The organism is Vibrio sp. D420a, assembly GCF_030248625.1.
Lineage (GTDB): Bacteria > Pseudomonadota > Gammaproteobacteria > Enterobacterales > Vibrionaceae > Vibrio > Vibrio fortis_A.
In genome coordinates this window covers 1-57,671 of record NZ_JAHGAN010000007.1, presented here as the reverse complement: position 1 = coordinate 57,671, position 57,671 = coordinate 1, and the positions used below count along the sequence as shown (strand labels likewise).

Here is a 57,671-nt window from a genome sequence, read left to right as displayed (position 1 = left end):
CGGGTATAACCAGCCACCAAAACACGCACCAGCAATTGGAGCAAGAATTGGAACAATAAAGTAAGGGATGTCGCGAGCACCGCTCAGCGCGTAGTCCCAACCTGCAAAGTAAGCGAATAGCTTAGGACCGAAGTCACGCGCTGGGTTCATCGCGAAACCTGTTAGTGGACCTAAAGAGCCACCAATTACAGCAATTAGAATACCGATAAGCAGTGGGTTCATTGCACCGCGAGACGCACCGTTGTTTTCATCGCCAAGCGCAAGAATGGCAAACATTAGAACAGCTGTAATCACAAATTCCACAGCAAAAGCGCCAAAGAAAGAGAGGGAAGCGTGTGGGTAAGTCGAGAAAATACCAGCTGTTGCAAGAGCGTCTTGGCTGCTACGTACGAAGTTATTCGCGATTTCATAGTCAGTAAACAAGTTGCTGTAAAGAGTGTATACCAGCGCTGCTGAGCAGAATGCGCCAAGCATTTGAGAGATGATGTAAGGCACAACCTTCGCCTTATCAAATCCGTGGAACATAGCCAGTGCGATAGTCACTGCAGGGTTAATGTGTGCACCAGATACGCCAGCAGTACAGTAAATTGCGATGGTCACGCCGAAGCCCCATACAATACTGATCTCCCATTGGCCAAATGCTGCGCCAGTTAGTACGAGTGCAGCTACACAGCCTACACCGAAGAAAATAAGTAGTCCTGTCCCTATAAATTCTGCTAAGCATTCGCCGAATAAAGAGGGGTGTTTTTTTATTGTCATTGTTCGAGTCCTTGTTAGTTTGCTTGTCTAGCACGTGTATTGTGCATATATTTGCGAACCCGAAAACAAACGAACATTAAAAATGAGCGTTTGAGCATGAATTTGTTAATGAAACGCGGTTTTATTGTTAATTAGCGCAACTTTGATCACAAATGAAACTCATATGAAAGAGGAGTGGGTATTTCGATGGTTGTTTTGATGACAGTTGCGAACATTCACTTCGAGCTAAAACTACTCGTATGCGCTGCAATGCACAACTGGTACGACAAGCCGAGAGTTTGATTTTGTGACGTTACTGGCTTGATGACCGAAATGTAATCAAACGGTTGTTTAAATTGCGCGCAAGAGTCTCTGGTACTGAAACTGGACTTTCTAAATGTGATGTGGTCGTGCGGCTTGTTTTATTGTTGTTACTTTTTTGATTTTCGAAGTTCGTAGTCAAGAATCGAATTGCAGTAACGATGTATCGTTTGAGGAAAGCAGTCGTACTTATCTCCTTTTTACGACCGCTTTTGTTTCACCTAACTCCTTTCCCTTATCCTTATGCCAATGCTTTTACTTTGCCTTTACTGACCAGAAGATCACGGGCTGAATCGTAAGCCCAGTTAAAGCCAATCGCATACACCACGAAGAAAACAACTAAGCCAATATCCATGATAAGCACGGTTAGAAAGTCGAGTTTAAGTACCCACATCAACACTGGTAGTGTCACGGTCATTAACCCAAGCTCAAAGCCAAGCCCGTGTAATACGCGCGTTTTCTTGGTTCGTTTTGTTCTATCTGCTCCGAAGATCTTGTCGTAGCCGTAGTTGTAGACATAGTTCCAAGCCATGGCAATTATCGACATCGCAAGCGCTAACCCCGCCATTTCCCCAGCGCCGTTACCAGTAATATAAGTGGCAAGCCCTGCCATTAAAACTAATGCAACTAGCTCAAATAGCACCATGTGTAAGATTCGTTCTTTATGTGACATTTTGTTCTCTCTTTTCTGTTCAGTTGGGCATTTGTCCCCTTCAATGGTGGCAATAATATCGATTATGTTGATAATAAAAAGATGGTAACTATCACTAATGGTGATAATAGGCAGGTGGTATGTACAATATAGAACAACTCAAAATGTTCGCTTATGCGGTAGAACTGGGTTCATTTTCAGCAAGTGCGCGAAGGCTAGGGAAAGTCCAATCTGCCGTAAGCCAAGGTATTAGTAATCTGGAGATCGATTTCAATACCACGCTGTTTGATCGTTCAACTCGGAAGCCGACACTCACTCGTGAAGGTGAGCAGATTTACAAGCAAGTGAAAGCGATCATTATGCAGGTCGAAGATTTGAACGTGATGGTCAATGCCATTAATGATCAACAAGAGGGGCTAATTAGATTGGCGCTCGACGATTCACTGCTAGTCCCGAACCTGTCACCGATACTGAAAGAGTTCAGTGCGCATTTCCCTGCCACAGAGGTTGAGTTGATCGCTTGCACCACCACAGAAGTGAACCCGTTTGTACAACAAGAGAAAGCGGATATCGGCTTAATGTTCACTGACTTGGCGTTTGATGTAGGCTCCGAGCCCTGTTTTATTGGTCACCTGCCGTTTGTGGCGGTCTGTCATCCCAATCATCCCCTTGCTTGTGTTCCTAAAGCGAAGTTGCCTGACTTGCTTCCCCATCGACAGCTAATGTTGAGGGGAGATAAGGGTAAGCTGATGGACCAGTTTCCTTTGATTGCAGGGAAAGTGTGGTGGTCGAATAGTTTTATCGTGATTAAAGAGATGTTGTTGGGTAGTGATATTGGCTGGGCATACCTACCAGAGCACCTAGTTAGAGACGAAGTCGATAAGAAGCAGCTGGTGGAAATTAACATCGCCTTTGATCATAAAACTTGGTCGCCTCCAGTGGATCTGATTTTGTCGAAGACCAAAAACAAAGGGCCTGCGCTTAAATGGTTGGAGCATGGTTTAAAGAGTTTGCTCGATTAAATGTCTGTGCAGCTGTTCAACGATGTTTAAAAATCAAAAAGGCTCATACCTTTCGGAATGAGCCTTTGGTTTCGGTATCAACAGTGGTTGTATACGCTCACACTAGTTAAGCGTTTTTACTGTTTGACCTGAGTAATATTTGTCTTTCATTTTCAGAGCGACGTTTACTAGGTAAATCAGGACTGGTACTTCGATTAGTGGGCCAATAACGCCTGCGAATGCTTGGTCAGAGTTAATGCCGAACACCGCGATAGATACCGCAATGGCCAATTCAAAGTTGTTACCCGTTGCTGTGAAAGCGATCGATGCGTTCTTGTCGTAATTGATGCCCATCTTTTTACCGATAAAGAAGCTGATAAAGAACATCACTGTGAAGTAAATTGTCAGCGGAATCGCGATTAACAGTACATCCATTGGCAGTTCAACAATCATCTCACCTTTTAGGCTGAACATCAGAACAATGGTTGCTAGTAGTGCAATCAAAGTCATTGGAGAAATGCGTGGGATGAACACCTCTGTGTACCACTGTTCACCTTTCATCGAAACCAAGACCTTACGGCTTAGGAAACCTGCCAAGAACGGGATACCCAAGTAGATCAGTACACTATGGGCGATATCAATCATTGAGATATCAACCATCATGCCTTCGTAACCAAACACAGGCGGCAATACGCTGATGAACAGCCAAGCCATAAAGCTGTAGCTCACAACTTGGAAAGCGCTGTTGAGAGCAACCAAAGCCGCACCATACTCTTTGTTACCGCCACCGATGTCGTTCCAAACCAATACCATTGCTACACAGCGAGCAAGGCCGATTAGGATAACGCCAACCATGTAACCTGGGTGGTCACCCAAGAATGTAATCGCCAGAACAAACATCAAGATTGGACCAACGATCCAGTTCATGATGAGTGACAGTTTGATCGCTTGTTTATCTTTAACCACGGTGCCCAATAGGCTGTAGTTTACCTTAGCCAGTGGCGGATACATCATTAGGATCAGACCAATGGCCAATGGAATATTGGTGCTGCCTACTGACATTGATTCGTTCCACTGCTCAATTTGTGGAAACATAATACCCAGAAGGACACCCAGTCCCATGGCGATGAAGATCCAGAGTGTTAAGTAGCGATCTAGAAAACTCAACTTCGGTTTCATACTATTCTCTCTATTGTTATCGCTAATCGTCGAAAGGCGATTGATTAAGGCAAAAAAACACACTAATGGGAACAGACCATTTTCGGTCGGTCACTTAGTGTGATCGTTGTTTTCTAGCCAATAAATGGCTGTTACTTCAATATGTTATTAAAGATAGATTCAAAGCGCTGAATATTGTCGCGGTCAATGCGGTAACACATCTTAGGTGGGATGGATTCCGCTGTAATAAAACCGCTGGCTTTCAGAATTCTTAGGTGCTCAGAAACCGTCGATTGAGCAAGACCCAATTCGCTAACCAAGTCACTATTCAAACAACCACCGGCCTTCTCTAAAGCAGAGAGAATACTCAAAATACGTATTCTTGCAGGATGAGCAAGTGCTTTGGCTAGGGCTGCCATCTCTTGTTCCGCTTCACTGTTGCCAGGTGGCAGCGTGCCGCAGTTACCCTTCGCTTCGCATTGTGCTGTCATGGTGATGTTTCGCTTACTACTAATCGTTAAAAGACGATTAATAGTAAGCCGATTTACTGAGTCGGTCAAATTTATCTTTTCTAACTCGCACATTAACCGTTATCTGATTATTATTTTTCTATATCTATCATGTATTTATTGGATTTTCTCTCCAAGCCAATAGAGTGGCCATACTTGGTTTTTATTGCTGTTGTTTAACAGAGTACCAATAAAAACAAGAGCCAAACTGCCACTTAATACCGGCGTGATCAGAAATGTCCAATCAATATTGGCGGTGCCAGCGAACGCTATAACAATAGGGTTAGCTCCCGCTGGTGGATGAACCGTTCGGAAGTGTTGCATCAACATGATGGCAGTTCCGACTGCGATCGCCATGACGATGTATGAATCACCAAATGCAAATAGAGCAGATAATCCTACGGCGGCCGAAATGAAGTGGCCGAGTACGATGTTTCTCGGTTGCGCTAGCGGCGAAGTGGGCACGGCAAATAGCAATACACACGTGGCCCCAAATGGCGCCATTAACCAAGGTATTCCTGAATAATCCGCAAGCAGAGACAACACTAAAATTCCTGCAGTTCCACCGACAAATCCTTTTAACTTTTGCATTGCGTCAGCTTTAGGTGGTAGCGCGCCTCCACCTGATAATCGACTTCTCATACTCATCTCCTCGACTAGGATAGTTTGATACTTTGATGTGTACAGATCTGTACTGTTTGATTTGAATGATACAGATCTGTACACTTCTTGCAACGACAGATTTCAAACTGTGTTTTTGAATGCATCTAACGAGTTGAAAGTAATGAGTAAAAAAGATCTAATTCTAGACGTGGCAGAGTCTCTATTTAATCGGCTTGGTTACACCGCGGTGGGTGTCGATATGATTCGTGACGAAGCGGGTGTTTCAAAGACTTCGATGTATCGTCATTTTGGTTCTAAAACCAAGCTCATTGAATCGGTTTTGGCAAGGCGCCATCAGAGATTTGAAGAGAGTTTAGAGGCCTGCGTAGCCGAAGCTCATAGTTCGCGAGAAAAACTATCTGTACTGTTAGACTGGCATTTCAACTGGTTTGCACAAAACGATTTTAAGGGCTGTATGTTCATGCACGCTCTGGCTGAGTTTAAGGAGTCTGAAAGCGAGATTGCACACTTATCTCAAAAGCACAAAACTTGGATAAAAAGCCTTCTTGAGCAGGTGATCAGTGCATCATCAAACGACGAGGTTCGCTCAGAAATGATGATGGTGTTCTTAGAAGGTCTGATTGTTAGAAGCGAGTTTGAAAGATTGGAAGCAGACAAAGATCATTATCATAAAACTTGGTTGATGCTGGCTGAGTACTGATCCTGGTATGGAAAGAAAGGCGTGTTTAGGACAAGAAATAGCGCTCCTTGTTGAGATATACTCTCGCTCTTGGCTCGCCATGGCGAGTAGATGACAATAATTTTAAGGTAAGTTTTGAAGATGCCACACCACAACATTAAATTTATCGCTGCTGATATGGACGGCACTCTACTCAATGAGCACGGTAAGCTCGATCCTGCATTTTTTGACCTGTATGAGAAGCTAGAAGCGCAAGATATTATGTTTGCCGCGGCTTCTGGTCGCCAGTACTACAGCCTGATGGAGACCTTTGCGCCGATTAAAGATCGCATGATGTTTGTTGCTGAAAACGGCACACTGGTGATGCATAAAGGCGAAGAGCTTTATAGCTGCACGATCGATAAAGCATCGATTCAAGCGATCATCAAAGAGGCTCGCAAGATTGAAGGCGCTCATTTGGTTCTTTGCGGTAAGAAATCTGCTTATATTGAAACGCAAGACGAGCAAGCGACAACTGAATTCGCAAAATACTATCACCGTTGCGAGCTGGTGGATGATCTGCTGACGGTTGACGATGAATTCATCAAAGTTGCGATTTGTCATTTCGGTGGCTCGCAAGAGTTTGTGAATCCTTCTATCAACGACAAGTTTGGTGAAGATTTTCAAGTCGTCGTCAGTGCTAAAATTTGGTTGGATGTAATGAATGCGGAAGCCTCAAAAGGTGCGGCGATCAAACATCTTCAAAATACCTTGGGCTTCACATACGAACAGACGATGAGCTTTGGTGATTACCTCAACGATTACGAGATGCTAAAAGAGAGCTACCACTCGTATGCGATGGACAACGCGCATCCACAATTGAAAGAGATTGCGCGTTTCAGTGCGCCAAGCAATAAAGAAGCAGGTGTTTTCCAAGTGATTGAAAAGCTTCTCAACTAAATCATTCAACGCCTTACTTATGCATCTAAAACCAGCCCCGTAACGGAGCTGGTTTTTTATTGAGCGTTTCTTACGAATAGAAGCTAAACACATTGATTCGACAGGGTGCACTCTGGGCTAATCTGCTTAACAAGCTGTGTCATCCAAAGTGCTGCGGCTAGTACAATAATTCCCACAATCACAAACCCGTACACAATCGCATCAGTTGAGGCTAAGAAGGCGATGAGCACGTAACTTAAGCTTTGCGTCATAGTGGCGAATAAGGTTAGGCCACCATCAACGCGTCCTCGATGAGCCATGTCTACGGAATGGTGCATCCAGTTAGTCCTTGCGATTCGATTGAGAGCATTGAACGCCCCTAGTGCTAAGGTTAGCGCGATGATGTAAACCGGATCGCTGAGCTGGCCAATGGCGACTAAAGTTAAGCCTATGATCAGCATCGACAGTTGCATGATGGTTTGATGAGAAGCCATTTTTAGGATTTTAGGTATCAACAAACCAATCACCAAAGCTCCCACTCCTAAAGCTATGTTGTAAAGGGCCAACCAATCACCAGTGATGTTGATTTCAGAGAACCAGATTGGAACCAGACGACTTAGAAAAGTAAGTACCGGATAAGAGAGACACGACGCCATTAAAAAAGCAAAGAAAGAGGGCGATTGAATAACGAGTGTCCTTATCTCAATCAGTTGTTGTTTGAATGGTGTACGAACTGATGATTTTATACGACGTTGGTAAGGGGTTAGCAGGTAACTAAAGGTAGCTAACAAAGAGGCGACGCCTGCAAATAACCCAAACTCAATAATGCTCCACTGTTCCAGCAGAATCACTCCCAGAGCGCCAGCGCCTAGCGTCGTCGATTGCATCACAACCTCTTGATAACTTGAGATCTTCGCATACTCCGTTTGGTCGTAGTTTTCTTGAGTAAACGCATTATTGGTGTGCCAAGCTAAGTTACTCGATACCCAAAAGACCAGTTGTGCTGCTCCTAAAACCCATAAGCTTCCCCAATCGATAGCGTAGATGAAAGCGACCAAAAATGCGGTCATAAACTGTATGACCTGCATCCAAACCAAAATGTTTTTGCGTGAATGTCTGTCGATCAAGGCTGAGAAATAGGGTGTTGAACAGAAAGTAGTGAGGGTACAAGCCAGTGCCGTGAGTGCGACGAATTCACCTTGACCGGGCTGGCTGAGCATTAACCAAGGTAGTGCCAACATAAAGAGACCAGAACTAATGCCATCAAAGAATCGTCCTGCGAGGTAGGGTGGGGTTTTACTTTTCATACTCTGTCCATGTAATTGTGTTCGTTTTGGGCTACTCTAAATCCTAAAGTTAACTTGAGGTCAACGTCTTTTAGGAGAAAGTTTATGCATATGACAGTAGGGCAGGTGGCTAAGCGAGCTGGTGTAAGTGTGCCAACGCTACATTTCTATGAGCAGAAAGGACTTATCACCAGTACTCGAGATCAAGGGAATCGTCGCCAGTTTGATCGACAAATTCTAAGAAGAATTGCAGTAATCAAAGCAGCGCAAAATATCGGCTTGTCTCTACAAGAGATCATTGATGCACTAGCAACGCTGCCCACTCATCGAGCACCTAAGAAAGAGGAGTGGGAGCAACTTGCTCTGGATTGGAACAAGCAGTTAGAAGCAAAGATTCAGAGCTTAAAAACACTGCAAAGTGAGTTAAGTGGCTGTATCTATTGTGGTTGTTTATCGATGGAGAAATGCAAACTTTACAACCCTGATGACACTAAAGGTGTGCATCAAACTGGGGGGAGTTTGATTCAAGGAAAGCAAGAAAGCCAAGAGTAGTTAAGGTGCTTTCAAGGTAACTCGATGTATATAAGCTAGAACTAATTTATAGTTGAACGACTGTTCATAATTATCTATATTATCTCAACTAGCATAACTGTACGTAGAGTACTAAGTGAAAAACGATGAGTAATAAAATCCAGTTAGATGTAGTTTCCGATGTCATGTGCCCTTGGTGCGTGGTTGGTTACAAGAATTTGGAAAAGGCGATTCAAGAGCTTGGACTAGAACAGAAGGTTGGGCTTACTTGGCAGCCTTTTGAGCTAAACCCAGACATGCCACAAGAGGGTGAAAACCTTCGTGAGCATCTAATGCGTAAATACCAAATCAGTGCGGAGCAGAGTCAGCAAAATCGTCTAAATATCACTGAACGTGGTAAAGAGGTTGGCTTTACATTCGATTTTTACGATGAAATGAGAATGGTAAACTCCCGTCACCTTCACGTATTGCTCGAATATGCTAATGAGCATGGCAAACAAACCGACCTTAAACTGCGTTTCTTCACTGCACACTTTAGCGAACAGAAAGACCTTTCTGACCTCAATGTGGTGAAAGCCGAGTTAGAACAAGTTGGTCTAGACGCAGAAAAAGCGCTTGAGCGTTTGACTCAGGCATCTCACATCGAGCAAGTAGAGGCGCAAGAGTTCCAATGGCAAAGACTAGGTATCTCTTCTGTTCCTACGGTTGTGATCAACCGAACCAGCGCTGTGACTGGTGCACAAACGGTAGAAACGTATAAACAGATCTTACTCGAAGAGCTAGAACAAGAGTCATAACCATCTGCATAGCCTATTGAGACTGTTTGCTGTTTTGTGACTACGTCGTTTTACAGCACACATATGAATCGATAGGCTATTTTTATTCCCTTCGTCACTCTCAGGATCTTTATGGATTCGCTGTCTCTCGCCCAAGCTCGAAAAGTTATTCTGCACTCTCAACTGTTGCCGCCTAAGCAGGTCAAACAGTCCTCTAAAGCAGTCACTTTGTCAGCTCTTGAGCAGCTCGGTTATATTCAAATTGACACTATCTCAGTGATACAGCGTGCTCATCACCATACGCTTTGGAATCGAAATGCTCGCTATCAACCCAAAGATCTTGATGTACTGCTCGAACAAAAGCAGGTCTTTGAGTATTGGTCGCACGCTGCCGCTTATTTACCAATGCGTGATTATCGCTACAGCCTGTATCGTAAAAACGGCTTTAAAACCGGACAGCTGAAACACTGGTATAAGAAAGATCAAAGCTTGATGGACGATGTACTCAAACGAATTGAGCAAGAAGGTCCGTTAATGGCCAAAGACTTTGAGGGTGAACGGACTAACAAAGGTGGATGGGGCGGTAAACCTGCCAAACAAGCGTTGGAAACCTTGTTTATGCAGGGGGATTTGATGGTGCCTAAGCGGGTTAATTTTCACAAGGTGTATGATTTAACCGAGCGCGTCGTTCCTAGCCACATTGATACCAGCGTGCCCAGCGAGTTCGAATATGCTCGTTATCTGATAGTCCAATTTTTGCAGGCGAATGGAGTGGGGCTCGTTTCGGAAATGAGTTACCTACTGAAGAACGTCAAGCCGCTGCTTAACCAAGTCTTACAGCAGATGCTGGAGGAGGGCGAGGTGATAGAGGTTGCCATTGAGCAGAACACTTACTATTTACTTCCACACTCGCTCGATCTGCTCAAGAGACCATTGAGCCGAGGTAAGCTCAAAATATTATCGCCGTTTGATAATCTTCTGATTCAAAGAAAGCGAATGAATGCCCTGTTCAACTTTGATTATCTGATCGAATGTTATGTCCCAGAGGCCAAGCGTCAATATGGCTATTTTAGCCTGCCTTTGCTGTGGCAGGGTGAGTTGGTAGCGCGTATGGATTGTAAAGTTAACCGTAAACAAGGGTGTTTACACATCAACAACCTAGTGCTCGAAAGTAAGGTCAAACAGCTTGAGTCGTTTGTTGAAGCCTTAGTGCTGGAGCTGAAACACTTCATGGCGTTTAATCAATGCTCACATTGCGTTGTTCATCAGTCTACGCCACTGGCGGTTCGTGATGTTTTAACACAGCGCTTAAAGGCTCTATTAGGTTAGGTTTAACTCGCTCAGCAAAAAATCGACAAAAGTTCTATTTTTTAAAGAGAGTTGCTTAGTCTTGTACAGCAGGTGAACCGGTTTCGGTTTGGGCGCGCATCCTGGCAAAATCTCTTTCAATGTTCCTTTTTCTAACTCCTCTTCAACCAAAATTCGAGGTTGAAGTAATACGCCTACCCCTTGCAAAGCTGCATATCGAAGTACGTCACCATTGTTTGAATGCAATCGAACGTGATCAGAGGTTCCAGAGTGAATTGCAGTCTGCTTAGTTTGGCTATCACCGCGGCTAGAGTAACTGAAACCTAAAGATGGGTGGTTAGCTAAGTCTTCGACCGATTCAATCTTAGGATTGCTGTCTAAGTAGCAAGGTGATACGGCATAAATCATCTCATAATCACCCAGATGACGAGCAACCAAACTGGAGTCGGTGAGTTCCCCAATACGCACAATCAAATCGATGTCCGAAGAGTAAGGATCAACGAGGTCATTATTGAGCATCAGTTCAACGTTAATACTTGGATGTTGGCTTAAGAACTTGGCAATGATGGGAGCTAACACCTTATTTCCATAGGTGATAGGGCTGTTAATTTTCACTGTGCCTTGCGGCTTGTTTTCGAGTGTCTGAATCAGATTTTCTGCGTTACTGATATCTTCCAGTATCCGTTTACACTCGCGGTAATAGAGCTGGCCGGAGTCGGTTAAAGACTGTTTGCGCGTGGTTCGGTGCAAGAGTTGAGTATTAAGGCCTGTCTCTAGTGAGTGAACATGCTTGCTGATCATGGTCGCTGAGAGGGCAAAGTGATCGGCCGCTCGTCGAAAACTGCCATGCTCAACCACATAAGCGAATACCTTCATACTGGTGAGTTTATCCATGATAAAGCCTTATTAAACACTATTAGTTTACAAACAATAAACGAAACGTGAGTTTATCAATTATTAAGGGTTAATTATATTAGTGAGGATCTAAAACTGTGGAAAGATGAAAATGACGAATCCTATCTTCGTAACGGCTGAACTAAGAATAAAGCCAAACATTGAGCGTGCTGTAGCCATCGAAGCGATTGAGCAGTTCTGCCTAGACATGCAGAGTGAACCGGGTTGCTTACAAGCGATTGCAACCTATGATGAAAAGCAGAGTGATAGAGTTATCTTGCTTGAGCAGTACGCTGATCGTGAAGCGATCAATCAACACTTTGGTATGCCTCATACGCAGGCCTTTATTCAGACCGATATGACTGAACTGGTACAAGCATTTGAAACTCAGAAGCAGGAGAAGTAAGCGATGAAATGGGGAATCCTAGGTACTAGCTTTATTTCGGGTGTCATGGCAGATGCAATCAAAGGCGATGCTCAAAGTGAGTTGTACGCAGTTGCAGGGCGTACAGAGAAAACACTGAACGATTTTGCTGCGCAATATCAGCCAACCGTCACTTTTAATAGCTATGACGCTCTAATCGAAGATGAGTCAGTTGATATTATCTACATTGCGCTACCAAATCACGTTCACCATGAGTATGTAATTAAAGCTGCTCAAAAAGGCAAAGCGATTCTGTGTGAGAAATCGTTGTCAGTTGATGTGGAGAAAACAGACGCAGCGCTAGCAGCTGTTAAAGAAGCGGGCGTATTCTTTGCTGAAGGCTTGATGTATCTAAACCACCCACTTATCGCTTCGCTTCATAAAGAGCTAGCAAGTGGCGATATTGGTGAAGTACGTTCGATTCAAGCGTCATACATCGCGGCGATTGATCAGTTTGTGAATCCAGAAAGTAAAGGCGCATTGTACAATCTAGGTTGTTACCCGATGTCTCTGATTCACTCTGTCGCACAGCACCAGTTTGGAGAGAGTGTGTTTGAAAACCTACAGATCTCTGCAATCGGTCGACGTGGCCAAGATGGTAATATCTGCGAATCGTCAGCGATGATGCGCTTCAATGATAGCTTTACCGTTCAAATCCACACTGCAGAAGACCATGGGCTAAAGCATGGTTTTACGATTCTAGGTAGCAAAGGCTGTATCACGCTCGATACCAACCCATGGTTACCGACTGAAGAAAACAGATTCACGGTTGAGATCTACGAAACGTCGAAGCGTGAAGTGAAAGTTGAAGCGCAAGGCGATGGCTTCCATTATCAAGTGCGCAATATCCGCCGGGGGGTTGAGCAAGGTAACAAGGAACTTGCTGCGCCAATGGCAACTCACCAAAACTCACGCGTAATCATGAAGTTGCTGACGGATTGGGAACAAGCCGCGAGCGCTTAACCTTCAGACTTGTATGTACGACTCATGCTTGATTACCTTGCTGCATAGCTCAGCTAATCAACGTGGGTCGTTCTTTCTCACATATTCCCCCAAATATTTTCCCTTTTGATTTCCTATAAATACTTTGCAATTCAAGCAGCCGCAGTGTCCAATACGGCTTAATAGATTTGAGTTGTAAAAACCTTATACTTTAAGGTGTTAAATAGGGACGTTGCTTTATGCGCAAATCGGATAAGAAGATAGAAAATCAAATTAGAGACGTACTCACCGAGGTTTGTGAAGATACGTTGAAAGGCTACGATGGTTTTCTGTGGGTGACTCATATAGTCAACTTCTCTTCTTTTCCTCAGAGCCTGAAAATCGTTGGTGTATTCGATACTAATCAAGATAGAACCCATTTCTTAGAGAGTGGAGGCCAACAGGAAGTCGCTTCAGTCATTCAAAATGCGTTCAATCAGGTTGGGATTAAACTCAAGAGTGCGGATAAACACATCAGTTACGACACCCAAGAAAACTGCGACCGTGACCATCAAGGCAAGTGGAACTTGAGACTCTAGTCATCTCGTTTCACGCATTTCCCCACGATAGAGGACATAAAGTGAAAAAAGCTCAATGGTCGTTGAATACGCAAACACTATTAGGAGTGCTTAAACAACTTTCACTGCTGGCATTATTTGTCTCTGTAGGCGGTGTTGCTCTGTTTATTTGGCTTATTTTTGGGGTCACTATTGCCCCCTTTGATGACCCTTATCTCTCAAACGCTGAATATAAGCTTCTCGTTGAGCAGGAAAATCAGCTTATTAACCTGGGCTTATGGGTTGGCAAGATCTATGTTGCTAGCTTAGTGATCTTCTTTGCGGCTCGTATTGTGAAGGTGCTTCGAAGGGGCTAGAAGAGTACTCTAGCCCTTAATCCCAAGGGTTCGATTAGCAAATAACTTCAATACCTCTATTGTTTGGTTTGTCTAGATCGACCCATTAGTACCAATTGCTGTACTTGGCGCGATTATGGTTTGGTTAAAATCTAAAGAGAAGTCACAAGTAAAAGCTGCAGCAGCAAGCTAATACCGCGTCTCTGGTTATACTGCCCCTATCGTTTGATTGGCTTGTCGATCACTCATAGGGGCTTATTGGATCTACGAATTATGAAAATAGTTATCGCACCAGACTCATTCAAAGAGTCATTAGACGCTGCTTCTGTGGCGAAATGTATTGAAAATGGCTTTCGAGAAGTGTTTCCGGATGCAGAGTATGTGGCACTTCCCCTAGCTGATGGCGGAGAAGGCACTGTCGATGTGCTGCTTCAGGGATTGTCGGGTAACAAGTACACCACTGAAGTTATGGGCCCGCTTGGTAATACAGTTGCCGCGCAATGGGCAATGCTAGAGCCTTCACCTAGTAACCCAAAGCGTACTGCCCTTGTTGAGATTGCCAAAGCGTCCGGTTTGGATTTGTTAGCTCCAGATAAGCGTAACCCAATGCTAGCGACGTCGTTTGGTACTGGGCAATTAATGCTTGAAGCGATTGAGCAAGGTGCAGAGGCAATCATACTTGGGCTAGGCGGCAGTGCGACCAATGATGGCGGTGCAGGTATTGTTCAGGCTCTAGGAGGCAAGCTGCTGGATGACCAAGGTAAAGAAATCGCGTTAGGTGGATTTGCTTTGTCTCAGCTAACGACGATCGACCTTTCAGGGGCCGATGAGCGCTTGAGTAATATTGACCTGACAGTCGCCTGTGATGTTGCAAACCCGCTTTGCGGTGAAAATGGTGCGAGTTATATTTTTGGTCCACAGAAAGGGGCATCGCCTGAACAAGTGCAAGCGTTGGATTCGGCTCTTCACCACTTTGCGACCGTTGCCATGCAACAACATCCTAGCGCTGCCAAAGCCGACACCTTAGAAATATCAGGGTATGGGGCTGCGGGTGGCTCGCCAATGGGTTTGAGCTTGCTGTTTGCAATGCAGTTAAAGCCAGGTATTGAGATGGTGCTAGACACGCTAAATGCTGACGAGGTACTTAAAGGTGCTTCACTGGTTATTACTGGAGAAGGGCAGATGGACAACCAAACCCTGCAAGGTAAAACCCCTTTCGGTATTGCGCTGCGAGCACAAAAGCAGGGTATCCCAACGATAGGAATTGCGGGTTCGCTGGGCACTGAAGTTGATGAGCTCTACTCTGCGATGGGAGCGCTTTTTGGCACAGTACGTTCTCCTCAGCCGCTAGAGCAAGTATTGAAAGAGGCAGAAACCAACCTAACTCGAACAGCACGAAACATAGCCGCGACATTAAAACTCGGCTCTGCCATTCTTAACTGATCTTCATAAATCTGACTTATTTAAATCTTTGTAACTGCAGGCGACTTCGTCTGCGGTTTTTTGTCGATAGATTTTGCCTATCGAATCTATAAATTTATCCCATTATCATTTGGAGCTAGCGAGTTTTACTATTCCTTTTATCAGTTTTAGAGCAGTAAATAGAGTAGAAAAATGAGTAAGAAAGCACTGATTGTAGAAGGCGGCGCAATGCGAGGTATTTTCGCAGCGGGTGTATTGGATGCATTCATGGCGGAGGGTTTTAAACCGTATGATTTTGCATTCGGTGTGTCGGCTGGCGTTTCCAACATAATCGGCTATCTGTCTCATGCACCACGTCGTAGTCTAGATGTGATCACCACCATGGCGACAGACAAAGCCTTTTTTAACCCAGCGCGTTTTGCCAAGGGTGGCAATTTGGTAGACGTGAAATGGTTGTGGGAAGAGTCGAACCTACGTTACCCATTAGATTACAGCCGTCTATTTGGGGGCATTCCGTTTTATGCAGTGGTGACCAATGTTGAAACTGGTAATGCGAACTACTACCAAATCAAGCCAGAAAACCTTTCCAATGTCGTAGAGGCGACAACAGCTTTACCTATCGCTTATCGAGAAACGCCATGCTTTTCAGGTGGTTGTTATACCGATGGTGGTGTCGCGGACTCTATTCCCGTTCGAGAAGCTTATCGTCGCGGCGCGCGTGATATTACTGTGATCTTGTCACATCCCTTGAGCTATCAGATGAAGCCACAAAAATATCAATGGGTGATCAAAAAGCTGCTTTCAAAGTATCCCAATATTGCAGAATCGATGGCGGTACGTGCTGAAAACTATAACCAGTCGCTAGAGTTTATTCGTAACCCACCGAAGGATGCCAAGATCAAAGTGATCGCGCCCCCAGAGAATTTTGGAGTAAAAAGGCTGACCATGGACCAGACGCTATTGAGTGAGGGGTACCAAATGGGTATCGATGCGGGTAATGAACATTTGGCGATTCGAAATGGTATTCATGGCTTAGATACGGAAAACTGCCACTTCTGTATTTAGGATCTTTTAATGAACCACGAGCTCCAAGTCAGCTCGTGGTCGTTCGTATCTAGAGCTATCGGTTATAGCTCGATAAGCTCATTGCCACTCTTTTCATTGCTAAAGTAAGCAATAATGCTACCGAGCGTGGTGTTGGCAATGTTTGATAGAGCATCTTTAGTCAGAAATGCTTGGTGGCCAGTGAATAGTACGTTGTGACATGCAGACAAACGACGGAATACATCATCGACAATCACATCGTTAGACTTATCTTGGAAGAACAGCTCTTTCTCGTTGTCGTAAACATCAAGGCCTAGTGCGCCAATCTTGCTCTGTTTTAGAGCTTCAATTGCCGCTGTAGAATCCAGTAGTTCACCACGGCTGGTATTCACGATCATCACGCCATCTTTCATTTTGCTAAATGCTGTCGCATCAAGTAGGTGATAGTTCTCTTTGCTCATAGGGCAGTGCAGAGAAATCACGTCTGAGTGTTGGTATAGCTCATCCAGTTCGACATATCTTGCACCCAGTGCTTCAGCAAGTGGGTTAGGGTATGGGTCGTAACACAGAATGTTCATTCCCAAGCCTTTCAGGATACGCATGGTCGCGAGGCCAATTTTACCTGAACCGATGACACCGACGGTCTTACCGTGAAAATTGAAACCAACCAAGCCCTCAAGAGAGAAGTTCGCGTCACGAGTACGTTGATATGCCTTGTGCAGTTTTCGGTTTAGACACATCATCATGCCAACTGTGTGCTCAGCCACGGATTCTGGTGAATAAGCAGGAACGCGAACAACCTGAAGACCAAGCTCTTTTGCTGCCTCTAGGTCAACTTTGTCGAAGCCTGCACAACGCATTGCAATAAGCTTAGTGCCACCTTGAGCCAATACTTCCAAAACGTCGCGAGATAAATCATCGTTTACAAAGGCACAGACAGCTTCACAATCGTGAGCCATCTTCGCTGTCGTGGTTGTTAAACGAAAGTCGTGAAAATGAAACTCAGCCTTGAGTTCACCTTTCGCCAGTGTAAATGACTTTTCGTCGTATGATTTTGAGCTAAAAAAAGCAATGTTGAGCATGGCTTCCTCTCTTACTTTAAACATCAATAATAAGTATCAAAATGATCAATTCACGCAGTGTGCGCCACTTTAGATGTGTTGTCTATCATGATTAGTCATTGTTTTTATTATGGTTATTGTGTGGTTTTATACGGCTGTTCGTTATTGGAGATCTTAAGAGCACAATGTTATTTACGAGTGTTGAACATCTTCTTGGTCTCTTTTTCAGACCAAAAGTTAATGTTGAATTGCGCGTCGTCACTGAGTTCAACACGGTGCCAGTATTGAGGAGGGCTCGTAGCAAATTGACCAGCTTCAATCACGATGACCTGCTCTGGCTCTATAGCATCAGCATTAGCAAAGCCATAGAAAGTGACAGTCCCTTCCATTACACAGATCTGCCCAAACACACCCTCGGCGGTATTGTGGTGGTTGAGTAGTGCCGCTGGAATATTGTCTTTGGTGAAAAAGGGCGTTGAGCGTTGAATCGTCCAGTGTTTTGGAATACGTAAATGGGCCATAAAGTGATCCTTTTGTCATTGAATTTGAAGAGAATGAATTCGGATTACCAGTAATTTTCGCTACTGAATTGACCGGGTTTACGACGTAGGTGCTTTTCTAATCCGAGCTGATTTAAGGCTGCGCTAGTGTCGCGAACCATTTCTGGATTGCCGCAAAGGTAGAAGAAACTACGCTCTTTATTGATAGTGACAGACGTGGCTTGCTCAAGGTCGCCTCCAAGTAACAGACTTGGGATTCGTCCGCGCAAAGCTCCGGTAACGGATTCTCGTGAAATAATTGGCACATAATGAAGCGTTCCTTGAAAGTGTTGGATGAATGTTTGGATGCGTTCTTGATAAGTGAGATCAGCTTGAGTCCTTACCGCGTGAACAAGGATGAGGTGCTCAAACGGGAGAGGTGTCTCTTGTTGTTGAAGCTGTTCTAAAAGTGATAGAAATGGGCCAATTGCGGTACCTGTTGACAACATCCATAGATCTTTCGCGGTCGAAGGGATCTCTTCGAGCGTCATAAATCCACTAGGATCCCGCCCAACAAACACCTCATCACCTTGTTGGAGCTGGTGGAGTTTGGGAGACAGTTGTCCGTCAGAGTCTTTTACTATCAGAAATTCTAAATGTTGATGGTCCTTAGTGTGTGAAGGAGCATTCACCATTGAGTAGGCGCGTCTGACTAATTCTCCTTGCTCGTTTTCGAGCCCTAGTTTGGTGAATTGCCCAGCAAGATAACTGGAGACAGGCGTTTTCACTTCAATCGAAAAAAGTTGATGGTTCCAATCAGTTCTCCCAATCACTGTGCCTGACACTAAGCCGTGGGGTAGTTCTGTCATAATCTTAACCTCCTATTGAGTGCCTCGATAGCAAGGCTCTAATAAGCATAATCAAAGAGTCTGACATAATATTAGCAGGTTATATGCCAATAATGAGAATCGTTATCAAATGGGGTTTGGGATTGTTTTTAACTGACTTAAGAGTCCATATGACTCACTGTAATTTATTTCTCTATGACTTGGTTGTGTCTAAATGACTTTATTTTTAGATCTTGGAATCCCTAATTGCTTTAGCGAGCTTTTTTGAGCCTTGGGTCGATATCAAGTCATCAAGCCGAATTGAACGGTTAGTGGCCTTGTTGTTGGATGGCTTTGTTTTGGTTGCCACTTTACAGCTAGGACAAGCAGGGTTGGTGAGTATTGAGCGAGGTTGTTTAAAGACTATGTGGTTACAACTTGGGCAAAGCAGAGAAACCTTTGTGGTCTGATTTTGGTAGTGATAGCTATCGGTAAATTGATAACCAAACTCGATAGCAACTTGTTCTATTTCACGCTGAGATTTGGCACTTCTTCTGACTATGGGTTTGATTGAAAGGAGGTATTGTTCAAAGTCAGAGTCCGAAAGTTGGTAAAGAGTTTTCATAAGAATTTTTCGATAGCGATGATGGCGGTTTTGTTATGACGTGAATCATCATAGCAAGGGCATCTGTTATCTGGCGTAACGACATGTAAGCGTGGTAAGGAAAGTTAAGCCATCGAATTATTGTGAAGTGTCTAAACCAGAGCATAACCAATTAATTGAATAGTAATGTGATCTTGTATTCAGTTTCTTGATTTTTCCTGTTGGTAATTATTAGCTTATTTCGAACGGTTTGGGTGGGTTTCGTGCGGGTTGCTTTTAAAAAGCCACCAGATAGAGACTGGTGGCTACCTATTTCTAGGTTTTTTTGAAATATTCAGTTCAAAAAACAAGAGTTCAGTGAACTTTGATGAATACTACATTGTGATTTTATAAAAATAAAGCATAGAAAAGTAAAGAATGTAAATGAGATGAATTATCATTTGCATCGTGTATTATGCACCGCTCTTGTTGTTGTTTATAAAATATAAGTACTATTATGAAACTGAAGTCACTCCCTGCAGCGATTACCGTTGCACTTACTACTTTTGCTGCCCAAGCTGCCGATGAAACCGTCGTTGTTGTCGGTTCCGCCCTAGATCAACACGTTCAAACTGAGATCAACTCTGATACTCTGGAACAGAAACAAGCGTCAGACATTAAAGATGTTCTCAATACCATGCCGAGCGTAACGGTAGATGGTAACGCTCGTTACTCTCGTAAAGTCTTCATCCGTGGTATGGAAGACAAGTTCTCGGTTGTTACCATCGATGGCGCTCGCCAAGAAGGTCAATTGTTCCACCACTCAGGTGACCAGACGTTTGATCCTGCAATGCTGAAATCAGCAGAAATCACTCTAGGTGGTAACTCTGTACTTTCGGGTGCGGGTGCGATTAACGGCTCATTCAGCTACGAAACAAAAGATCCGAGTGACTTATTGCGTGGTGACGAAACAGTTGGTGCACGTGTTAAGACTGGCTACCAAACGGCTTATGAGCGTTTCACTACTAACGTAGCTGTTTACGCGAAGCTAAACGACAAACTGCAATTCATGGGTATCGCTAACTACTCTGAAGATGGTGACCTACATATCCCTGGTGAAGATGACGTTACATCTAAGCAAGGCGAGTTAAAGTCTGGCTTGGCGAAAGTGGTATTTATTCCAAACGACGCCAACGAATTTAAGCTGACATTCAACAAATACGAAGATGGTGGTAAGCGCCAGCTTTCAGGTGAAAAAGCGGGTGCACTGTACGCAGATGATGAGCATAACTACCATGCAATCAGCCGCGATACAGTGACACTAAACCACCATTACGACAATGGCAGCGATCTTGTAAACCTAACAACTGACCTGTACTACAACCGTCAGTACATGGACCGTGATGCACTAACTGAAGACTACGGTAACTGGGATAATTCATCAGGTAGCTGGGTATTCACTAAAGACGGCGAACTGTCTATTCCAGATCGTGAATACAATGTAACAACCATTGGTGGTGATATCCGTAATATCTCATGGGTCGGTGATCATGAGCTGACTTATGGTGTTGAAGGCTACAAAGCGAAACAGTGGATTGACTCTGGTTTAGGTACTTACACTTCAGGTACTAAAGCAGGCGAGACTAAGAACTACGACATGGATGGTGGTACCGTTACTGCTTACGGTATCTACGCTCAAGACGCCTTTGAAATCAGTGACTTCCGTTTTGTGACAGGTCTTCGTTATGACGTGCACGAACTAGGTGGCGTGTTCTCTGGTAAGTACGACCAGCTTTCACCTAAGTTCCAAGGTGAGCACCAAACAACAGACAACCTAAGACTACGTGTTGGTTACGGTCGCCTATTCAAGGGTGCTGCACTTCCTGAAACGCTAACCATGAAAGCCGCAAGTGATGTAAATCAAGCGGATACTAAGGCGATGACAGGTAACAACTACGAAGCGGGCTTCGATTACGATCTGTCTGATTCGCTTGCAGCTGATCATGCAATCCTAGGTTTCACGGCTTACCAGTACGACCTTGATAACCAAATGCACCCAACGAAAAACAACACAACACTGGCAAACCAGTACGATGTTGAAGTGTGGGGTGTAGAGACAGTATTTACTTACAGCATCGATGACTTTGCGCTATACGCAAACCACTCGTTCTCTGACGGTGACCAAACTAGTCTAAAAAATGGCAAAACAAGCCACATGAACAAGACTGGCATCCACAACATCAAAGCGGGCTTCAACTACAGTCTATCTAACGAGCTAGTGTTTGGTTGGGATTCACGTTTTGTTCCGGGTAATGACTACACAGATGAAGATGGCGTGAAGATTGAACGTGCTGGCTTCGGTACTCACAACATTTGGGCGGCTTACGTTCCAGATTTTGCTAAGGACCTGTCGGTTAACCTTGCTGTCGATAACCTATTTGATAAGAAGTACGCTGAGCACACAGGCTTCGGTATCTCTTGGGGTTCTGAGAAGTACACCAGCTATGAAGCAGGTCGTAACTTCAAAGCTTCTGTTGCTTACAGCTTCTAAAAAACAGACACTGCCTAGAGCAAGCCCCGCATTACGCGGGGTTTGTTCTTTTAGGAGACAGAAATTTTGATATTTAGAGTAAATATCTCTTATTTAAAACTCTAGTGTTTCACCATCTTCAGGAATCAACACCTTGTCAGCTAATTGATGATGTTCAAGCGTCTGCTTTAATGTTGAACGTTCGATAGGGCAGTGATTCAACGCTTCCATATGATTGGCGATCACTTTACCTGGAGAAAGGCGGATGAACTCCATCACTTCATCGGTTGGCATCAACAGAGGCTGCCCCACATCCATTTGAGCTTGACCAGTTGCGACCACAGTAATATCGGGCTTTAGCTCAGTTAGCGCACGCTTCACGTCGTCAGTCAGTACCGTATCACCACTGATGTAAATTGATGGTTCATTTGGAAGCTCTAAATAGAATCCACAGCCATTTGCCATCACTTTATGGATCCAGCCATGACCATGTTGCGCAGGCACCGCGGTGATTTTCCCCTCTAGATAATCCGTCTCGACCCAGCTGTCTAAACCATGACTCACGGTAATCCCATACTTTTCTAGGTAAGCTTTATCTTTGCTTGGTGTGGCGACTGAAATGCCGTTATTAACTAAGAAAGCTTCACCTGCAGTGTCTAGGTGGTCACCATGTTGTAGGAGTTTGAAACCAAAGGTTTGACTGTGTGTGATTAAAGCGTGAGTCACCGTATCAAGTAATGGCCCTGCATTGGCGGGTAAGTCTACGGTTGGGTTCTTGGCTGCTTTGAAGCGTAATACAGAGAACGGAGGCAGTGAGCCTTTTTCACCTAGCATCGGATCAATCAGAATACGGTATTGGCCTGATTCAATAATAAAAGTGGCACTGCGAAGGTGATGAATTTTCATGATGTTTGCTCCGATGAATTAATGTCCAACAATTATGGTGCAGAGTGAAAACGTGTAATACTGTGTTTAAGGTAATCTATCGCTCAAATTGGGCCATTGTTCTATTGAGGTCATTTTAATGCTTTCGTCTTCTACTGAGCCTGTCAAAGTCGCTGTGATCGCGTTTGAAGGGATCAGCGCATTTCATTTGTCGGTACCCTGTTTGGTTTTTCAAGATGTATTCATTGAGCAGCAACCCAAGTTTTCAGTGAGCTTGTGCAGTCTCTCTGGGGATGATTTTGCCTCGGGATCAGGCTTTGGTATCAGTATAGAAGAGGGGATTGAGCGTGCTCGCGATTGCGACATTATTGTAGTGCCGAGTTGGCCCAACTCTTTACCTCAGGTGCCAAAAGCCCTAATTGATGAACTGATATTGTGTCATTCGCAAGGTAAAACCATTGTCGGGCTCTGCTTAGGTGCTTTTGTGTTGGCGGAAGCGGGGTTACTCAACGGGCAGAAGGCGACGACTCACTGGGCCTTTAGTCAACAGTTCAAAGAGCGCTTTCCTCTTGTTGAATTCGATGAGCAGCCTCTGTTTATCGATAACGAGAGCACGATTACTTCAGCGGGTACCGCAGCTGCGTTGGATTGCTGCTTACATATTGTGAGGAAAGTATGTGGGACTGAGGTCGCGACCCAACTTGCACGTATCATGGTCACTGCCCCGTATCGCTCTGGTGGTCAACAGCAATACATTCCGACGCCGATACAAACTAAGCCAACTCAGGCCATTAGCTTTGAAGGTGTGATTCAGGAGATAGAGCAGAACCTAACTAAGTCATACAACCTAGATGAAGTCGCTTCATTGTGTGCAATGAGTCGACGTACGTTTACCCGTCAATTTAAAGCCGCATATGGATGTTCGTTTGGTGAATGGTTACTGCAACAGCGTTTGAAGCTTAGTCAGCGATTGTTAGAGTCTACCGACTACGCAATTCATCAAGTGGCAGAGCAAGCAGGCTTTGGGTCTGAGAGCGTCTTTCGCAAGCACTTTAAAGCGACTTTTAACTTGGCTCCCACCCAATGGCGTGACAAATTCACTAAAGTCTAACTGCTATGACCACTCGGTAAATGTGTCATAAATATTTCAATCGGTAGATAGAGAGGCTGTGAAAAAGGTATAATATGCGCTCCTGTTTTATACCGAATTTCGTTAAGTTACTGTTTACCAATATGTTAGATAACCTCCGTTTAGTCATCAGTGTTACCTTGGTGACTATCAACACTGCCGTGATAACGGTGCTGATCTCTTTGCTTGCCTTGATTAAACTGCTCATTCCTGTTGCCTCGGTAACTAAATTGTCTAACCGTGCGTCTGATGCTGTGTTTTGGCTTTGGGCGACAGTGAATCTCGGTATTTTGTCTTCGATGAACCGTATCGATTGGCAAATTGAAGGGGGTGAGGAACTATCAAAAGAGCAGTGGTATTTGATGATGTCGAATCATCGCAGCTGGGCGGATATTGTGGTTTTAGCTTCGGTGATGAAAGACAGAATGCCAATGCCTAAGTTCTTCCTTAAGCACGACCTTCTTTATGTACCGTTTGTGGGCTTGGCGTGTTGGGGCTTGGATATGCCATTCATGAGAAGGCACTCGCGCGAGTTTCTGCTTAAAAACCCAGAACGCCGCAACGATGATTTCAATGCGATTCAGAAATCTTGTCAGAAGTTTCAAAACAACCCGACGACTGTAGTGAACTTCGTGGAAGGCACGCGCGTGAATGCTGATAAATTGGCGACAGTGAAAACTCCTTACCAACATCTACTAAAGCCAAAAACGGGTGGTGTGGCGTTTGCTCTTTCTAATATGGGCCACATGCTTAATGGTGTCGTTGATGTGACACTAGCGTATCCAGAGAATCAAGAATCACCATTTGAGGATATGCTTAAGGGCAAGATGACCAAAATTGTGGTGCGAATTAAAGTACACCCAATGGATGAAAACTTAGACGGCAACTACTTTGAAGATAAGGTCTTCAAGCGTCGTTTCCACAGTTGGTTAAACGGAGCTTGGGAAGAGAAAGACCAGTACCTTGATGGCGTGTATAGCAGTAAGCAATAGCCTACGCCATTGATTCCAGATACAACAAAGCCGATTGATTCCAATCGGCTTTTTCTTTGTCTTCGATTTGCAGTTCTAGCGACTTAAACAGCTTGATATTGCTCTATGATATGAGCCACAGAGTTGGGCTTTCCTCGCTTTTCTAAACCAAAAGAGATGCGTTGATAGTGTTGCAAGGTACGCTGTTTGTATTTCTCGATCACGTGTTGTTCTTGTTCACTGTTAGGTAACCAAATCTTGTTGCCGACAGGAGACACTTTATGTTGGTGTAAGTGAGTACCTGCTAACTCGTTGCTAGCTGGCTGATAGGTTACATGCAGTATTTCATAGAAGCGTCGATTCTCTTCCACGAGCTTTTCATCGATCATTGAGAAGTCGCCTTTCCCGAGATACTCACGCAGCTCAAACAGTTGATGCACTGGGCACAGTAGAAAATCAAAGGAGATATTCGGGTTATTTGAAATGACGGCTTCGATTAACATCTGCGTTAGCTCTCCGCCGATACCCGCAATGACAACCAGATGTTTGCCTTTGTGATCGGTAAGTGGCAGTTGGCTCATGTCCATACAGTGCACGTGCCACTGTTGAGTGGTTTCGCTATCTTGGTTGCCCAGATTGTTCGCGACAAAGTGCTGACTAAGAGTTGCTTCAAGCTCGCTCATCAGGCTGGGAACAATATCGACGAAGTGAACATTCGGCGCTTTTTGCTCAATCAATAGCTGCATACCTAAGTGGCCATGATCGCAGCAGCAATCCCAGATATGATCATAGGGTTTAGTAATGAGGTCACTGATAGATTGAAGTCGATGACTGAGCTTTATCATGAGTAGGTTCTTTCTATTGAGCGAATGACAGCGTTGGATTTGACCGGAGAGGCATTGTAGTCGGTTTCAGAAAAAACGAAAGCACCGAAGAGGGAGTTCGGTGCTTTTGTTCGCTTTATCGGTTTTATGCAGCAGCGGTGGAAGCTGCGTCTGCCGGTGACATAGGTTTGAAATAACCTTCGACGCGGTTTCGACCTAGTTGCTGAGCAATCACTTTGGCTTGTTCCGCTAACGCCAGTGCGGGTTCTGACTCCCCTTTGAGCGAAGAAAACCCAATGCTTACGCTGGCTGAAAGATCAATATCAGGCGTCTTAATCGTGCGTGAGGCAATGGATACCCTGCACTGGTCTAGCTGGGTTCTAGCATCGTTCTCGCTGTTGGCTTTAAAAAGAATGGCAAACTCTTTGCCACCCATTCGTGCCAAGCTCAAACTCTTTGGTTTTGGAAAGTGGCAGCGAATGGCTTCGGTTGTGTTCTTAATTAAGCTATCACCGATGGTTTCACCATAAGCGTTATTCAGGTGCTCGAAATGATCAATATCCAGTAGAGCGACAAAGGTATCAGGTTCATTAAGATGAGACGCTAATGCAGTATTGAAGTTGTTCTTGTTATCAAGCTGAGTCATCAGGTCTTTGCAACTTAGTTGATGATGCAATACAAGATTCGCTAATGATGTTTCAGTAGCGCTTCGAACCATACGCAGAATAGAGCGGTTAATAGGGAATGTGCTGTTGATGTAGAGCACGGCGAGGAGCTGCTTGCGTGAATGGAGTGGAATGCAGTAGTGACGCTCGGTAATTTTAAGGCTTCGAGCCAGTGAGTCAGCATAGCCTCCATTGCGGTAGGTTAGGCTATCTGGTAGCAAGCTTTGTGCTAGGGATTGATTGGTATGCACAATGCGCTTGTTTCCATGGTAATCGATCGTGCTAAATGCGTGACTCGTTGAATCATAGAGACAAAATTGAATGCCCTTGTTGTAGCAGAAGTGATTGATTACTGATTTAAGCTGACGTTTAAAGCCCGCTATATCATCCACTTGATTGAGGAGTGATAGCGCTAGGTTGAGCCTGTGAATTAGATAATTGGCGGCAATCCAGAGAAGTAGGAGTGAACTAAGCACAATCGCGGTCAAGGTAAATTGATGGGAGCTCGTCAGTATGTCTTGTCGATCGGTACCGGCAATGAATACCCAGTTTAGGCTGTTATCTGCATCATAAACCGATACTTTAAAGTGATCTTGATAGTAGTACTCGTGTTGCCCAGAGGTTTGCCCCAAGGATAACTGGTGGCTGATTCCCGCATGAAAACTGATCGATTTTGTGCCTACTCGTGTTGGATCTGGGTGGAAGATCAGTCTTTCCGTTGAGCGGTCGACGACAAATATGTAGCCATTGTTCAGTGTTTTGAGATCACGTAAACCTTGGGTGGTGTGAAGAAGATCAAACTCGATCCATATCTCTTTCGGGCGGTCTGAAATGGTGTGCTTAACTGCGAATACCCAGCGTCCATCAGTCTTTTGATAGACTGAAGAGATATAGAAATCTTCTGCGACACTATCGATTCTATGCCATGTTAGGCTGTTCAGTGTCGACGAGGGGAGGGATAAGCCGCGGCTAGAGAGGTATTGCTTTGTATCTAGATGATATAAGACGATATCGGAGAAGTTAGGTGTGCGTTTGAGGATGTTTTCACTCAGTTCGATGAAGGCGCTTTTTGAGGCCGTTTGACCTTGTTCTAAGCTGGTTTCGAGGAGGTAGAGCTTACCAAAAGTGGCTTCAATATTAGATCGAATAATAGAGTTACCAATCCGAATGTTAGAAGCAGACTGCTCCCGCGCTGAGTTCTCCATCCGCTCTAACTGAGCTGCCGCTAAATAGATCATTCCTCCTGTGAGTAAAACAATATAAGGTTTGAAAAGACGAATTAATGTTTTAGGTAAAGCCATGATATCCAAAGACGTTATAGATTCATTTTTATAGTGGCAGCATACTAAACAGTTTTCGTAATCACATCAATGCAAATAATTCCATATAAAAGAAACGGATTTGTGATATTCACCGAATAAAAAAACCAGCTATAAATATAACTGGTTTTTATGTAAATCGTTCTTATATTGAGCGCTTTTCTATGTGTTTGAGCTGTTCTTCTGGCTAGGCGCAGTAAAGTGCAGAATGGCCATCGACGTTGGCGAAAGCAGCATTTCACCTTCTGCAGAGCCTGGTTTTACATTGTGAGAGTTGGTATCACAAATCGTTACCCAGTTTTGCTCTCTGTCATTTGGCAGTTTAAAGCGAGCTGGCGCATTGGTTTGGTTGATCAAGTAGATCATCTCATCGCCATCTTCACCAATTCCCAGATGTAGAGCGACAGAGCTGAGTCGGTTCCAGTCATCGTGCTCCATCAGCGTGCCATCGACACGGCTCCAGAAGATTCGGTTCGAGTTACGCTGTTCACCACTGAACGCCTTAATGAATGGCACCATATACTCTTGGCGAGCTGCAACCATGTCAGAGAGCCACTGCTTAAAGTCAGATTTTCGCTCGCTCGGTTCCCAATTTAGCCAGCTCGTTTCACTGTCTTGACAGTAAGCGTTGTTATTGCCGTTTTGGGTATGAGACAGCACATCCGCCGTCAGAATGTGTGGGATACCAAAGGCAAACAGTAAACTCGCCATGAAGTTACGCTTCTGCTTCTCGCGTGTGGCGATTACTAAGGTATTTTCAGTTTCACCCTCAACGCCATAGTTTTCCGAGCGATTATCACCGTGACCATCGCGGTTGTTCTCACCATTCTCTTCATTGTGCTTATGCTTGTAAGACACAAGATCTTGCATGGTGAAGCCGTCATGGTAAGTGATGTAGTTAACCGTCAGCTTATAAGGCCAGTGCGCGGCACTGTAGATATCGCGTGAGCCCATTAGGCGTGTCGCGAACTCTTTCAGGTAGCCTTGATCGCCACGCCAGAAGCTGCGGGTAATGTCTCGCAGTTTGTCGTTACACTCGTTCCAACCTAGTGGGAAGTTACCCACTTGATAACCGTTCGGACCAATATCCCACGGTTCAGCAATCAGTTTGGTCTCTTTCAACACTGGATCTTGAGCTACTGCTTTGAAAAACGCCGCTTCTGGGCTGTATTGATCGCCTTGGCGGCCCAACGTTGCAGCTAAGTCGAAGCGGAAGCCATCAACTTTAAATTCAGTTACCCAATAGCGCAGCGTATCCATAACCAAGTTGAGTGACGCTTGGTATGTTAGGTCAACCGTGTTACCGCAGCCAGTGAAGTTTGCGTAGTGGCAACCGTGCTTGATGTAATGACGATGATCGAGCGCTTTCAGGTTGAAGGTACAACCGCCTTCGCCACCTTCTGCTGTATGGTTGTAGACAACATCGAGGATAACCTCAATGCCATTGCGGTGAAGTTCACGGATGGCTGTTTTGAGCTCGGTGACGGCGTCTTTTTCTGCATAACGAGGGTCTGGAGCCATGAACAGGTATGGGTTATAGCCCCAGTAGTTTACCTTGCCCATGTCTAAAAGATGCGGTTCATGCATACAAGCAGCAACCGGTAAAAGTTGCAGCGAGTTGATGTTCTGTTCTTTGTAAAAGCTGAGCATTTCAGGGCTGACTAACCCCATATAACGACCTTGGCCGTTTTTCTCTACTTCAGGGTGTAAGTTGGTTAGGCCCTTTACATGCGTTTCGAATAGCACGGTCTCTTCTCGAGAAATTCTAGGTCCTTCGATGCCTTGCCAATCGAAGCTGTCGTCTGTCACTACACACTTTGCCATACCGAAACTCTTTTCCGGCGTATAAGGCGTTTGATAATGAAGTGGCTCACTGAGTGCCTTGCCATAAGGGTCAGAGAGCAGCAGTGACCCTTCTTCTGTCTCAACGATGAAGCCATACTTTTGACCTGCAGAGATACCCTCAACAAAGGTGTACTTTATGCCGGCGTATTCGTTTTCTAATTTATAAGTGACAAATTCATCATTCTCGTCAAAGAGGGCGAGTGAGAGATTAGGGCAGTCAGGGGAATAAATAGAGAAGTTACAGCCAGTGTCATCTAGCGTTGCACCGAGTGGATATGGGCGTCCGAGCGTTCTAGTCATTGTTTTATTTCTTAATCGTTAAACAGCTTTGGTGAACTATTAGTAAAAAGCTTTGTCTCTTTAAGGTCAAGCAACTTCAAGAAGAATTTATTGTTAAAAAAATAATTTACCGATTAAGTTCAAACAATATATTTGAGCTGGATCTCATTTGATATGAATAATTAGATCTGTGTACTGTCTACTCCTCCTAGATTAAGTGATCCAACTCTTCTAAACACCGTTCTGTAAATTTTCTACTCCCTTCTCATCCCCCTTAATTTAGTTAGGGGTGGAGGAAGTCAAACTTGTGCGCCCCCCTTAATATTGACCCCGTTGAAACGAATCAGGGGAAACCCTAAACCTCTCTATCTTACGTCCGCCATTACTGCCTTTGGCTGTCGCAAGAGAGCAAAAATATAAAACCTAAAAATAAATCGTCCTTAATGGAGTTAAGAATGAAAAAAGTAAGTTTGATTGCTGCAGCAGTGACTACCGCGCTAATGGCTGGCTCAGTATACGCAGAAGAAGTAGCTCTTGATGTAACAAGTGGTGATGAGGCAATGGAAGTTGAGGTAGCTAACCCAACTGACGTGATTGCTGATGGTTGGGAAATCCACGGTTACATGTCTTCTAACGTTCGCGTTGTAGATGGCAAAACAGTTGATACTGAATTTGGTAAGCCAGATTACAAAACAGCAGGTACACACGGTAAGAGTACTAACCAAGTTGAATTTGTAGTTAAGAAGCACTCAGAGTACCAAAACGGTGTTTGGGCGGACTACGTTCTACGTACTGAATATGGTAACGGTAACTCTTACGCATACACTTCTTCAGGCAGCCAAAAAGACAACACGACTGCACAGTTTGAAGTAAAAGAAGCGTTTGTTGAGCTAGGTGGCATTCTTGGCGAAGACACGTCTATCTGGGGTGGTCAACGTTTCCTAAACCGTGCTGCAGGTATCCTATCTGGTGAGTTCTGGAAGCAATCTTCTGGTATCGGTGCAGGTATCCAAACTAAGCTAGGTGGCAACACTGCTGGTATCGCTTACATGATGGCAGATACTGATGATTCAATTAACAATGGTGCAGACCGTGCAACTCTGTCTTCTCTAGACCTTTACTACTACGGTGTAGATGCTGGTATCGGTTCTCTAGACTTTGACTTCAAATACGGTCAGCAAGCTCTAGACGGCGAGAATGACGACGGCTTCGGTGCTTCTGTAACATTGAACACTAGCTACTACGGCCTAGACGGTTGGACACAGAACGCGATCGCTTACGGTAAAGGTGTAATGCAAAACCGTGGTGTGAACTTCGGTGGCTGGTCTGGCGGTGACGACAACGCTGAATCACTATTCCTAACTTCTTACGGTGTACTAAACATTTCTGATCGTGTTCAACTAGGTACAGAAGTGACTTACATTACAGCTCTCGACCAACTTTGGGGTGCTGAAGGTCTAACTCGTTACATCGTAGCAGCTCGTCCTTCTTACAAACTGAACGACAATGTTCGTCTAGAAGCAACTGCATCTTACGGTCACGAAGAAGGTGATGAAGGTTACTGGGGTCGTACTGGTGACGCTGTTGAAAGCAACATTATCAACCTAGAAGTTGCAACTGCATTCACAGCTAACTCAGACTACTTCGGTCGCCCACAAGTGAAGCCTTACATCAGCTACATCAAAGCTGACGATGAAGCAAGTGCATCACAAATCGGCATCGAAAACGGTAAAGACCAATTTGTATTCGGTGTTCACACTGAAATCTGGTTCTAAACCATTTATAGTAAAGGGCAGCCGGTTGGCTGCCTTTTTCCGTTTCCCCCTACTAACAACCAATAGTGAGAGAGATTACAATGACAAATAAAAGCTCCATGTTAGCCGTTTTACTAGGTGCCTTGCTAAGCGGTTGTGCTTCAGATGCTCAAGTACAAACACAATTAACGCCCCCAACCAATGCAGAAGTATGTTGTAGCGATTTTTCGCAATTTCCATACGCTCAACTTAACGACAATGAAGATTTAAAATTTGATATCGACTTAGGTTCTCCTGTCGGTACCTTTACAGAAGGCAATAGCCATTTTGCGGCCTTTAGATTCAGTGATCGCTCCGGAGAAATGGTAGTGACGCTGTCTAGCCTGATGATTGATGACTCAGTGTTTGCTCCGGAAGCAATTCTATTGGATGAAAATTTTCAGCCAGTAAAAACACTGAAATTTGAAGATTTCAAAATTCGCGCATCAGATGCTTTTACACGCACTAGCTATATTGAGCGCGTGCGTATCGATGCCAGCGAAACCCCATTTATGGTTGTTTACACACCAGCGGATCAATTAGGTAAAGCGATTCAGGTTGATCACCCAGCCAAGGTGCGTGCCAAAGAGTTTGGTGAAGTGATGCCAATGGTAACTGACCCTGTTTACACAAAACAGTTAGGTGGTCGCTTGGAGCTGGAAGTTCAAACTCTAAAACTTCGCCCTTATCGTGCCCAGCCAGTTGTTGTGCCTGCAGCAGTAGCCGCAGCACCAGTTGTCGCTGAAACGAAGAAGCCGACAACACAAATCCGTGTTCAACAAGAGACTCAAGATTTCTACATCTCTGCCATTCAAAATGCAGTTAAGTCCGGTGATGTTCCAAAAGCACTCAGCTTATTAGACGAAGCCAAAGCACTGAATGTCGAAGGGGCTCAAGAAGCCTTTGTACGAGCAGTCAACGCTAAGTAATTGAACAGTGATAGCGCCTAATATAGGCGCTATTTTTTTATCTAGAGTTAACGGTTTTTTGCAATGACACAAATAGAACAAGATGACCTGCTGTTGATTGAGGCGTTTCCTATGCCTCAATTAAAGCGCACTCGCACCCTACGAATCTACCTCCCTTACGATTACGGGACATCCAACAAGCACTACCCCGTGCTCTACATGCACGATGGCCAAAATGTGTTTGACGAGCTTACTGCGACTTATGGCATGTGCTGGCAAGCAAAGACCACCTTGGATGAGATGCAAAAGCAAGGTGAAACAGATGGCATTATCTTAGTCGCGATCGACAGCAGCGATGAGCTCGATAAAATGGGACGATACAATGAGTATTCGCCTTGGAAAGCGACGAGTCAGATCAGTGAGTTTGGTATTCCAGACGCGCTTTGCGATTTTGGTGGTGAAGGGGATGATTACGTCGACTTTATCGTTGATACGTTAAAGCCATATATTGATCGTAATTACCGAACCCAGCCGCAACGCAATTCCACTTATTTAGCGGGCAGTTCAATGGGTGGATTGATCAGTTTGTATGGCGGTGGCAAGCACCAGCATGCATTCGGTACGCTTGGGGTGTTTTCACCTGCGTTTTGGTTTAACCACAGTGAATATTTCAATTATGCCTCTGGTTTGGAGTTTGAGCTTCCTGTTAAGATCTATATGGACATGGGAACCAATGAAAAACGAGAAGATACCAGCGTAGATTTTGCTCAGGTATATTTAGATGGTTCCCGCTCAATGAATGATATTTTATTAAATAAAGATAATGTCTCTCTTATTTATATGGAAGGAGAAGGGCATGAACATAATGAAATTGCTTGGGCGAAACGCTTTCCCGATTTTATTCGATTTATTATGAACCACTAGAAAAAGCCTGAACAATTTATTTGATATATTTTTGTTCAGGCTTTTTATTTACTATTAGTCTTTCGCTACTGCGAGTTCCTGATTTTCCCTTTTATTACGTAAGTAATCCTGATTAAGAATACTATTGTGGGCGATTGAAATATCAGGCTGCGCAAACTCAAGTCCTTCTAACAGTTCATAATTTGGTTGGTTATGAATGGTTATTGCGGCCTTAGAAGTATTCGTTGTCACGTCTCCGTTCTCTTGGTTGATGATGATCTCTAGATCAATCGCAAGAGGAACACGAACTTCTGCGTAGTGGCTGTTATTAATATCTAGGGTTAAAACCAGCTCGATATCAGACATCGCTTCCGACTCTTCACTCGATGAGAAAGCATATCGAGTGACTTCATTATCTGACGAATAACCTAGGACAATTCGTTTATTGTCGCCATAAGGTAGCGAAGCGTTAAATTGCGTCCACTGTTGAGGCAGCTTAGGCGCAATATTAATACGATTGTCGAGCAATTGAGGGCGGTAGCCTAAGTAATCTTGCTGAGCGTTTCTTGCGTACTCTGATACCGACCAAGCTTGTGCAAAGGTGCCAGATTCAACTAACTTGTTATTGTCGTGTTGGTAGGCATCTAAGTTTTCACTCATGGTGCCACGACATCCTTGATTAAGGATCTGCTTGGCAAGGTTCTTAGACAGTCGGTAGCTAAAGTCTTGTTGCTTGTATCGCGTTAACGCCGTAACGGTAAAGCCGGCATTCCAGCCCCAGATCGTTCCATTGTGATAGGCCGCATCTTTATGATATTGGCTTTGATTGTCGTGGTAAGGGTGGAAGTCGATATGTTGCTGCTGCAGAGAACAGATACCCCAAGGGAACAATAACTTATCGACCGCATTTTTGACGATGTGTTGCTCAATATCAGGCGTAGTCAGCGACTCTTGCTGCGGAATTGATATTGTCATTAGCTGGTTTGGTCTAACGCTATAGTCAGGTTTATCGCCATCGGTTAGGTGATCCGCTAAACAACCTTGCTCTGAGTGCCAAAACTGGCTGATGAAGCTTTGCTTTACTTGAGAAGCGCGTGTTTGCCACTGCTGTTTGCTTTCATCATCACCAACAAGGTCAGCTAAAGCCATCGCACAATGAAGGCTTTCGAACCAGAGTGCCTGAATATCATTCGCTTTTGGTCCTCTTGGTGACCATGGAATCGCGCCGTCAATTTTAGCATCCATCCAAGTATCAGGATGTCGGTGGCTCATTAGGCCATCTTGTGCAAGGTAATGCTTCTCTACGCCTGAGATAAAGCGTTTTAAAGCTGGATAGATGGCTTTAGCAAAGGCCTCATCTCCCGAATAGTTGATGTATTCCAGCGCTTCTCGAATCATCCATGGCGTACCATCTGTGGTGTTATAGATGATGTTAGTTTTACTGGTGACTCGATTTGGAATACGACCAAAGTTAACCGAAGATTCGTCGGTCATCTGCATTGCTGCGAAGTTCTCAATAATGGCCTTCGCTTCTTCAAAGAAACCGTTAACCAGGCTGGTTCCAGATAGCGCGATAAAGGTATCTCGTCCCCAACAGTCTTTAAACCAAGGTAAGCCAGCCCATATCCCAGTACCGAATTCATGGCTCACAAAGGTACGGCTAGCTAAACGTGCCCACATTACTGCTCTATTGTACTCAACGTCGTTGGTCCACAAGTAGTTGTTACATAGGAACTGGTAAATCGCTTGCTGGTGGCGAACTAATGCACCTTTCTCTGCCGCGTCTTCTGCCATGTATTCAGCTTCTTGTCGCTGATGTGCAAAGCTTATGTACAGCACCAGTTCTGTCTGCTCTTCTTTTGTTGAGAACAGAAGATTGATGTTGTTTGAAGAGAGCTGCATAGGCTCAGCGATAGAGCGGACTTGTTCTGAAGAAAGCTCTTCAACTTGTACAGCGTGATTGGCTGTTAGTGAGACAAACTTAGGGCACCCTTCAGGACAAACCTGGTCATCGATCTCTAGGATGATGTGGTTAGGAGACTGATGAACCTGCACGTAATGGCTTGGAATATTGAGTTCAGGCAGTAGGCTTAATGTCTGCTCAGTATCGCTCTTAACGGAAATTGCGACCTGTCTTTTCTCTTGCATCAAGCTCAAGCAGTCTTGGTTCGATGGATAGTTATGCTCAAGCCCATAAGGCATCAAAGACGCTTGTTTTGCTTGGGTTTTGTCATTGATAACGCGATTGATGAAGCTTGCAAACCCACCAAACAACCAACCTTGATGATGGCGATATTTGCCGCTGTTGATGAAGGTGTGCGTGGTACCGTGGTAGTAGCCATCAACGTTGTCGCCGAACACGAAAGTAAACGGCGTTGTTTCGGTGATCGCAAGCTGGGCAAAAAGATCGTTCGCCTCTAAAGCGAAGCTAGGCTTTCTCCACTCTTGTTGCTCGGCCTCGATTGCCTCTAATGTAATATCGACAGGCGGTCTCTGCGTTACAGCTTCTGATTGCTGTTCACCTTGCTCTATGGTCATGGCTGGCGTGTTAGATGCAAGGTCGATGGTCACTGTGTAGTGGCCTGCGGCTTGAGGTGTGAAGAGTAGGTCGTTACCAATGCCTTGAGTGTTAACCAGTGGTAACACGTTTTCTAGAGCACATTCTACGGCTTTGGTTGGGTGGCCTGATAACGTCCATTGCTTGGTGCCATCGAGATCGGAGATCTTAAAGCGGTATTGATCTGTTGAGAGGCATAACGTGGCTTGCAGTGTATGGTCGTTGATTGCTGTGAGTGGGGTATCAAGTCCCCAGCCATTAAACGTACCTTTTAGGTAGAGTGTTGGGATTTGCATAGGATGAAGGTTCCAAAACAAAAAAAGGCACAGCAAACTGCTGTGCCAAAGGACATAGGATATTAATTATGGAATGGTTTACTTAGTAATTTGTTTTGCGGCAGTGTCTAGCGCTTCGCGCACGGTTTGCTTGCCTTGCATTGCGTTATCAATTGCAGCACCCTCAGCGAACCAGTAAGCAGTCATTTGTGGGATGTTTGGCATGATTTCGCCGTTTTCTGCGTTAGTCATTGTTGACTTGATGCGCTCATCACTCTCAAGAATCTTCTGGAATGATTTCAGTGTTACCGCACCAAGAGGCTTATCATCGTTCATGATTTTTAGCGCGTCGTCTTGGAATAGGTAGTTTTCTAAGAACTCAACAGCTAGATCCGTATTTGGGCTCGAAGCGTTGATGCCCGCACTTAGGATACCTACGAATGGGTTACCTTTACCGCCGTTCAATGTTGGCAGTTCAGCAACACCGTAGTTTACGCCTAGCTTATCTAGGTTACCCCAAGACCAAGGACCATTGATGGTCATTGCTACTTCACCTTTAGTGAACTCAGCTTCAGATACAGAGTAATCCATGTTTGGATCAACAACACCTTGGTCAACCATGTCCACTAGGAACTGTAGGCCGCGAACGCCAGCTGCGTTGTTCACACCTGTGCTTTTCGCGTTGTAACCTGTCGCTGTTTTCTCAAATGCGAATGCACCACCCGCTGAGATCATCGGCCATGTGAAGTAAGCGTTTTTCACGTCCCACATGATCGCTTTCTTGTTCTGCTTCGCCATCTCTTTTTGAATGTCAGCTAGCTCTTCCCAAGTTTTTGGTGGCGTAGGCAGTAAGTCTTTGTTGTAGATAAGAGAAGGTGCTTCGATTGCCAGTGGGTAACCAACAACTTTGCCGTTTACTGTTACTGCATCCCAGCTGAAGTCTACAAGTTTTTCTTTAAATTCTTTGCTTGGGTTTAGTTCATGAAGCAGGCCAGCTTCCGCGTATCCGCCAAAACGGTCGTGTGCCCAGAAGATGATGTCAGGGCCGCCGCCTGTTGCAGCATGCTGTTGGAATTTCGCTTCTAGAGAATCTGGGTATTGAACCTTGATTGCAACGCCTGTGTCTTCTTCAAACTGCTTACCGATTTCAGCAAGGCCAGCGTAGCTCTTATCGCCATTGATCCAGATAGTGATTTCGCCTTCTTCCATCGCAATAGCAGGAGCATTGCATAGAGCAGCAAGGGTACAAATTGAAAGTGTTTTTAATAGAGGTTTCATAGTCTTGTTCCATATTAAGAAGGTTATCCGTAACGGGAAACGCTTCTACCAGTTCTTATTATCTGCTGAAAATAATATCGACTAATTTGGCCTTTGAGAAATAGGTAAACGCACCTTTGATATAGTAAAAAACTATAGCAATGCCGATATAGTGCTGTTTTACAGGCTATCGCCATAGTTTTGTGAAGTGGCGCGTATAGAGAAATGTGAAGGCGGGCTCAAACTATTTTGGGGTGTTGAAAACCATCCCAAACTAAGCGCTAGGTTGCTTAGGCTAAGATGTGAAATGTTGGATAGAATCGATGGCTTTGGGCAATAAAAAAGGCAAGGAGAACCTTGCCTTTGGTGTGTTGAATTTAACGTATGATTACAGTTTTACAGCAAATGATTCATACGGTGCCAGTTCAAGCTTAGCTGACAGCTCAGTGATCGTTTGATAGTTATTGATGAGACAATCAAGCGTCTGAGTTTGGTATTGTTCAGGCATATCCAGTGTCAGGTTGTCGTTTGAGAAGTTACAAACCACAAACAGTTTTTCGCCATCCAGTTCTCTCACGTACGCAAACACTTGGTCATGCTCTTCAAAGACCGGAGTGAATGAACCATAAACGATTGCAGGGTGTGCTTTGCGCAGCTCAATCAGTTTTTGATAGTGGAAGAATATTGAGTTTGGATCGCTCAGTGCACTCTCTACGTTAATCTCTGGGAAATTCGGGTTGAGTTCGATCCAAGGCGTACCTTCTGTAAATCCACCATTAGGTTTGTTGTCCCAATGCATAGGCGTTCTAGCGTTGTCACGGCTGTTCTCGTGAATCGCGCCCATCATGTGTTCATGGGTTACGCCCGCTTCTGTTTTTACTTTGTAGAAGTTGTGAGTTTCGATGTCTTTGTATTGTTCTAACGTATCGAAAGCAACGTTGGTCATGCCGATCTCTTCACCTTGGTAGATGTAAGGTGTCCCTTTTAGGAAGTGCAGACACGTCGCGAGCATTTTCGCTGACTCAATGCGATACTTTTTGTCGTCACCATACTTAGAGACTAAGCGCGGCAAGTCGTGGTTGTTCCAAAATAGCGAGTTCCAGCCATCGTCAGCCAGTTCTACCTGCCACTTGGTGAGTACGTTCTTGAATTCACGCAGATCTAGCGGGATTGGGTTCCACTTATCGCCATTTTCCCAGGTCAGGGTAATGTGCTCGAATTGGAATACCATCGAAAGCTCATCACGATCTTGGGCGCTGTATAGCTTAGCGATTTCAGGCGTTGCGCCCCAAGTTTCACCAACCGTTAGCAGATCTTTATTACCAAAGGTCGCTTGGTTCATCTGTTTTAGTAATGAGTGCAAACGTGGGCCATTACCTGTAATGCCTTTATCTATCTCTTTGCCGATAAGGTCAATCACATCAAGACGGAAACCACCAATACCTAAATCAATCCACCAATTCATCATCTGGTGAACTTCTTCTTGTACTTTCGGGTTTTCCCAGTTTAGGTCAGGCTGACGTTTTGAGAATAGGTGGAAGTAGTACTGCTCTGTTTGCTCGTCCCATTGCCATGCGCTGCCACCAAAAATAGATTGCTGATCATCCGGTGCGCTGCCATCTGGCTTTGCGTCACGCCAGATGTAGTAATCTCGGTATGGGTTGTCTTTTGAAGAACGAGCCTGTTCGAACCAACGGTGTTCATCTGATGTGTGGTTGACCACAAGATCCATAACGATCTTGATGTCGCGCTTTTTGGCTTCATCCATCAAACGTTTCATGTCTTCCATGCTACCGAACTCTTCGGCTATCGCTTGGTAGTCTGAAATGTCATAGCCGTTATCATCCATTGGAGATTGATAAACTGGCGACAACCAGATGACATTGATGCCCAGTAGTTTTAGATAGTCGAGTTTGCTAATGATGCCGTTTAGGTCACCGATACCGTCATTGTTAGAGTCTAGAAAGCTGCGAGGGTAGATTTGGTAGACTACCGCGTCATGCCACCATTTTTGTTCCATTGTACGATCTCACTTATTCATTTCACTTTCGTCACTATAGAGATTTCACCTCTCTCTGGGAAATAGCGAGAATGGTGCTCTCTATAGAAAAATCCTATATCATTGTGGCTTGAGGCGTGATCCAGTCTTACTTGTCTAAAACTGTTGAAATTCTAACCTTACATTTTGTGATCCGATGCAAACTAAGAGAATACGATGAATAAGCTCTACCGATATTTTTTGATGGTTGCGCATACAGGCAGTATTAAAGGTGCTGCTGAAAAGCTCAATATCAGTCAGCCATCATTGACCGCTGCGATTAAGAAACTTGAGAACGATATTGGCGTGCCGATTTTTGTTCGTAAGTCGAAAGGTGTAGAGCTCACTGAGTATGGCTTACTCTTTCGCGAACATGCTCAAGAGCAGCAAGAGAAGCATCTCTCTTTAATGCACCGTTTTACTGATATGCAGCAGCGTCAACTGGGTAAGTTGAAGTTGGGTACGGGCGAAGCTTGGTGGGAACAGTTTGTTCGCGATGCGGTAGCAACCTACAAAGAGCAAGAGCCTTCGGGTTCACTCCACTTGGAGTTTGGTAATAACCTCTCTTTGATGCATCACTTGGTACAAGGCGATATCGATCTGTTTGTTGGCCACGAAATCTACGGCTTGCATGAGCGATGTAAAGTGACCTTCTATCCGCTGTTTAGAGATAAAGAAGCGATGTTTGTGAGGGCTGAACACCCTTTATTGACACGGAAAAAGTTATTGACTGAAGTGTTGATGACTGAGGCCGAGGCTTATCCGATCTTGCGGGTTACGCCAGATCACTCGCGTCACAACTCGGTATTGAGTGATCATGTAAACTCTCAAATCATGACCAAAGAGAGCGAACACCTGGGCCGAGATATCTACGATGTGGACTCTCTATCTGCCAGCATCGATCTGTTGAAAATGACCGATGCGGTTATGCCATATAGTCACACCATGTGCCAGTGGATGGAAGAGCAGGGGGTTGAGACACTTTTGGTGAACAGTGAACGTTTGGGGAATGTTGGGCTTTACGCAAAGCAGGGCGTGAAGGATAAAAAGATCGAGGCCTTTATCGAGATTCTTCAGCAACACTCTTATTAGTGTGCCCTAATTTCTGCGAGCTTGAATTTTCTGCGAACTTTCGTTTTTAACGAGTTGAAAAAAGAAAACGCTGACCTGAGTCAGCGTTTTTTGTAGGCGTTGAACAAGCGGTTACTTAGTCGCTGCAATGTTCACCTGTTTAGAGATGATATTAAATGTCACTGTGTAGGTGCCTTCACTTGCAGGCGTAAAGGCTAGGTTGCCACCATTGTCAGTAACGGCAAGTGAACCCTCAGCAACCACGACATCACTATAGCCATGCTCACACTGTCCCCAATCTCCACAAGTAAACTTGAATTGGAACTCTTGGTTCGCAGCCAGCTCTGCAGTGGTGAAGCTCGCCATAGTTGCGTCTTGTGCATTTGTGGTCATCTTCTGTGCATCGTCGTGACCCCAGTTACCTGAGATTGTGCCTGGGATGTACCAAGTTTTGTCTTTGTAGCTTTCCGCTAGCTTAGCTTCGACAATTACTGGGTTTTCCACATCAGAAGCGTCCAATGAGAACTCATACATACCCATTTCAGTGAAGTTTGAAGGACAGTTCTCACCTCCGCAGCTAATTTGAGAGTCCCAATCACCATGCGTGAACTTGTAACCAGTGTCAGAAGCCAAGCCTAACTCGATAGTGTACAAACCGCTGTTGGTGTAAGGCACTTCAATCGCTGCTGGATCCCAGCTAGCTTGCTCGAAGCCGCCTGCAATGTAGACCTTAGTTTTACCAAACGGTGGTAAGTCTGCTTTCTTCTCTGCAACTGGTAGACCTAGGCCACGCTCAGAGCCTCTTGGTTGAACGAATACCGCGGTAGACCAAGCCGGTACTGAGAACTTGCCTTCAGTGAATGATGCATTTCCAGCAATACCGTTGTCTTCGTGTGCAGCACTCAATTCAAAGCCAGACAGAACAATTGGCTTGCTCTCGTGGTCAACGAAATCACCGACTGTTTGCGTCTCTGGCGTCGCATTGATGATAACGACAATGGCATCAACTGAGCTGTCGATATCCGCGGTTTGGGTACTGCCGTTATCGATGGTCATTGCGATCACACCGGTTGTTTGGCCTTTACCCGTATTTCGGAAGTCGACACGGTTCATGATCTCTTGAGCACTTGGTAGCGTCATCAGATCCGAGGCTGAGCGAAGCATCAACAACTCTTTGTAGTTATTGTACATGCGCTCCATGTGTTCAGCTTGAGGCTGAGAGTTTAGATCAGCCGTCGCACGAGCGATTTGGTCGTAGTTATCCGCATCCTTATCTTTCGCTGGCAGGCCTTTGTTCCAGTTACTGTCGGTAAGAGTGAAGTCAACGAGGTTGTACCAATCGCCGTAGTCGTACGAGTCACGTTGCATCGATTTCGAACGCAGTAGTTCGCCACCCATGTGATTGAACGGCATCGCTTGACCTAGTAGAACAGTAGACATACCAATAGTCTGCATCTGAACACGCACATCTACGCTAGCATCCTCTGATACCTTGTACATGTTGATATCCCAGAATGTTTGGTTATCGTGTTTTGATACGTAGTTTTGTACTTCCCATGGTTGCTCTGCGTAGCCCGCTTCTTGGCCGTTGTAGTCAACTGATGAACCGACTTGCGTGTTGCCTTCGAAGTCGACCATCTTGAAGTCTTTCAAGTTACCCGCCATGCCCAAGCGAGTCAGGTCGATTTGGTGTAGCGCGCGCTCTAGCTCGACGTCAGAAACATTGCCTTCATCATCGGCCATTAGCTCATTTGGCAGTGTTGCTGCGCCCGTTGCGAAGCCTTGAGTCTTACGAATCGCTTCACCACCATCGAATGGGCTACCCCCTCGAACAGCATCTCTGAGTCGGTCTGAGAAAGAACCGATGCCTGTGCCACCTAGGTTAGGTTGTGTTGCTTGTATAAAGCGACGGTTGTTTTCAACTTCACCAAAGTTCCAACCTTCACCGTAGAAGTAAACCTCTGGATTAACTTCACGAGCTGCAGCGAGCGTTTGTTGCATTTGAGATAGTGGGTGGTGGCCCATCAAGTCCCAACGGAATGCATCAATCTTGTACGCTTCTACCCAAGTTTGAATGGAATCGTCGATCAGCTTCGCGAACATTGCATGCTCTGGCGCCGTGTTTTCACAACAGGTTGATGTTTCTACGAGACCAGAATCTGGAACCAGACGTTGGTAATATAGCGGTACGACTTTATCGAGTACCGATTTGTCATTCATGCCCGAAGCGTTAGTGTGGTTGTACACTACGTCTACTACTACGTTCATGCCAACATCTTGCTTGACCGATTTAACCATTTCACGGAATTCAAGAATACGTGCGGTACCTTCTGCATCTGTTGCGTAAGAACCTTCTGGTACAGTGTAGTGGAATGGGTCATAGCCCCAGTTGTAAGAGTCGACAGAGCGGACGTACTCGTTAAGGCCTTCTACCACTGCGTTGTCTTTGGTATCAGTCGCTTTAAGCTCTTCAAAGGCTTCGGCGATTGTGCCATCGCTAGTGCAGTAGTCGCTGTAACGGCTGTCGTTCTTAATCGATTCATTCAAAGAGCAAAGCTTGCTGAATGGTTCGTCGATATCTGCCACTTGGCTTGGATCTTCGTTGATGGTTGCGATATCGAATACAGGCATTAAGTGCAGGTGTGTCATGCCCGCGTCACTAAGCTCTTTAAGATGATTCACTGGTACTGAGTTTTGCTCAGTAAACGCTAGGTATTTACCCTTGTTGTCAGTGCTCTTGTCACGAGCTGAGAAGTCACGAACGTGAGATTCGTAGATCACCATATTCGCTAGATCGCCATTGTCTGGGTTTTGTGAATGTGGGGCATCTAACCCATCCCAACCAGCTGGCTTCAGTTCGTCAGAATCTAGATCCACAGCTTGGCTGTAGAAAGAGTTCATAGATAGGCTGACAGAGTATGGGTCTGTCACTTCGTAGCTGTAACCCTTCTGTTCTCTTGGTTGGAAGACCTTCATCGCATAGCGGTAGAACTTGCTGTCGACTGAATCAGTTTCGACTTCAACGCTCCAACTACCCGTTGCGCTATCCTCTTGCATTGTGTGGCGAGAAGCTTCTGATTTGTCACTGTTGTAAACAACCAGTTCAACCTCAGAGGCGGTTGGTGCCCATAAGCGGAAGGTCACACCGTCATCACCATAGATAGGACCGTATTCAAGGTCAGTTGCTGCCTCGGCAAAGATCGCATCCAGTGCACCTGCGTATTGAACCGCTGTTGAAGAGCGCAGTGCTGCTGGCTCGCCTTCAGCACCATCAGAAGAAGCCAGTGCAATTAAGCTGCCCTTCATTAATGAGCTAAGTGATAGCTCTTCTGGTAAGTTAGGAAGTTCGAACGCTGGGTAATCCGCTAAGTGTGGGAATTTGGATTTTTGAGCGTCTGTGAGTGTTGCACTTGAAAGAACGATAGATGCACCGCTAACGACACCATCTTCTGATACTTGGTACTCACCATTGGAACTGAACATAATCTGAACTTGGTCAGCTCCGTTACCTGCACTCCAAACCAGTGTTTGGTCGTCAATCAGGATCGCGCCAACACTGTCGATAGTGAATTCAGAAGATGGACCTGCAACCTCAAAGGCTTCACTGCGAGTCGCATAAGACGTTGAGCTACCAGCCATGTAAGTGACAGCTGGATTTTTAGCTTGCCCAGAAATATCGATAACAAGGTCAGCACCAATCAGCTTATCTTTATTGGCATTACGGAAGATGAGGTTGAAACATTGGCTTGCATCATCGGTGACCGGAACATACCAAACTGGGCCGAACTCGTCTGAGTCGTCTGGTGTGACACTGGTGTCTTCCCAGTCATCGTTGAAATAGCTTGGATCGCCAGCTGCACACTTTGCATCGTTCCAGATGTGTAGGTTAAGGTTGCCGTAACCGTCTTTGTCTGCGCCTTCTTCTTTCTTATCGCCTAGAGGATCATAAAGGTGAACGGCGAAATGATTAGCTGGTGGAGCAGGCAACTCACCTGGAGGCTGTGCTTCAGGAAGTTTTACATCGGTTCCTTCTTGGTCAAGCCCGTATCCCTTAAGCATGGTGTCCTGACGTGAACCTGAAACCTTTTCACCCGCATGGGTTACACCAACAGTGCTACCCGCATCAGAAGCATCAAGGTTAACCGATGCTTGCTCTGTGGTGCCATCGGTGATCTTACAGCTTCCGGTTGCCTCGCTGGCCGCGACTAGCCAAGTTGGACCAAATTGATCCGAAGATGTCGCAGTAAAGGATTTGTCGCCACATACCAGAGTCCATTTGCTGAAATCTGTCGTGGTATTGGACATGCGCGCCACGTTTGAAGTGGTATCAGCGATGTAGCTTAGTGAAACTTCATTGGCACTTGGAGTTGCAGCTGCGGCTGGCAGATCAACGTTAGGTGCAAGTTCCACTTCGCCCGGTACCGATGTACCTGGTGTTGGTGCGGTGTAGCTGCTGTCGTCATCTCCACATGCACTTAGTGCGCTTGCAGCAAGGATTGGCAGCATTGCTTTTGCAAGGGTAGAGAGTTTAAAGTTTTTTGTATTCACGTGTTATATCCATATTAGTTTTATTCTCGATGAATATCGTAATGTTGAATACGGTGATCTATTTGTGAGCCTTATAAACAAAGTTATTTAAAATTAGGAAATTAAAAGTAATTAGTGTCGGAATCACATTTTGTATTAGGCCAAACGATAATTAATTGGATCGATAACACACAAAACGGGTGATTATTTTAAAAAGGCGTAGAAGGGAGGATGAGTAAATAGGATGAGAACTCAGCCTAATTTTTGTGAGATTACTAGCGCTTTATTTATCACTTAATAATCATCAAAAAAAAAGAGCCGTTTGGCTCTTTTATAATTAGTGATAAATATAGAATTAATTGAGTTTCAACACCCAAGCTAATGCGGCTAATGGCTTCAATTCACAACTGAAATACCCGATGCCGTTATCTACCGTGAGTGATTGTGTTTCTAGACCTTCAATTTTCTCTTCCAAAGAGTAAGTTCCGTCAGCGAGGTTCATAGCGGAGATATGCTCTTCAGGGATAGTCACTTTAATCGACTCATTACCTTGCGTTGCAAAGCGACTGGTCGCGATAACTAGCTCTTTGGCGTCATATCGTAGAAAGGCGTGGCTAGTGTCAGAAAGCTCGCCTTTGGCGAAGAGATCGACGTATTCACCTGTCATTGAAGAGTGCTCTAATGTGAAGTTCATGATGCGTTTATAGAAATGACGCAGTGCGATTTCACTTTCGTTTAGGAGACCACCATCAAACTTGCCGTGGTTCATCCATTTCTGGTGTTGTGGCACACCAACGTAATCAAAGATTGAGGTGCGTGACGGCTGGCCAAACCCTGCGTTTTCAGCGCCGGCTTCACCGACTTCTTGACCGAAATAGAGCATGGTTGGAGAGCTACTGATTAAAGCACTCACTAACATTGCAGGCCTTGCCATTTCTGGGTTACCAGCAAACTCCGGCGACGCGACACGCTGCTCATCGTGATTGTCTAAGAAGTGCAGCATGTGATGCTCAATGTCTTGCATCTTGCCTTGAATCTCAGAAATGATCGCGGTGGAGGCTTTGCCCTGCATGATATCTTTTAGACCATCATAGAGATCGACCTTGTCGTAGAGGTAATCCATCTTACCGAGGTGAATGTAATCTCGATAGAGATCCGGTTGGTAGACCTCTGCCATCAGGAAGGCATCGGATTTGCGCATTTTAATAGATGAATTCAAGTAGCTCCAAAACTCGACAGGCACCATCTCTGCCATGTCGTAGCGGAAGCCATCTACGCCTTTAGCGATCCAGTACAGCGCAATATCGCGGAACTTAACCCAAGAGCTAGGTACATCAAACTGCTGCCAGTAGTGGTAATGCTCGATGTAGTCTTTGTCTTCATAGCTTTGCGGAAGTTCAGGGAAGTCTTTGCTGCCATCAGGCTTGATACCGTAGTTAATTTTGACCGTTTCATACCAATCGTCGAAGTTAGGTTTAGCTAAACGTGAGCCGTTTCCTGTCCATTTGGCGGGCTTTTCAACGAACGGTACTTCTAGGCTAGGGTGCGCTTCTCCACCAAGTGGCGTAAAGGCTGGGTCGATATCCGGCAGCTCAAACTGGGAATCTGGGATGTAATAGAAGTTATTCTCTCTGTGATACTCAACACTGGTATCGTCACTGGCACCGAAGTCTTCAACGCCAGCTGGATTGTGATTACCACGATACTGACGGGCGACATGGTTTGGTACGATATCGATGATAACTTGTAACCCATTTTCGTGGCTGCGCTTAATGAGAGCCTCAAACTCTTCAATGCGCTTTTCCGGGTTATCTGCCAAATCTGGATTGACCGAGTAGTAGTCTTTGACCGCGTAGGGAGAGCCAGCTCGGCCTTTAACCACACTTGGATGATCTTGGGTGATTCCCACTTCTTGGTAGTCATTGATCACTGCGTGATGCGGGACCCCGGTATACCAGATGTGGGTGATGCCTAGGTCCTTAATTTCAGAAAGTGCTTTGTCGGTAAAATCACTGAATTTACCAACGCCATTCTCTTCAATTGTGCCCCAAGGCTTATTGTTGGTGTTTTGGTTGCCAAACAGCCGTGTAAAGACTTGATAGATGGTATGTTTTTTATTGTACATGGTTATAATTCCTTAACTTCCATCATGTTATGTAGGGATGAGGCGAGTAGGCTAGCGCAAATAACGGGCTTATTACTCATCCTTTCTATAAGAATTCAGGGCGTAGTTATTAAGCTTCGTGAGCTGCTGCGCAAAAGGGGATAACCTTGTCGTCATCATTAAAAATTGTGTTTACCTATCTCTTTATTGTGAGCCTTTCGATCGCGTTTTATTCAAGCTCAAAACTGATGCTTGGAGGTTATTTATTGATAGGGCTGATGACTTATTTGACTTACGCAAAAGATAAGCGAGCGGCAATAAAAGGTGAGTGGCGTGTCCCAGAGAATACACTTCATCTGCTTGCGTTATGTGGGGGCTGGCTAGGCGCGTTGATAGCCCAGCAGCAGTTTCGACATAAGACTCAAAAGCAGCCCTTTAAAACGCTGTTTTTCATCTGCTGTGGTCTGAATATTCTAGGGTTTGTGTGGACATTAACGCCTCATGGACAGTCTATGTTGACTCTGCCTCAAGAGGCGCTTTTTAGCTGGTTGTAGCTCGAGTAAGAAATAGATCAGCAAGGACTTAAATCATTGGTACGGTCGAAACTAACAGTAACAATGCCATCGCGTAGTTGAAGCCTTTAATGCGCAAGGGAGTCGTCAACCAGTGCTGGAGCTGTTTCCCCGCTGCAGTCCAAAATGTCACGGATGGCAGGTTAGCAAGCGTAAAAATAGCGGCGATGATTGCGAGCTCAACCCATGAGCTGCCAGTGCTGTAAACCGAAATTGCCGTTAATGCCATCGACCATCCTTTCGGGTTAACCCACTGAAAGCTTGCAGCAGCTAGAAACGACATCGGCTTGTAGCTTTCCTTCTCTTCTGCTTTACCGCTGGTAGCAATTTTAATCGCTAAATAAACCAGGTAAGCCAAGCTCAGATATTTCAATACTTGGTGAATAATAGGGAAGCTGTGGAACAAACCCATTAAGCCAAAGCCGACCAATAGCAGCATAATGGCGAAGCCAAGTGCGATACCCAGCATGTGTGGGATGGTCTTGGTGAAGCCTACATTTGCGCCCGAAGTCATCAACATGATGTTGTTTGGGCCAGGTGTGAAGGTCGAGACAAACGCAAATAACGCGAGTGCGGTAAGTTGTTCAAAAGGCATGGCGTTGTTCCTAAATAGTGAAAATTACAGTTGTGTCTGACCGGTCACGATTCATACTAAGTGGAAAGTCGGGCAATTATGTGCTTTTATTCGAGTTAAATTCACTAATTGCACAATTAAATTCACCTATGGATAGATTTGACGAAAGGATATTGCTTGAGCTGAAAGCGGACGGCAGAGTCTCCAATATTGAGCTCTCGGAACGCATCGGTTTATCTCCGTCTGCGACATTACGCCGCGTTCAAGAACTAGAGAAACAAGGCGTGATTCAGGGCTATCGTGCTGTGCTCGATAACACCTTAATGGGCGTTGGCTTTATCGCGTATGTTTCTATTGGTTTATCAAGTCACAGCAAAGCAGCGCAGCAAGAGTTTGAAGATCATGTCAGTTTGGAAAAAGAGGTAGTCGAGTGCCATAACATTACTGGGGCGAACGAATACCTGTTGCGGGTGGAAACTCAAGATTTACCCAGCTATAAAAAGTTTCATGCGGATGTGTTGGGTGAGTGTCCTCAAGTACAGTCCATCACAACCATGGTGGTGATGGATACGCCGAAAGATGAACGATAACCGAATCTATTTTCTAAAGAGAATCATGTGTTAAATACCAACCAATTACTTCTGTTCCTTGATGTGGTTCAGCAGGGATCTTTTACCAAAGCGGCAACGCTTCATGACATGGATAATTCGTCTTTGTCTAAGCAGATCAAGCGCTTGGAAGCTGACCTTGGTGTTCAGTTGCTCAATCGATCTACACGATCGTTTTCACTGACTTCTGCGGGTGAAGAGATCTTAGCGCAAGCTCGTGTGCTTCAAGACACCCTAAATCAGATTCAAGGAATTGCCGACTCGTATCAGTCTGAACCTAAAGGTGTACTGCGGATTACCTCTCCAATCTATTTTGGACAACAGTATTTGCAGCCGATCGTGACTCAATTTATGCGTCGCTATCCCGATGTTCAGGTCGTGCTCTCACTGGACGATAAGATTGCCAATATCATTGCGGGTAAAATCGATATCGCCTTCCGTTTCAGTAAGTTGGTTGAATCAAACCTTATCGCCAAGAAAATAGCAGATAGTCACTTTATGCTGGTGGCATCGCACGATTTTATCGCTGAGCATGGTGAGCCACAAACGCCACAGGATCTGTTGTCGTTGCCTGCGATTATTTATACCAACGGTGATATGACGCTCGATCAATTGCGCATTAGTGAGCAACCTAATGGCGATACGTATCAAGTGTTGTCGCTGCAAGGCAATTATAAGGTGAGTGACGTACGCACTATTGTTTCGGGCGTCAGTGATGGGTTGGGTTATGGTTTTTTGGACCAATCGAACCTGCACGCACCAATGAAAGACCTTGGACTCGTTCAGTTACTTCCTGAGTATCGTATATCAACCGAAGAGACTGCCATCTATGCCGTGTATCCACACAGAAAGCAGACAAAGTTGGTGAAAGAGTTCATTAGCTGTGTCCAAGATTACATTGGCTCACCGACTATCTGGGAAAGAATGCAGAGCGACAAATAGTAAGTTTGACAAAAACGGTAAGCATGGGCGGTTTGAGACATGAGTTTCAAGCCGCTTTTTTTATTTAGTGTTTACCGAAGAATTTTGGTGCCCCGATTTACAATGTAAAATTGAGCAAAAAAGAGGCGTATAAATGAGGTAATTAGAGGGAGCCTAGCTGTCCATGAGTTACGGTGTAACTTGGCGGGGCAGGTTATTTCTTAAAACTAGCAGATTGCTGATAAACGAAACGATAGCGCAGTAACACTTTCGTGACCTTGAGTAGGGAAATATGCCGAGAGTGAGTATGATGGTTTACAAGGTCAAAGGGTGAGATGGCTGCTTTCTGCAATGACATCAAGCGAATGACTTAGGTTGGAAGCAATATCACATCACCCACTAGCATTTCATTCTGATCAAATCGGTTTAGCTTCTTATGGCACAAGAATCCTGAGATACTAAACTCATGATGGCTATAGGTTCTTTCTTTAGCCTATTAATCTCCATTTATCGACTAGTATCGATATAAAAATAAACACTAGTTGAACAACAAACAGTTGAGACGTTATGAGCACAATGGGCATCGCTATCGGTGCAACTGCACTTTCTCTGATTTTAGTCGTCATTTGGCTGATCTCTTTATCTCTGAGAAAGCAGCGACTAGAGCAAGAGCGCAAGGCTAGAGAGGTCGCTTATCGAAAGGCGATAGAGAAGGCTCGCCTGCAAGAAAAGAAAGACCGCTTGTTCAAAGCTGAGACTGGTCATATCCCTTCAGTCCTCTATTTGGCGAAAGAAGCAGAACGCACCAATATCAAAGAGGCGTTGTATTGGTATGAGAAAGCGGCGCAGCAAGATAATGTCAACGGTATGTATGGTATTGTTCGCCTCAGCATGAAGCGTAAAGAGGACCTGATCTTGAGAGAGCAGGCAAACTTTTGGCAGCTAGCGATTGCTGCATTAGATAACGATTCCGATGCTAAATTCAATATGGGGCAAGCCTTGATTCATGGTCGAGGCACCACTAAGAACATCCCGAAAGGTTATGCTCTGATTGAAGAAGCTGCCACCAGTGGGCATACCGATGCTATGTTGTTTATGGGCGATTGGTGCCTCGATAAAGACAACTCTGACTACTCTCCAGAAAACGCTGTGGAGTGGTTTCGAATGGCGGCAGATAAGCATGATCTCAACGGAAAGATTAAGTTAGGTCTGAGTTATTTGAATGGTTTAGGTGTCGAGAAAAACCACGGACAAGGCTGTTATTGGCTAGAGCGTGCTGCGGAGAAGAACAATACCGAAGCCATGTTCCATGCGGGTGAAGCTTGGATTGACCATGGTGAGCACGGTAATGCTATTGCTTACATTTGGCTGTTTTTATCTGCTCATTTTGGTTATGAACCTGCTAAAGCGCAGCGTGACAAAGTCGGCGCTAATCTTGGTGTTGATTCGATCGTTGGATTACAGGCGTTAACCAAGCCTATTATGACCAAGCTATCGCAAGAAGCGGTAACCAAGCACTCTGTAATCAAGGCGCTTAATAAGCTTTATAAACGCAAAGTACCTGTGCCTAAGAAAACAGAAGAGGGTGTCGAAGTGATGCCTGAAGAGATAGCAGAAGACGTCGCGCTAGAGCAGCCGACAAAGGAAGTGAGTGATTACACACAAGTCCCGTTTGATGCATCAACCAACAAACCAAGTGATGGTTCCGCTGGGCTCGATTTTAGTCAGTCGACCGTTCAGCCCAATTGGAAGAGCTAGTTTAAAATACTCATTGAGTCTCGAGAAAACGAATCAATCAGCGATGTTGGTATAAGAATTGAAGCAAACAAAAAGGGGTAGCCAGTGGCTACCCCTTTGCGATCTTAATCTGAGATTAAGCGTCAGACTTTTGCTGTTCAGCTTTACATACCGCGGCAGTGAATACCACGTCTGTAGAACTGTTCAGAGCTGTCTCAGCAGAATCTTGAATTACACCGATGATGAAGCCTACCGCTACAACCTGCATTGCTACGTCGTTCGAGATACCGAATAGGCCACACGCTAGTGGGATAAGTAGAAGTGAACCACCCGCAACACCAGAAGCGCCACATGCAGATACAGCTGCAACAAGGCTTAGAAGGATCGCAGTGAAGATATCGATTTGGATACCCATAGTGTGTACAGCAGCTAATGTTAGAACAGTAATCGTGATTGCTGCACCAGCCATGTTGATGGTTGCGCCTAGTGGGATAGATACAGAGTAAGTATCTTCGTCTAGGTTAAGCTTCTTACATAGGTTCATGTTTACAGGGATGTTTGCTGCACTTGAACGCGTGAAGAATGCCGTTACACCAGATTCACGTAGACATTGAAGAACCAGTGGGTAAGGGTTCTGCTTAGTCTTAACAAATACGATGATTGGGTTGATAACCAATGCGATGATCAGCATAGAGCTTAGTAGTACAGCCAGTAGCTGACCATAGCTTGCTAGTGCTTCGAAACCAGTTGTCGCAAATGTTGCAGATACTAAACCGAAAATACCGAAAGGTGCTAGGCGGATGATGAAGCGAACAATGTGTGAAACACTGTGGCTTAGGTCTTCGAATACCGCTTTGGTTGTCGCTGAAGCGTGGTGTAGAGCAAGGCCTAGACCGATCGCCCATGCAAGGATACCGATGTAGTTTGCGTTCATCAGTGCATTTACTGGGTTATCAACCAGTTTGAATAGCAGTGTTTGTAGAACTTCTGTGATGCCCTGAGGAGGGTTTGCACCTTCAGCACCAGCAACCAGAGTTAGAGTCGTTGGGAACATGAAGCTCAGAACAACGGCCGTTAGTGCAGCAGAGAAGGTACCAATCAAGTAAAGCACAATGATTGGGCGCATGTGAGTATGCTGACCTTTCTTTTGGTTAGCGATAGAAGCAGCAACAAGAATGAATACTAAAATTGGGGCTACAGCTTTTAACGCACCTACGAACAGACTACCTAGTAGACCTGCATCTTGAGCCGCTGAAGGCGAGAACATGGCGAGAACGACACCGAATACAATACCAGCAAGGATCTGTAGAACGAGATTTCCACGAGCGATGCGGGCGAACATGTTGTGATTTTGCATAAATTACCTGCAATTGTTAACTTATTATAGTGATATTTCTTTTATAAAATGGAACCATTTCGAACTATACACTAGTCGAATGGGCGGTCATATTAGCTTGATTAATCTCAGTGTCTAGGATTAGTTTCATTTTGGTGTAATTGTTTGCGCTGTGTGGGTGTTTTAGCTCTAATTGTTAAATTTATGTATGCAAGCTAAGATATAAATCTTTACAAATGTGGATATGTAGTTGATGTGTCTGTGGTTGTGATTGGCAAGGAATGGTTATGCAAACTATGTATGCATAATTGATATCTTGGATGTAAAAATGCTGCCAAGCGATCTCTCACTGGCAGCATGTATTGCTTTATCTTTGTCTGCTATTTGATGACTAAGTATGCATATTAATCATCGAACTGTTTTCGATGACGGCTTTCATTCTGCACACTGCGATACATCTTAGTTAGCTGTTTAAAATTCGCACGCTGCTGCGCTAGCGTCGCACTGTTTCTCGCTTGTTCACGGAGCAGTTTTTGGTAGTTGTTGAACCGACGCTCTGTTAAATCGCCATTTTCGAGTGCTTGTTGAATCGCACACCCTGGTTCAGATTGATGTTGGCAATCTGAGAAGCGACAATTCATGGCAAGCTCTTCGATGTCGGCAAAGGTTTCACTGACACCTTCGGCACATTCAGAAAGTTGCAGCTCTCGCATTCCTGGAGTATCGATCAACAAACCACCGCCTTTCAGCAAATGAAGTGAACGTGACGTGGTTGTGTGTCGACCTTTGCTGTCGTCTTCACGAATCCCACCCGTCGCTTGAGCTTGCTCAGCCATCAGAGAGTTGACGATTGTCGACTTACCTACTCCCGATGAGCCCATCAAAGCGACAGTCGCACCAGATGTACACCATGGTGCGAGTACCTGAACTGACTCTAAATCAAGTCCGTTGACGGTCTCAATCATGAGTAACGGATCCAGACTCTGAACTTGGCTTACTTTGGTCTCTGAGTCATCACATAAGTCTTTTTTGGTTAAGACGATGACAGGTTCCACTTTCGCTTCATTAGCCAGTGCTAAGTAACGCTCAATGCGGCTTAGATTGAAATCGTGGTTCAAGGATACGACGATGAACACGGTCGTAACGTTGGCCGATATCAATTGTTCCGCTACTCGAGTGCCTGAAGCTTTACGGCTAAACAGTGACTGGCGGTCCAATAATCGCTCAAATTGTTGGTTGGGTTTGACTAACACCCAGTCGCCAACGGTCATTGCGGGCAAAGCATGGTGAATCGCGAGATGGATTTCACCCTGCTCAGAAGCAAGTGTATAGCCGCTTCGGTGATGTGCGATAACTCGAGCTGCGAAGTTTTCTTGCTCGTAATCTTCAAGTGTTAGCTGTTGTTGGAAAATAGGTTTCCATCCAAGTTGCGAGATTGAAATTGGATCGGAAAATGCGTTTTTAGAATTCATTGCTATACCTCGACATACAACTCGCGACTTTGGCGCTATTGCGATGTCAAAAAATGAGAATATGGGTCGAATTCAATAGATAGGACCCCGGGTTTTGTGCTTGTCTGCAGCGCAAACCGGGTAAAAGAAGTGATCATTAGATTTTTCAGCTTAGTGTGAATGATGTTTACACCATGCTGGATAACAAGTTACAGATATATACGAAGTAACTTATTGGTCGTAAGGGAAAGTAAGTTGTTGTTGCCTTACGAGTAGTACGCTTCTTTTACTAAGGGCGCTAGTGGGTTCATTACAATCATGGACGTTCTCCTTGGTGAGTTATTGACAGTAGTGAGTATAACGTAATGTCATACCACTCGACTCTAAATTGCTTGGCGACTTTAACAAAAAACCATGACAACGAGAAGCTGTCATGGTCAATTATTATGCGAATTTGAATGGAAACTCTAACTTAATGATGAGAATGGTCCATTTTCTTCATGCCATTCATCACTTTTTTGACAGGAACTTCGACAGTTTGGGCGTCGCCGTTCGCGTAGTTGAGGGTTAGAGTGATGCTTTGCCCTTCCTCAAGGCGAGCAGCTAAATCAAATAACATGATGTGTAAGCTTCCCGGCTTCAGCTCTGTGCTGCCATGCGCTGGGATTTGAATGCTTTCAACCTGACGCATTTTCATGACTTCACCTTCCATGATGACATCATGAAGTTCTACTTTTCCAGCCGCTGGTGTCGAGGCAGAGACAAGCGTGCGAGTTACATCGCTGTGATTCATCAGAGTGGTAAAAACAGCGCTATTCACAGCGGAAGGCGGCATTGCGCGTGCATAGGCGTCATGAATCATAACGTCACTTGCTTGAGCAACTGAAGAAAGCAGCATACCTGCTAATGCGAGGGCTTTTAATTTCATTATTCTTGGTTCCCTAAACAATCTAATTGAATCGGTTAACGGCTATCGCTAGGCGTTATAGCTTTTTGATTGCATCAACAATCGGCGCTGGCGTAAGTGTATGTGGAACCTTAGTAATCAAGGTGCCATCAGGTTTTAAAAAGTAGAAGTAAGAGCTGTGATCAAGCGTGTACTCAAGCTCTGAGCCTTCTAATTCTGACTTACGGAAAATCACGCCGTAGTTATGAGCCAGCGCTGTTGTGATATCAAGAGGGCCGCTTAATCCTTCCATATTCGGGTGGAAGTATTGTGCGTATTCATAAGATGCTTCTGCAGCATCACGTTCTGGGTCTAAAGAGATAAACATCGGGCGAACGTTCGCGACTTCTTCTTCAGATAGCTGATTGAGCGCCCCAGCCAACATGGCTAGTGACGTTGGGCAAACGTCTGGGCAGCGTGTGAAGCCAAAGTACACAATGCGCACTCGAGTATCACTTTCGTCGAAGATCTCTACGGGTTGGTTGTCTTTACCAAACAGAGTAGTTGCTGAGATCTGTTGCTCTTTCTCTAGCTGCATTTGAGCTTTACTCTGTTCATCAAGGTAGGTTTTGACCCCGAACCCGAGTACGAATGCAACGACTAATGCGAGTGACCAGTTTTTACTCATCTTTCCATCCTTATTGCTGGGTGTACCGTATTCTTGCCGTCGGTTAATTCACCGAGCCATGTCATCTTGTCCATGGTACACACAGGTAAAATGACGTCACCTTGGAATGTATTCCCTTCGGTGCGCTTTAATTGAAATCTCGCCGTACCCATCTCCATTTCTAAACCACTGAGTGATAACTGAAGTTGGTCGGAACTGGTGCCATCCCAAGTGACGGTTAGAGTGGCAGGCACCAGAGGTTGGGCGGTATCGTGCTCAAACACCATGGTGACCGAATCTTGAGCGCACTCTTGCGTGCTCAACATACAGTACTGACTGATGTCTTGCTCTGTTTGAGTGTCTAGCGCGTGATTAACTTGCTCGAGTAGTTGTGGGCCAAAGAAGCCGGCAAGCAGGGCGGCGCTTACCATCGCAACCTTAAGTGCTGGGTGCATAGGGGCTCTCATCATTCCTTATATTGAGGGGCGATGGTATCACAAAGCTCATTACGTGCTTGTATCAAAAAACAATTTTGTGCGGAGGGTAGAAGCTTTGTAGTGGAGATTTATTTGGATATTGGTCATGGATTTTTGGGATATACCAGATACAAAAAAGCGAAGCTGCTTGCTTCGCTTTAGGTGTTTTCTATTAATTTCTGTCTATTGGTCTGTTAATGACCGTTTCGCTCTGCGAATTTCTCTAGGCCCAGCACCAATAGAATCGCTGCCATCATCATGATTACCGCTAGAACCAACTGTGATGGTTGAGAAGTAATAGATTCAAATTCAAATGGAGAAAGATTCTCTTGAATCAATGGCACTTGCTCACCCTTGGAGTTAGTGCGCCAGCTGATAGTCTCTTTCCAAGGCCAGATTTTTGGCAGGGTGCCAATCATCAAACCAGTTAGGAATACTAAAGTTACATCTCTAAATGAACGCAGTAGCCAAGAAAGAACGTGAGAGAAGCTTAAAAGACCAATCACGCATCCAGAAAGAAACAGCAGTAGGATGTCAATTTGGAAACCCTTTACGGCAACAAGTACAGGTGTGTACATGCCGATAAGTAGCAAAATGAAACTGCCGGAGATACCTGGAAGGATCATCGCACAGATTGCAATCGCGCCTGCAAGCATGACATTAATGCTGGTTGGTTCCATGTGCAGCGGTTTAAGAACTGTGATGCTATAAGCAAAAGCAACGCCGAGTAACAGAAATAGCCCACGTATTGCATCGCGCTTCTCAACTTGCTTAAGAATGTGGAACACAGAGACCAAGATCAGACCGAAGAAGAAAGACCACAATGGCACAGGGTGGGCGACCAGTAACCAAGAGATCAGTTTTGCTAAGGTAGCGATGCTAGTGAATACACCACCAAATAGAGCGATTAAGAAGAAGCCATTGATGTGATTGAATGCAGCTTTAAAGCCTTCACGTTTCCAAATACCTAACACACTAGGGTTGATTCGACGAATGCTTTCTAAAAGCGTGTCATAAATGCCAGTAATAAAAGCAATGGTGCCACCCGATACACCAGGCACAACATCTGCTGCACCCATCGCCATGCCTTTAAAGAAAGTACTTAAGTAGTTCATTTGTCTCTGAGAGTTAATAATGGTTTGGTGCAGTATACAAACTTTGGTGTAAAAAAAGTATGAATATGCAATCGAGGACGTCACTTTAATCCTTAGTCCACGGAGACGGTATGGATTGTGTCATCAAATTCATTCTGGGAAGCAAAATAATAAACCTTGCACCCTATTTTGACTCGCATTATTACCAATTCAAATGAAATTGATTTCTTATTCATATTGCGTTTGTTTGCATTATGCAATTGCATTTTGCATATCGAGAGTCGTTTAAAGAGGCATTTTTGCGATATTCCCCCAAAAAACTGTGTTTTAAAAGTTGGCACGCATCCTGCTTTATACCGAGTGACCCTTCTTAAGCCGAGGGTCACCTAGCCAACTGACG

50 protein-coding genes (1 of these 50 running past the window's edge) are annotated in these 57,671 nt (G+C 44.9%); 23 read left to right on the top strand and 27 right to left on the bottom strand.

Translation table 11 applies throughout. The features are described from left to right. Together KI743_RS07190 and KI743_RS07185 are read right to left on the bottom strand one after the other, a co-directional pair. Positions 1-759, bottom strand: partial view of an MIP/aquaporin family protein gene (locus tag KI743_RS07190; protein WP_150869894.1) — the 5' portion only. 96 nt of this gene lie to the left of the window's left edge; 759 of the gene's 855 nt are visible here — the first part of the coding sequence; the start codon lies at positions 757-759; its stop codon lies beyond the left edge, outside the window. 541 nt (positions 760-1,300) lie between these two features. Next, entirely contained in the window at positions 1,301-1,732 is a 432-nt protein-coding gene (locus KI743_RS07185) for a PACE efflux transporter (protein WP_285465755.1), read from the bottom strand. Positions 1,733-1,851: 119 nt separating this feature from the next. Here KI743_RS07185 and KI743_RS07180 point away from each other — a divergent pair, with 119 nt between their 5' ends. Beyond that, entirely contained in the window at positions 1,852-2,733 is an 882-nt protein-coding gene (locus KI743_RS07180; protein WP_285465754.1) for a LysR family transcriptional regulator, read from the top strand. 102 nt (positions 2,734-2,835) lie between these two features. Here the strand turns inward: KI743_RS07180 and arsB are convergent, their stop codons facing one another. From arsB to KI743_RS07165, 3 genes are all read right to left on the bottom strand, one after another. Further along, positions 2,836-3,891, bottom strand: coding sequence for an ACR3 family arsenite efflux transporter (gene arsB, locus KI743_RS07175; protein ID WP_285465753.1), 1,056 nt, complete (start codon positions 3,889-3,891; stop codon positions 2,836-2,838). 131 nt (positions 3,892-4,022) lie between these two features. Beyond that, complete coding sequence (locus KI743_RS07170) at positions 4,023-4,361, bottom strand: helix-turn-helix transcriptional regulator (RefSeq protein WP_032550585.1); 339 nt, start codon at positions 4,359-4,361, stop codon at positions 4,023-4,025. A gap of 135 nt (positions 4,362-4,496) precedes the next feature. Continuing rightward, positions 4,497-5,021 carry an HPP family protein gene (locus KI743_RS07165; RefSeq protein WP_285465752.1) on the bottom strand — a complete coding sequence of 175 codons (525 nt, stop codon included), beginning with the start codon at positions 5,019-5,021 and terminating at the stop codon, positions 4,497-4,499. A gap of 142 nt (positions 5,022-5,163) precedes the next feature. Here KI743_RS07165 and KI743_RS07160 point away from each other — a divergent pair, with 142 nt between their 5' ends. Both KI743_RS07160 and KI743_RS07155 read left to right on the top strand, forming a co-directional pair. Then, a complete protein-coding gene (locus KI743_RS07160) occupies positions 5,164-5,703 on the top strand; it encodes a TetR/AcrR family transcriptional regulator (RefSeq protein WP_285465751.1) in 540 nt (179 codons plus the stop codon). 120 nt (positions 5,704-5,823) lie between these two features. After that, positions 5,824-6,621, top strand: coding sequence for a Cof-type HAD-IIB family hydrolase (locus KI743_RS07155; RefSeq protein ID WP_285465750.1), 798 nt, complete (start codon positions 5,824-5,826; stop codon positions 6,619-6,621). Between the two features lie 83 nt (positions 6,622-6,704). On the opposite strand, the gene KI743_RS07150 is transcribed toward KI743_RS07155, so the two are convergent. Next, positions 6,705-7,907 (bottom strand): MFS transporter, encoded by a 1,203-nt coding sequence (locus KI743_RS07150; RefSeq protein WP_285465749.1) that lies wholly within the window; start codon positions 7,905-7,907, stop codon positions 6,705-6,707. 84 nt (positions 7,908-7,991) lie between these two features. On the opposite strand from KI743_RS07150, the gene soxR reads away from it, so the two are divergent. From soxR to KI743_RS07135, 3 genes are all read left to right on the top strand, one after another. Then, complete coding sequence (gene soxR / locus KI743_RS07145) at positions 7,992-8,438, top strand: redox-sensitive transcriptional activator SoxR (RefSeq protein ID WP_285465748.1); 447 nt, start codon at positions 7,992-7,994, stop codon at positions 8,436-8,438. A gap of 125 nt (positions 8,439-8,563) precedes the next feature. Continuing rightward, entirely contained in the window at positions 8,564-9,214 is a 651-nt protein-coding gene (locus KI743_RS07140) for a DsbA family oxidoreductase (RefSeq protein ID WP_285465747.1), read from the top strand. A gap of 111 nt (positions 9,215-9,325) precedes the next feature. After that, positions 9,326-10,522, top strand: a complete 1,197-nt coding sequence (locus KI743_RS07135) for a winged helix-turn-helix domain-containing protein (RefSeq protein WP_285465746.1) — start codon at positions 9,326-9,328, stop codon at positions 10,520-10,522. Here KI743_RS07135 and KI743_RS07130 read toward each other — a convergent pair. Further along, entirely contained in the window at positions 10,514-11,395 is an 882-nt protein-coding gene (locus KI743_RS07130; RefSeq protein WP_285465744.1) for a LysR family transcriptional regulator, read from the bottom strand. The two genes, KI743_RS07135 and KI743_RS07130, sit on opposite strands and share 9 nt — an antisense overlap. A 106-nt stretch (positions 11,396-11,501) precedes the next feature. Here KI743_RS07130 and KI743_RS07125 point away from each other — a divergent pair, with 106 nt between their 5' ends. The 6 genes from KI743_RS07125 to KI743_RS07100 all read left to right on the top strand — a co-directional run bounded on the left by KI743_RS07125 (position 11,502) and on the right by KI743_RS07100 (position 16,140). Continuing rightward, on the top strand, positions 11,502-11,801 hold the full coding sequence (locus tag KI743_RS07125; RefSeq protein ID WP_032550577.1) for a putative quinol monooxygenase: 300 nt from the start codon (positions 11,502-11,504) through the stop codon (positions 11,799-11,801). A gap of 3 nt (positions 11,802-11,804) precedes the next feature. After that, positions 11,805-12,782: a Gfo/Idh/MocA family protein gene (locus tag KI743_RS07120; protein WP_285465743.1), complete on the top strand. Its 978-nt coding sequence runs from the start codon at positions 11,805-11,807 to the stop codon at positions 12,780-12,782. 218 nt (positions 12,783-13,000) lie between these two features. After that, positions 13,001-13,339 (top strand): Fis family transcriptional regulator, encoded by a 339-nt coding sequence (locus KI743_RS07115; protein WP_285465742.1) that lies wholly within the window; start codon positions 13,001-13,003, stop codon positions 13,337-13,339. Between the two features lie 41 nt (positions 13,340-13,380). Continuing rightward, on the top strand, positions 13,381-13,674 hold the full coding sequence (locus tag KI743_RS07110; protein ID WP_285465741.1) for a hypothetical protein: 294 nt from the start codon (positions 13,381-13,383) through the stop codon (positions 13,672-13,674). A 252-nt stretch (positions 13,675-13,926) separates the two neighbouring features. Next, positions 13,927-15,096, top strand: a complete 1,170-nt coding sequence (locus KI743_RS07105; RefSeq protein WP_285465740.1) for a glycerate kinase — start codon at positions 13,927-13,929, stop codon at positions 15,094-15,096. A gap of 171 nt (positions 15,097-15,267) precedes the next feature. Further along, the gene (locus KI743_RS07100) at positions 15,268-16,140 is read left to right on the top strand and encodes a patatin family protein (protein ID WP_285465739.1); all 873 of its coding nucleotides are present in this window, start codon (positions 15,268-15,270) and stop codon (positions 16,138-16,140) included. 62 nt (positions 16,141-16,202) lie between these two features. On the opposite strand, the gene KI743_RS07095 is transcribed toward KI743_RS07100, so the two are convergent. From KI743_RS07095 to KI743_RS07080, 4 genes are all read right to left on the bottom strand, one after another. Then, a complete protein-coding gene (locus KI743_RS07095) occupies positions 16,203-17,201 on the bottom strand; it encodes a 2-hydroxyacid dehydrogenase (protein WP_285465738.1) in 999 nt (332 codons plus the stop codon). 167 nt (positions 17,202-17,368) lie between these two features. Further along, entirely contained in the window at positions 17,369-17,701 is a 333-nt protein-coding gene (locus tag KI743_RS07090; RefSeq protein WP_285465737.1) for a DUF1971 domain-containing protein, read from the bottom strand. Positions 17,702-17,745: 44 nt separating this feature from the next. Beyond that, entirely contained in the window at positions 17,746-18,528 is a 783-nt protein-coding gene (locus KI743_RS07085) for a ferredoxin--NADP reductase (protein ID WP_285465736.1), read from the bottom strand. 205 nt (positions 18,529-18,733) lie between these two features. Then, positions 18,734-19,111: a hypothetical protein gene (locus KI743_RS07080; RefSeq protein WP_152469907.1), complete on the bottom strand. Its 378-nt coding sequence runs from the start codon at positions 19,109-19,111 to the stop codon at positions 18,734-18,736. Between the two features lie 475 nt (positions 19,112-19,586). Between KI743_RS07080 and KI743_RS07075 the strand changes: the two genes are divergently transcribed. Beyond that, positions 19,587-21,620: a TonB-dependent receptor domain-containing protein gene (locus tag KI743_RS07075; protein ID WP_285465735.1), complete on the top strand. Its 2,034-nt coding sequence runs from the start codon at positions 19,587-19,589 to the stop codon at positions 21,618-21,620. Between the two features lie 93 nt (positions 21,621-21,713). Here KI743_RS07075 and KI743_RS07070 read toward each other — a convergent pair whose 3' ends face one another. Next, on the bottom strand, positions 21,714-22,505 hold the full coding sequence (locus tag KI743_RS07070) for an MBL fold metallo-hydrolase (protein WP_285465734.1): 792 nt from the start codon (positions 22,503-22,505) through the stop codon (positions 21,714-21,716). Between the two features lie 118 nt (positions 22,506-22,623). Here KI743_RS07070 and KI743_RS07065 point away from each other — a divergent pair, with 118 nt between their 5' ends. Next, on the top strand, positions 22,624-23,595 hold the full coding sequence (locus KI743_RS07065) for a GlxA family transcriptional regulator (protein WP_285465733.1): 972 nt from the start codon (positions 22,624-22,626) through the stop codon (positions 23,593-23,595). A gap of 122 nt (positions 23,596-23,717) precedes the next feature. Further along, positions 23,718-24,605, top strand: a complete 888-nt coding sequence (locus tag KI743_RS07060; RefSeq protein WP_285465732.1) for an acyltransferase — start codon at positions 23,718-23,720, stop codon at positions 24,603-24,605. Positions 24,606-24,688: 83 nt separating this feature from the next. Here the strand turns inward: KI743_RS07060 and KI743_RS07055 are convergent, their stop codons facing one another. The 3 genes from KI743_RS07055 to glgX all read right to left on the bottom strand — a co-directional run bounded on the left by KI743_RS07055 (position 24,689) and on the right by glgX (position 29,537). Then, positions 24,689-25,426 (bottom strand): tRNA (adenine(22)-N(1))-methyltransferase TrmK, encoded by a 738-nt coding sequence (locus KI743_RS07055; RefSeq protein WP_285465878.1) that lies wholly within the window; start codon positions 25,424-25,426, stop codon positions 24,689-24,691. A gap of 127 nt (positions 25,427-25,553) precedes the next feature. Then, complete coding sequence (locus KI743_RS07050; RefSeq protein WP_285465731.1) at positions 25,554-27,311, bottom strand: diguanylate cyclase domain-containing protein; 1,758 nt, start codon at positions 27,309-27,311, stop codon at positions 25,554-25,556. 243 nt (positions 27,312-27,554) lie between these two features. Beyond that, a complete protein-coding gene (gene glgX / locus KI743_RS07045) occupies positions 27,555-29,537 on the bottom strand; it encodes a glycogen debranching protein GlgX (RefSeq protein ID WP_285465730.1) in 1,983 nt (660 codons plus the stop codon). A gap of 434 nt (positions 29,538-29,971) precedes the next feature. Between glgX and KI743_RS07040 the strand changes: the two genes are divergently transcribed. From KI743_RS07040 to KI743_RS07030, 3 genes are all read left to right on the top strand, one after another. Next, complete coding sequence (locus KI743_RS07040) at positions 29,972-31,291, top strand: carbohydrate porin (RefSeq protein WP_050487373.1); 1,320 nt, start codon at positions 29,972-29,974, stop codon at positions 31,289-31,291. Between the two features lie 80 nt (positions 31,292-31,371). Beyond that, entirely contained in the window at positions 31,372-32,238 is an 867-nt protein-coding gene (locus KI743_RS07035; protein ID WP_285465729.1) for a MalM family protein, read from the top strand. A gap of 63 nt (positions 32,239-32,301) precedes the next feature. Further along, positions 32,302-33,141 (top strand): alpha/beta hydrolase, encoded by an 840-nt coding sequence (locus KI743_RS07030; protein WP_285465728.1) that lies wholly within the window; start codon positions 32,302-32,304, stop codon positions 33,139-33,141. Between the two features lie 54 nt (positions 33,142-33,195). Here KI743_RS07030 and KI743_RS07025 read toward each other — a convergent pair whose 3' ends face one another. The 3 genes from KI743_RS07025 to KI743_RS07015 all read right to left on the bottom strand — a co-directional run bounded on the left by KI743_RS07025 (position 33,196) and on the right by KI743_RS07015 (position 39,229). Then, the gene (locus KI743_RS07025; RefSeq protein WP_285465727.1) at positions 33,196-35,973 is read right to left on the bottom strand and encodes an amylo-alpha-1,6-glucosidase; all 2,778 of its coding nucleotides are present in this window, start codon (positions 35,971-35,973) and stop codon (positions 33,196-33,198) included. Between the two features lie 78 nt (positions 35,974-36,051). Then, complete coding sequence (gene malE / locus KI743_RS07020) at positions 36,052-37,230, bottom strand: maltose/maltodextrin ABC transporter substrate-binding protein MalE (RefSeq protein ID WP_150896795.1); 1,179 nt, start codon at positions 37,228-37,230, stop codon at positions 36,052-36,054. Positions 37,231-37,597: 367 nt separating this feature from the next. Next, positions 37,598-39,229, bottom strand: coding sequence for an alpha-glucosidase (locus tag KI743_RS07015; protein WP_285465726.1), 1,632 nt, complete (start codon positions 39,227-39,229; stop codon positions 37,598-37,600). 195 nt (positions 39,230-39,424) lie between these two features. On the opposite strand from KI743_RS07015, the gene KI743_RS07010 reads away from it, so the two are divergent. Then, complete coding sequence (locus tag KI743_RS07010; RefSeq protein ID WP_285465725.1) at positions 39,425-40,339, top strand: LysR family transcriptional regulator; 915 nt, start codon at positions 39,425-39,427, stop codon at positions 40,337-40,339. Between the two features lie 111 nt (positions 40,340-40,450). Here KI743_RS07010 and pulA read toward each other — a convergent pair whose 3' ends face one another. Beyond that, positions 40,451-44,866 carry a pullulanase-type alpha-1,6-glucosidase gene (gene pulA, locus KI743_RS07005; RefSeq protein WP_285465724.1) on the bottom strand — a complete coding sequence of 1,472 codons (4,416 nt, stop codon included), beginning with the start codon at positions 44,864-44,866 and terminating at the stop codon, positions 40,451-40,453. 334 nt (positions 44,867-45,200) lie between these two features. Then, the gene (locus KI743_RS07000) at positions 45,201-46,970 is read right to left on the bottom strand and encodes an alpha-amylase family protein (RefSeq protein ID WP_285465723.1); all 1,770 of its coding nucleotides are present in this window, start codon (positions 46,968-46,970) and stop codon (positions 45,201-45,203) included. A gap of 146 nt (positions 46,971-47,116) precedes the next feature. Between KI743_RS07000 and KI743_RS06995 the strand changes: the two genes are divergently transcribed. Further along, on the top strand, positions 47,117-47,503 hold the full coding sequence (locus KI743_RS06995; protein ID WP_285465722.1) for a DUF1294 domain-containing protein: 387 nt from the start codon (positions 47,117-47,119) through the stop codon (positions 47,501-47,503). 28 nt (positions 47,504-47,531) lie between these two features. Here KI743_RS06995 and KI743_RS06990 read toward each other — a convergent pair whose 3' ends face one another. After that, a complete protein-coding gene (locus KI743_RS06990; RefSeq protein ID WP_032550544.1) occupies positions 47,532-48,116 on the bottom strand; it encodes a LysE family translocator in 585 nt (194 codons plus the stop codon). A gap of 128 nt (positions 48,117-48,244) precedes the next feature. Here KI743_RS06990 and KI743_RS06985 point away from each other — a divergent pair, with 128 nt between their 5' ends. The 3 genes from KI743_RS06985 (at position 48,245) to KI743_RS06975 (ending at position 51,382) form a co-directional block, all read left to right on the top strand. Beyond that, positions 48,245-48,685, top strand: coding sequence for an Lrp/AsnC family transcriptional regulator (locus KI743_RS06985; protein WP_032550543.1), 441 nt, complete (start codon positions 48,245-48,247; stop codon positions 48,683-48,685). A gap of 27 nt (positions 48,686-48,712) precedes the next feature. Then, positions 48,713-49,645 carry a LysR family transcriptional regulator gene (locus KI743_RS06980; RefSeq protein WP_285465721.1) on the top strand — a complete coding sequence of 311 codons (933 nt, stop codon included), beginning with the start codon at positions 48,713-48,715 and terminating at the stop codon, positions 49,643-49,645. Positions 49,646-50,200: 555 nt separating this feature from the next. Further along, on the top strand, positions 50,201-51,382 hold the full coding sequence (locus KI743_RS06975) for a tetratricopeptide repeat protein (RefSeq protein WP_150870355.1): 1,182 nt from the start codon (positions 50,201-50,203) through the stop codon (positions 51,380-51,382). Positions 51,383-51,497: 115 nt separating this feature from the next. Here the strand turns inward: KI743_RS06975 and sstT are convergent, their stop codons facing one another. The 6 genes from sstT to KI743_RS06945 all read right to left on the bottom strand — a co-directional run bounded on the left by sstT (position 51,498) and on the right by KI743_RS06945 (position 57,292). Continuing rightward, a complete protein-coding gene (sstT, locus tag KI743_RS06970) occupies positions 51,498-52,718 on the bottom strand; it encodes a serine/threonine transporter SstT (protein ID WP_032550540.1) in 1,221 nt (406 codons plus the stop codon). A 383-nt stretch (positions 52,719-53,101) separates the two neighbouring features. After that, on the bottom strand, positions 53,102-54,169 hold the full coding sequence (gene rsgA, locus KI743_RS06965) for a ribosome small subunit-dependent GTPase A (RefSeq protein ID WP_285465720.1): 1,068 nt from the start codon (positions 54,167-54,169) through the stop codon (positions 53,102-53,104). A 451-nt stretch (positions 54,170-54,620) separates the two neighbouring features. Continuing rightward, complete coding sequence (locus tag KI743_RS06960) at positions 54,621-55,076, bottom strand: copper chaperone PCu(A)C (protein ID WP_285465719.1); 456 nt, start codon at positions 55,074-55,076, stop codon at positions 54,621-54,623. Between the two features lie 55 nt (positions 55,077-55,131). Continuing rightward, on the bottom strand, positions 55,132-55,722 hold the full coding sequence (locus KI743_RS06955; RefSeq protein WP_285465718.1) for an SCO family protein: 591 nt from the start codon (positions 55,720-55,722) through the stop codon (positions 55,132-55,134). Continuing rightward, positions 55,719-56,156: a hypothetical protein gene (locus KI743_RS06950; RefSeq protein WP_285465717.1), complete on the bottom strand. Its 438-nt coding sequence runs from the start codon at positions 56,154-56,156 to the stop codon at positions 55,719-55,721. Before KI743_RS06950 ends, KI743_RS06955 begins: the two co-directional genes overlap by 4 nt. Positions 56,157-56,371: 215 nt before the next feature. Beyond that, complete coding sequence (locus KI743_RS06945; protein WP_285465716.1) at positions 56,372-57,292, bottom strand: DUF368 domain-containing protein; 921 nt, start codon at positions 57,290-57,292, stop codon at positions 56,372-56,374. Positions 57,293-57,671 lie beyond the last annotated feature (379 nt).

Excerpts from the sequence above, each read along its gene's own strand:
- KI743_RS07165 (WP_285465752.1), bottom strand. The coding sequence starts at position 5,021 with ATGAGAAGTCGATTATCAGGTGGAGGCGCGCTACCACCTAAAGCTGAC.
- KI743_RS07075 (WP_285465735.1), top strand. The coding sequence starts at position 19,587 with ATGAAACTGAAGTCACTCCCTGCAGCGATTACCGTTGCACTTACTACT.
- KI743_RS06990 (WP_032550544.1), bottom strand. The coding sequence starts at position 48,116 with ATGCCTTTTGAACAACTTACCGCACTCGCGTTATTTGCGTTTGTCTCG.
- KI743_RS07065 (WP_285465733.1), top strand. The coding sequence starts at position 22,624 with ATGCTTTCGTCTTCTACTGAGCCTGTCAAAGTCGCTGTGATCGCGTTT.
- KI743_RS07015 (WP_285465726.1), bottom strand. The coding sequence starts at position 39,229 with ATGGAACAAAAATGGTGGCATGACGCGGTAGTCTACCAAATCTACCCT.
- KI743_RS07150 (WP_285465749.1), bottom strand. The coding sequence starts at position 7,907 with ATGAAAAGTAAAACCCCACCCTACCTCGCAGGACGATTCTTTGATGGC.
- KI743_RS07120 (WP_285465743.1), top strand. The coding sequence starts at position 11,805 with ATGAAATGGGGAATCCTAGGTACTAGCTTTATTTCGGGTGTCATGGCA.
- KI743_RS07095 (WP_285465738.1), bottom strand. The coding sequence starts at position 17,201 with ATGCTCAACATTGCTTTTTTTAGCTCAAAATCATACGACGAAAAGTCA.
- KI743_RS06960 (WP_285465719.1), bottom strand. The coding sequence starts at position 55,076 with ATGAAATTAAAAGCCCTCGCATTAGCAGGTATGCTGCTTTCTTCAGTT.
- soxR (WP_285465748.1), top strand. The coding sequence starts at position 7,992 with ATGCATATGACAGTAGGGCAGGTGGCTAAGCGAGCTGGTGTAAGTGTG.
- KI743_RS06950 (WP_285465717.1), bottom strand. The coding sequence starts at position 56,156 with ATGCACCCAGCACTTAAGGTTGCGATGGTAAGCGCCGCCCTGCTTGCC.
- KI743_RS06975 (WP_150870355.1), top strand. The coding sequence starts at position 50,201 with ATGGGCATCGCTATCGGTGCAACTGCACTTTCTCTGATTTTAGTCGTC.
- KI743_RS07180 (WP_285465754.1), top strand. The coding sequence starts at position 1,852 with ATGTACAATATAGAACAACTCAAAATGTTCGCTTATGCGGTAGAACTG.
- KI743_RS07130 (WP_285465744.1), bottom strand. The coding sequence starts at position 11,395 with ATGGATAAACTCACCAGTATGAAGGTATTCGCTTATGTGGTTGAGCAT.
- KI743_RS07060 (WP_285465732.1), top strand. The coding sequence starts at position 23,718 with ATGTTAGATAACCTCCGTTTAGTCATCAGTGTTACCTTGGTGACTATC.
- KI743_RS07115 (WP_285465742.1), top strand. The coding sequence starts at position 13,001 with ATGCGCAAATCGGATAAGAAGATAGAAAATCAAATTAGAGACGTACTC.
- KI743_RS07085 (WP_285465736.1), bottom strand. The coding sequence starts at position 18,528 with ATGACAGAACTACCCCACGGCTTAGTGTCAGGCACAGTGATTGGGAGA.
- KI743_RS07155 (WP_285465750.1), top strand. The coding sequence starts at position 5,824 with ATGCCACACCACAACATTAAATTTATCGCTGCTGATATGGACGGCACT.
- KI743_RS06945 (WP_285465716.1), bottom strand. The coding sequence starts at position 57,292 with ATGAACTACTTAAGTACTTTCTTTAAAGGCATGGCGATGGGTGCAGCA.
- KI743_RS06955 (WP_285465718.1), bottom strand. The coding sequence starts at position 55,722 with ATGAGTAAAAACTGGTCACTCGCATTAGTCGTTGCATTCGTACTCGGG.
- KI743_RS07160 (WP_285465751.1), top strand. The coding sequence starts at position 5,164 with ATGAGTAAAAAAGATCTAATTCTAGACGTGGCAGAGTCTCTATTTAAT.
- KI743_RS07010 (WP_285465725.1), top strand. The coding sequence starts at position 39,425 with ATGAATAAGCTCTACCGATATTTTTTGATGGTTGCGCATACAGGCAGT.
- glgX (WP_285465730.1), bottom strand. The coding sequence starts at position 29,537 with ATGACTAGAACGCTCGGACGCCCATATCCACTCGGTGCAACGCTAGAT.
- KI743_RS07080 (WP_152469907.1), bottom strand. The coding sequence starts at position 19,111 with ATGAAAACTCTTTACCAACTTTCGGACTCTGACTTTGAACAATACCTC.
- arsB (WP_285465753.1), bottom strand. The coding sequence starts at position 3,891 with ATGAAACCGAAGTTGAGTTTTCTAGATCGCTACTTAACACTCTGGATC.
- KI743_RS07135 (WP_285465746.1), top strand. The coding sequence starts at position 9,326 with ATGGATTCGCTGTCTCTCGCCCAAGCTCGAAAAGTTATTCTGCACTCT.
- KI743_RS07170 (WP_032550585.1), bottom strand. The coding sequence starts at position 4,361 with ATGACAGCACAATGCGAAGCGAAGGGTAACTGCGGCACGCTGCCACCT.
- KI743_RS07025 (WP_285465727.1), bottom strand. The coding sequence starts at position 35,973 with ATGCAAATCCCAACACTCTACCTAAAAGGTACGTTTAATGGCTGGGGA.
- KI743_RS06985 (WP_032550543.1), top strand. The coding sequence starts at position 48,245 with ATGGATAGATTTGACGAAAGGATATTGCTTGAGCTGAAAGCGGACGGC.
- KI743_RS07090 (WP_285465737.1), bottom strand. The coding sequence starts at position 17,701 with ATGGCCCATTTACGTATTCCAAAACACTGGACGATTCAACGCTCAACG.
- KI743_RS07030 (WP_285465728.1), top strand. The coding sequence starts at position 32,302 with ATGACACAAATAGAACAAGATGACCTGCTGTTGATTGAGGCGTTTCCT.
- KI743_RS07185 (WP_285465755.1), bottom strand. The coding sequence starts at position 1,732 with ATGTCACATAAAGAACGAATCTTACACATGGTGCTATTTGAGCTAGTT.
- KI743_RS07000 (WP_285465723.1), bottom strand. The coding sequence starts at position 46,970 with ATGTACAATAAAAAACATACCATCTATCAAGTCTTTACACGGCTGTTT.
- KI743_RS07050 (WP_285465731.1), bottom strand. The coding sequence starts at position 27,311 with ATGATCTATTTAGCGGCAGCTCAGTTAGAGCGGATGGAGAACTCAGCG.
- KI743_RS07035 (WP_285465729.1), top strand. The coding sequence starts at position 31,372 with ATGACAAATAAAAGCTCCATGTTAGCCGTTTTACTAGGTGCCTTGCTA.
- rsgA (WP_285465720.1), bottom strand. The coding sequence starts at position 54,169 with ATGAATTCTAAAAACGCATTTTCCGATCCAATTTCAATCTCGCAACTT.
- KI743_RS07040 (WP_050487373.1), top strand. The coding sequence starts at position 29,972 with ATGAAAAAAGTAAGTTTGATTGCTGCAGCAGTGACTACCGCGCTAATG.
- KI743_RS07140 (WP_285465747.1), top strand. The coding sequence starts at position 8,564 with ATGAGTAATAAAATCCAGTTAGATGTAGTTTCCGATGTCATGTGCCCT.
- KI743_RS07070 (WP_285465734.1), bottom strand. The coding sequence starts at position 22,505 with ATGAAAATTCATCACCTTCGCAGTGCCACTTTTATTATTGAATCAGGC.
- malE (WP_150896795.1), bottom strand. The coding sequence starts at position 37,230 with ATGAAACCTCTATTAAAAACACTTTCAATTTGTACCCTTGCTGCTCTA.
- KI743_RS07100 (WP_285465739.1), top strand. The coding sequence starts at position 15,268 with ATGAGTAAGAAAGCACTGATTGTAGAAGGCGGCGCAATGCGAGGTATT.
- KI743_RS07105 (WP_285465740.1), top strand. The coding sequence starts at position 13,927 with ATGAAAATAGTTATCGCACCAGACTCATTCAAAGAGTCATTAGACGCT.
- sstT (WP_032550540.1), bottom strand. The coding sequence starts at position 52,718 with ATGCAAAATCACAACATGTTCGCCCGCATCGCTCGTGGAAATCTCGTT.
- KI743_RS07125 (WP_032550577.1), top strand. The coding sequence starts at position 11,502 with ATGAAAATGACGAATCCTATCTTCGTAACGGCTGAACTAAGAATAAAG.